Consider the following 55,260-nt stretch of genomic DNA (forward strand, 5'->3'; position numbering starts at 1 on the left):
GTCTTCGATGCGCCTAAGGTCTTCCATTTCGAGTTTTCTACGAAGGTCTCGGGCCACTAGGGCCGCAAGATCAGAGAACTGGTCCCAGACGCCATGATCCGGACGAAGTGAGCACCCGTACTCGGCCAGCCCTGCGAGGTCACGCCGCATGAGGCTCACAGTGGCACGTAGGCGCTTGTACCGCTCTTCTGCAGCCCGGACGGTCTCAGCGGCCTCACAAACCTCCTGGAAGCGTCGAACGAGCGGCGAGAGGTCGAGCCCAAACGCAACCTTTTCGTCGCCGTAGCGGCGGGCATAGCGCTTCCCATTGGGGCTATCGCGCCGGACGACAAAGCCAGTCTGCACAAGGTTGGAGAGGTGGCGCCGCATCGTCGAGCAGGGCATGCCGTTCAGGCGCTCGCAAAGCGCCTTGTTGGACGGATGTACAATCAATTCGCTGTCATTGCCTCCGAGAATGGTCGCTTGGTGAAAGCTGACCAGCGCCTGTAGCACCGTCAAATCCCGATCGGACAAGCCGAACGCAACTCGAGCGGCAGCGAGCTCCCTCAGGACCTCCCACTTGTTGGCGCCGGCTGGGGGCAGGTCTTCCTGAGTCGCTGCCTGATGTTTCAGGATGGCAGCATCTATCGTTCGCCGGAAGGGCGTTACGGGCGTGTAGTCCATTTTTTCATTCACGAAGACAAAAATATCCAGGTCCGCGAATCACTTTGGACTTGCGGAAAATAGCTCCGGACACTACCTTGAAGGTGCTAGAAACAAGTTAGGGTCTCGTGGAGTGGTCGCTTTGCGGGACCTTTTCTTTTGCCTTTTCGTGCCTCCTTCTTTGATTTCTGCTCTTCCTCAGTCTTCCGACCGCTGCTTCCAGCGATCGTGAAGGTCTTCAATCATGTCATGCACTTGCGTCTCGACCCAATCGGCGAAGTCTCCATCCGCCAACTCGATCGATAGGCCCTTGGCAGTGCGTTTGACCGTGCCGCCGCGTTTGCCGCCAATCTTCAGCGGAACGCTGGAAGGTGGGGCAGGGGAGGGCGACTTGGCCGGTTTGATCGCGTTGGTCACAGCCTTTTCTACGGCCAGGAACGCTTGGATGGACGGGTCATTGGTAGAGGCAACGTCATCCACCACCATGGAGGTCTCGGCATTTTCACGTGCCTCTTTCGCGATCCCCATAAGGTCCTCGCGGTCCAGACCATTCTCGTCGATGGCCCGACCAAGGGATTCCCATCGGGGTCGGCCAATGCCATGGGCGGCGCCAATGGCGCGTACCAGATCCGGCCCGACCATGTCCGCAATCGCGATCGCCATAGATATGGTCGACTTCGTGACGGTAAGAACTTCTGCAACCTGAGATTGATTCCCGAAGCCGGACGACACAAGGTCCTTTGCGAACAGGGCCTTTTCAATAAAAGACAAATCGCGCCGCCCCATGTTCTCCGAAATCTGAGCACGCAGAGCGCTGTCGTCATCCAGGTTGGTGACTAACGCGCGAACCTTGGTAACCTTATCGGACTGACGGATCGCCTCCAGCCTGCGTCGCCCATAGACCAAAAGGTAGCGATCATCTTCACCCGGCGCACGTCGCACGAGGATCGGAACAGTCTGACCGTTCGCCTCAATCGCATCGCGCAAATCCAGTACATCGGCCGGGTCAAGCCGGTCCGCCATACGCCCGTCTTCGATGCTCGCCGGGTCAAGTTCCCAAACATGATGAGAATCGACCGCGTCGCGGGCGGACCGAAGGGCGCGATTCGAGGTCATCATCGGTGTCACAGCACCTGTCTGAGGGGCAGGGGAGGGGGCCCCAGCTGCCGCGAGACTGTCCAGCATTGACATGCGCTTCTTCTTGCCACTGGTCATGTGCGCCCCCAGGTTTTCTGGATTAGTTCGGCGATCTCGTCATTCAGCGTATTCAGGCTCTCGATCGCGCGATCATAGGTGGAACGCGTGAACGCGCTGCGCTCCACTTCATAAAGTGTCTGCTTGGTTAGGCCCGCATCTGAGATGGCTGTGGACTTCAACATAGGCGAATTCAGCACGGCTTCGCCGTACATTGTTCGCAGAAAAGCCACGATGCGGTTCTGCGGCGCATCCTGCGGCTCGTAGCGGGTCAAAACATAGCGCATCCAGTCATGAGACATATCAGCGCCGCTCTCGGCGATCACGTCCATGAGGTCGGCTGTCATGCGGAGGAATTGCGACATTGACATCACATCGAGCATTTCCGGGTGGATCGTCACCAAAACACCCGTGGCCGCGGACAGTGCGGACATGGTGAGAAATCCTAGCTGCGGTGGGCAATCAATGACGACGACGTCATAGTCCCCGTCGACCTGGGCCAATGCCTCCTTAACACGGAAGAAGAAAAGTCCTGCATTGCCCTGCGCCAGCGCGCGCGGAGTATCGTGCTCGAACTCCATTAGTTCGAGATTTCCAGGGATCAAGTCGAGATTGGGGATGTAGGTCTTGCGGATGACCGACCGGATCGGCTCCGGGTCCTCATAGCGGATCGCATCGTAAAGAGTGCCGCCATCCTCGAGGTCCAATTCCGGCTGAACGCCGTGCAGCGCGGTGAAGGAAGCTTGTGGGTCAAGATCAATGCCCAACACACGATATCCGCGCAGGGCAAGCCGTTGGGCGAGATGGGCAGAGGTTGTTGTTTTCCCTGAACCGCCCTTGAAATTCATCACCCCGATGACCTGAAGATGGTCACCTTCTCGTCGTCCGGGAACGTAATCACCCGGCTTGCGAGCGGTTTTTTCAAGGAGCACACGCAGCGCCTGAATGTCCTGAGCCGAGTAGAGACGCCGATTGCCGGCGGTCAGCTCGGGAGAAGGCCCCTTGCCATCGAGGTTGAGTTTCCGAAGATAGGAATCGTTGACGCCAAGCAGCGCCGCAGCCTCACCTGAGGTGAATTTGCGCATGGTCTTCTCGGCATCGGGTGGAAACAGGCTCTCACGTTGCGAATGCAACTGGTTGGCCAGCCATTCCGAATGCTGGCGGATCACTGCGTTGAGATCCTCATGCACAAAGGTATTGTCCATCTGCCCTCTCGCCTCCGAGACATCGCGTCTTTGGCGTGTTCACGGAAATTGGCGTTTTTTGCCTCGTTTCCGTGACTATTGACGCAAGAGTCGGATTCGCGCAAGGTTTTTCCACATCTAGTGGGCGAGTCCTCACCGAACACAAGGATATTAGTCTTCTACAGCATGGTGTAACGCACCGCAGCTTGCCTTTTGGTTGTTTTGGATATACATACTTGGACGTTTATCCATGCCTGAGAGGACAAGATGCAAGTTGCCAAATGGGGAAACTCCCTTGCCGTCCGGCTACCCGCGGATCTTGTGCGGGAACTGGGCCTAAAGGAAGGCGATCAGGTCGACTTGGTAAAGGACGATGGAACCATTCTTGTGAGACGCCAACCTCGCGCCGATGAAGTTCTACAAGGGCTAAGGCGGTTTCGCGGAAAACTGCCCAAGGACGCGCGTCTAAGCCGCGACGCCGCGCATGAGCGCTGAATTCGCAGACACGAATGTTGTGCTCTACCTGCTTGACGATGGTCCAAAGGCTGAGAGGACGGAGGAAATTCTGGGGCAGGGACCCCGGATCAGCGTTCAGGTCCTGAACGAAGCGATGGTCAATTGCCGACGGAAAGCTGGGCTCAGTTGGGAAGATACCGGAGCGTTTCTTGAGGGTATTAAGTCCTTATGCCCTGTCGAGGGCCTAACGGTTCAAACCCATCAAGTCGGTCGCGCGTTGGCAGAGAAGTACCAGTTATCGGTCTATGACGCGATGATCGTGTCTGCCGCGCTGATCGCTGGGTGCACGACGTTGTGGACTGAGGACATGCACGACGGATTGCTGGTCGAGGATCGGCTGCGCATCGTCAATCCATTTGCCTGACCAGCAACCCAAGTCGCTCCGCCCGTTCCAACAGCATCCTGACGGATGACGGTTGCCAGCTTGTACGTCCCCGTGGAGTCCGCTCACGCATGGCTTCCAACCGGTCGCAGATCGCCTGTAGCGTGATATCCGGATCTGCGCCTTTGATGGCCGCCACGATGGCAGGCAGGCGATCGTCGGTTGCTCGGCGTCCAGCTCGGGCGAGGACCCCGGCGGGTAGAAACCCGTCGCGGACATAGGCTTTCACAGCACGGAGTAGGCGGCTTTGGGTCCAGTGCCGGTCGTGGGGCAGGGGGCCATTAATGATTCGTAAAACATCTTCCCAGGCCATATCCGGCCGCAAGCGGCGCACATGGGGCACCCAATCCTGCGCGGTCTCGTTGAGGCGCTCCATGTAGCCGTCCTGTCGCGCCAGCCGCACCTTGCGCAGCGCAGCGGGATCCTTGGCGCGCAGCCCAGGATTGCCACCAACGCGCCCTTTGGCGCGCGCAGAGGCAAGCCCGGCCTTTGTGCGCTCACGTATGAGCGCGCGCTCGAACTCGGCCGCGGCGCCCAGAACCTGCAATGTGAATTTGCCCTGCGGGGAAGCGGTGTCGATGGGGTCCTGCAGGGAGCGGAAGAAAGCTCCCTTGGCCTCCAGACGTTCGATCACCTCCAGCAAGTGCGACAGGGACCGCGCAAGCCGGTCGATCCGCACAACGACCAGCGTGTCGCCGCTCTGGACGCGTTCGAGCACGCGTGCCAGCACCGGTCGCGCGCGATTGCCGCCCGAGGCGTGCTCTTCAAAGATCTCGACGCAACCCGAAGTTTGCAGGGCCTCAGACTGGGGCAGGGGGGTCTGATCCTCTGTGGAGACGCGCGCGTAGCCTATGAGGGGCATGAAATCGGGCCGTTTTCAATTTAGTGTATCGCTATTAAACGACCGTTTGTAAACAAATGCAAGTAGGTGCTCTCTCGTCGTGCTCGTCCAAAAACCTTTGGTTTCCTTGCGCTGAAAGCGATCTGAGAGGTTTCACCTGCAGTCGCGCGCTCGTACTATATAAAGGGCGCAGGCAGCGGCCACAAAAACGCCTGGGCAATGTGCAAAAAATCAGTATTTTGCACACATGATGACGCAAGCCTCTTCTTTGACTGATGATTACGACGACCCCCTTATCACCATCGAGGAGGATGAAGAGGCTCACGAAGACGATCTCTGGTTTCTACCTAGGTCACTTGAAGAAGAACCGGATGATTTGCCTCCAGGGCCACGGGCGGAACCGCCCGACACTGCTGTCGTCGAAGACTGGGCAAAAGCAGAAGGCGTTCACGCTGCGCGACTGGCAAGAGTGGCTGGACGCCTGGGAGCTCTGGATGACCGGCTGCTGCGTGGCCCGGAAGGCTGGCGGCATCGCCTCGCTCTTATCGAGGCAGCGGATCTCAGCTGGTTCGCAGGGGATCGGGTGAGTTCTGATCGTCTGGCGCTCTGGATATCGATGCGGCTGTCAGGTGCACAGGATGACCCAAATGCACTGGCAAGAGTTGGATGGGCTGTTCGGCGCCTAACAGGCGGTCCTGGACCGAAAGCTGACTTGGCCGCCTTCCTGGATCGCCGCGATCCCGAGAACATTGAAGACAGCGCTGAGCGTTTCAAGGATCGCGCGGGTGGGTGGCTGGACGTCATGGCAGCCGCAAAGGGTCTCCACCCGATCACGCGGGCGTGCATGGGGTATCACCTGTGGAGCTTGGCGGGCCTCGGACGCCACGGCGACCAGATCGAAGCTGCCGTCACCGCGTCCAGGATCGCGACCAGCGATGGAAGCGGTGCCATCTTCGCGCCGCTCGCTATGGCCGGGGCCGGGGGGCTGCGCGTTTCGGGCTTGCCACCCGAGCGTTTGGCCCGCTGGTTGGATGGGATGAACAGCGCAATTCTTACGGCGATGCGAACACTTGATGATATTGAAGTGTGGATCGGGCGGGCAGAAAACGTCATGGCGCAATTATCTGGCCGCACGCCGGTTGCCTTGCGAAAGGTTTTCACGGAATGGCCCTTGGTCTCCGCCCCGATGGCTGAGGCCATGACCGGAGCCAGCCGCGCCGCCGTTCAGCGCAATCTCGCATGGATGGAGGCAAGCGGTTTGATCCGCGAGGTGACGGGGCACGGGAGGTATCGCATGTGGAAAGCTGACCTAATATAGGTCATTTGTCGAGGCTGACACCGGCTTGACCTGGCACGCTTTAGTGCCGCCCCAGATGATCGTTTAAGCCACTTTCCGTTCGAATGCGAAAAGGCTTTTCCAGCCCAAAGCGTTCGTTAGCCATTCGTCTCACGTTTTTGTGACAATTGATCGCTTGAAGCTCCAGTGGGTGAAGGTTGTAACGGGCGAAATAACGGAATGAGAGCCGGAGCCAGAGATGGCATCGTAGCATTTGCGAGTGGCGTAAGTTCCCTGTGCCGTGACGTTCCCGATCTCATGGTCGCGATATCGAAGCCGCTGTGCCTAAATTTCCAGACAATCTGCGACTTAACGAATTGTCGCTGCGCAACTTCGGACCAGGTATCGTGCGAGCAGTTTTCTCCTCCCTAGCAAACTGGAAACTGCAAGGATCGCATGTTTACTTACGAAAATTTGCCCTTGAACCTCTAGCCACTAGAAGTCCTATCTGTTCAAGGAGAACACATACCGTTCTTGCCATCAATCGCCGGTGAGAACCGAAAGGGTACGACATGCTGACAAGACGACACTTCATTCAAACAACAACGGCGCTATTTTCTGCGACCGTTCCCGGCGTGACGTTTGCCGATAGCTGGCCCACCGAGGCGCAGAAGGCTGAATGGGACGCACAGGTGACGCCTCCAAATTATGTCCCCGAAACCTCCAATCCCTGGGATTTGCACCCGCGGTTCCTGCCGCAACGAGTCCTTGCGAAGGCTGGTCTCGTGCCAGGAGATATCCATGTCGACGCGGTCGCGCGGTATCTCTACCATATCGAAGATGGTGGAACAGCGATGCGGTATGGCGTGGCGATCGCGCGGGGGAACCTCTACGAGCCGGGTGTCTATACCATCAAGCGCAAGGTCAGGTGGCCGCACTGGCAACCGACACAGAGCATGATCAATCGCGACCCCGAACTTTATGCTGACATTGCCGATGGCATGGAACCGGGACCGGAAAACGCGCTTGGATCAAGGGCGCTGTATCTCTACGTCGGGGATCGCGATACCCTTCTGCGCATCCATGGCACTCCGAGCCCACGAAGTATCGGTGGCCGCGCAAGTTCGGGTTGCGTACGGATGGTTATGGCGCATATCAATAACCTTTACCCGAACGTCGAAACCGGCTCTACGGCCTATCTTTACTCGGCAGAGGACAGCGTCACTGCCCGCAGCTAAGCCAAGCAGCGGTCGGCAAACGTAGCTAAGTTTCGCGAGGGGTGCAGATACGATTGCCGTTCGCCGTGCGCAGCGGCAGCAAGGTCGTCTCGACGGGGCCGCTGTGTTCGTACCAATAGCAGCCGTCTTCCGGCACCAAGCGCGCGGTTGCAACATCCTGATCCGGGCCAGCCATTGCAATCACGGCTTCGGGAACGTTGCCCCCCTGTTTTGCCGCGTCGCCCGGTCCAGTCGGCTGGACTGCGCACCCGGCCGTGAGCGACAGCGCCACTGCGCCTATCATTTTTTGCTTCAGCATCAAAACCCGCATTCAGCTTCCTTTCGTGACTGTTTTTCTTTGCAGCGGCTGTTCATGCCTCAAGGCGTGATAGAGCCAGTCACCGCATCCTCTAGCAATAAAACAAACTGAAATACCACCGTATTTTGCTCTTGAAGCTCTAGCTACTGTAGGGGCTATGTCATGGTAAAGCACCCGAATCCAGAGGTCCATTCATGCCGCCCGACACCCATCGTCACGACCACGATCACGCCGAAGATGCCCAGACAAGCGGCGGCAGCTGCTGCAGGAGCGCCGGAACGTGCGGCGACATCGTTCCGGCGACCCCCGCGCCAGCGGGCGGGCGCAGTTTTCAGGTGTCCGGCCTCGATTGCGCCGAGGAGGTAGCAATCCTAAACAAGGTGGTCGGCCCGAAGATCGGCGGGGCCGAGCATCTCGCGTTCGACGTGATCAATGGGCGGATGACTATTCTCGACAGCGCCAAGAGTTTATCGGACGGCGAAATTGCAGAACTGGTCGCAAGCACCGGCATGACCGCCAAGCCTTGGGATGCCGAGAACGCGTCGGTCGACCAGGCGGCCCATCTTGCAAGACAGCGGCTGTTTACGGCGCTCAGTGGAGGCTTCTGGGCCGCGGGATTTCTGTGGCACATCATCGAGACCGGCATGGGCGGGGCGCTCGGCCTCTTCGCGGGTCACGGCGAAGCGCCGATGCCACTGGTCGAGGCAGGGCTGTTCGCGGTTGCGATCCTGTTCGGTGTCTGGCTCGTGGCACCCAAGGCATGGTCGTCCGCTCGGCGGCTGTCGCCCGACATGAACCTGCTCATGGTGGTCGCCGTGGCCGGTGCCATCGGGCTTGGCGAATTTTTCGAGGCGGCGACAGTCGCGTTCTTCTTCTCGCTCTCGCTCTACCTCGAAAGCTGGAGCGTCGGGCGTGCGAGGAATGCGGTTTCAGCTCTGCTCGACCTGGCGCCGCCGACGGCAAGAGTTCTTAATGATGACGGCTCAGAAGCGGACGTTCCGGCTTCTGCGGTTGCTATCAACGCACGTTTCGTCGTGCGCGGCGGAGACCGCATCCCATTGGATGGTGAGGTTGTCGATGGGGCAGGGGCCGTCGATCAGGCGCCAATCACCGGAGAGAGTGCGCTGGTCCCAAAGGAACGGGGCGACGAAGTCTATGCCGGTACGATCAACGGCGAAGGCACACTGACGGTGCGCGCCACGAAGGCCGCCTCGGATACCGTGTTGGCCAAGATCATCCGCATGGTCGGTGACGCCCATGCCCGCCGCGCGCCGGTGGAGCAGTGGGTGGCGAAGTTCGCCCGCATCTACACGCCTATCGTCATGGCTCTCGCCATTGCAATTGCCCTGCTGCCGCCGCTCATTTTCGGTGGGGCCTGGGATTATTGGTTCTACAATGCACTCGTGCTGCTGGTGATCGCCTGCCCGTGTGCTCTGGTCATCTCGACACCGGTCTCCATCGTCGCCGCACTCACCGCCTCAGCGCGGGCTGGGGTGCTGATCAAGGGCGGTGCATATGTTGAGGCACCGGGCAAGACCACTGCACTGGCCATTGACAAGACCGGCACGATCACCATGGGCGAGCCGGAGGTGGCGGCGGTGCATCCGCTGGGCAAAGCATCGGCGCAAGATCTGATGACCCTCGCCGCTGGGCTGGAGGCACGTTCCTCGCATCCCTTGGCGCGCGCCATTCTCGCGCGGGCAGAAGCCGACGGCATCAATGTGTCCGCCGCGCAAGATACCCGAACCGTTCCAGGTAGGGGACTTGAAGGACGCACAGACGGCCGGTCGATCTGGCTAGGGTCCGACCGGTTTGCCGAGGAGAAGGGTTTCGGCGACGCCATTCCGAAGGATCTGCGCGACCGCATCGAAGGGGCCGGCAGCACCCTTGTTGCCGTGGGCGACGACACCGGCGTCACCGGCATCCTGGAATTGCGCGACCGTATCCGCCCCGACTCCAAGGGCATCGTGGCACAGCTCCACGCGCAAGGCGTGAAGACCATCGTCATGCTGACGGGCGACAACGAGCGGACAGCGCGCGCCGTTGCCGCCGAGGTCGGCATCGACGAGGTCCGCGCCGAGCTTCTGCCCGAAGACAAGGTGACTGCCATCGAAGAACTGGTCGAAACGCATGACATGGTGGCCATGATCGGCGACGGGGTGAACGACGCCCCCGCCATGGCACGTGCGCATTACGCCATCGCGATGGGTGCTGTTGGTTCGGACGCGGCAATCGAGACGGCGGATATTGCCCTGATGACCGACGACCTCGGCAAGGTGCCTTGGCTGATCGGTCATTCGCGCCGGACAGTGTCGATCATTCATCAGAACATCGGTATTTCCTTGGCGACCAAGGGCGTTTTCGTCGTCGCTACTGCGTTCGGAGTGGCATCGATGTGGGGCGCTATTGCAGCCGACGTAGGAGTGTCATTGCTGGTGGTGGCCAACGCCCTGCGCCTGCTTAACAGCCAAGAGGCCAAGGCGCCGCCGTCCGGCGGTGAACAGGTTGGTCCACAGATGACAAAGGCCGCGCTTGCCCACGGACATTGATCAGGCAGCATTTGCAGGGTAACGTAATGTCCATATCAGACCTCACGAAAGAGGCATCGAGCAGTGAAAACCATCCGATTTCCCCGCCGCGCCGTCCTGTTAGGCGCGCTGGCAACGTTCTTGTCCGGGTGTGCCAGCAAGTTCCGCAGCTATGGCGGACCCGAGGTGACCCGTGTTCGGCTCTACAAGGGGCAGCGCTTGCTTGTTCTCGACGGAGTCGACCGGGTATTGCAAACCTATCCGGTCGGGCTGGGTTTCGCGCCCGAAGGTCACAAGCAATTTGAGGGAGACGGTCGGACCCCGGAGGGCGCTTACGTAGTCGATAAGCGCAACCCTGAAAGCACTTATCATCTTTCAGTTGGCATCTCTTATCCGAATGAGGCCGACATCGCCTTTGCCGAAGCGCAGGGCCTTTCCCCCGGCGGCGACATCTTCATCCATGGTGGTCCACGCCCGGGCATCGACCCAACGGACGTCCGCGACTGGACAGCTGGCTGCATCGCGGTCACAGATCGGCAGATCGAGGACATCTATGCAATGGTGAAGGACGGAACACCTATCCAGATCTTTGCATGACGGTTTTTCTCATGCGGCGGTAATGAGCCGTCGCATTGGCCGTCAGAGCCCAGCTCCACGAAGCCAAAATGAGCGCCAACAGCATCCAGTCCCCGAAGCTCGCGTAGAGTGTCGGCGGCCGCGCGGAGGGCAGACTAGCGTCGATGATGCCCGTTTCGCCGGTCTCGAGCCGCGCAACGATCTCTCCGTTCGCGTCGATGACCGCAGAGATGCCTGTATTCGCGGCTCGAATGACAGGAAGGCCTTCCTCTATGGCGCGCATGCGTGCGGAAGCCAGATGCTGCTCAGGTCCGATGCTGCTGCCAAACCAGGCATCGTTTGTCGCGTTGAAGATCCAGTCGGGTCGGAACAGGTCGTCGACTACATGACCTGGGAAGATGATCTCATAGCAGATCGCCACGGCGACCAGCGGCACACCCGGAAGCGCAAGCGTTCGCGGGCCCGGTCCGGGCGTAAAATCGCCCAGACCCGCCGTGAGCCGCTCGATGGGCAACCAGCCACGGAATGGCACATATTCGCCGAAGGGTACGAGATGGTGTTTCGCGTATCCGGTCAGGATTCTGCCGGTCGCGCCAAAAGCCTGGACCGTGTTGAAATATCGGGTGCCATCGTCGCTCGGTACACGGTCCGGCACCCCGGTGAGCAGCACGCTGCCTTCCGTTAGCGCAGCGGCAATGCGGGCCCGCGCCTCCGTATCCTCATCGAGGAAACCCGGAAAGGCGGTCTCCGGCCAGAGAAGCACGTCGAAATCGCCGTGCCGGGTTGAAAGCTCAAGATAGCGCGCGAAGGTCGCCTCGCGGTTCTCGGGCGCCCATTTCTCCTCTTGTGGAATGTTGCCCTGGACGATGCGCAGGTCGACACTGGGTGGCTGTTGTGCATCCGACTGGAGGCGAAGCGTGCCGACGGCCCACATAGCCGCGATGCCGGCCAGCGCCATGAGCGAAACGGTCAATCGTTGCCGCCCGGACGCCATGACAGCCGCGCCGGGAAGTGCCGCGACGAACACGGTGAGAAAGCTTAGCCCATAGCTTCCGACCCAGGCGGCGGTCTGGCGAAGGGCGGCGTAGTCTACAAGTGCGTAACCGGCCAGATTCCAGGGAAACCCTGTCAGAACGTGACCACGCAACCACTCGGCCACGGTCCAGGAGGTCGCGAACAGGAGGCAGGCCAAGAGACTGCCCATGGTTCCGCGCCGCGCGATTTCGGCAAAAAGCGCAGCGGCAATGGCTGGGAAAATCGCGAGACCTGCGGACAATCCCGCGACCGCCGGAATCGCCATCGTCCCAAACCGCTCGGCCTCGACGTAGAAACTTTCCGCGATCCACCAAATCCCGAAACCGAACTGGCCGAGACCAAACGCCCAGCCGACGAGGAAAGCGCGCCCGAAGGAGAGATCGCGAAGCCCGACAAACAACGCGGAATAGGCAACGGGAACGAGCAGGAGAATCGAAAGAGGCGGGAAAGTCAGAACGGTCATCGCCCCGGCGGCGAAACCAAGCGTCATCCGCGAAAGAAAACGGTGGCGCAGAGCGATGCGGTTCAGAATTTCCGGCTTCACGACTTGATCGAACGCCGCGCGCTGATCCATGGCGCGGCGAGCAAGAGCCCCACGCCACTGACGACAAATACATCGGCCAAGTTGAAGGCAGGCCAATGTGTTGTGCCAATGTAGAAATCGAGAAAGTCTGTTACAGCCCGATACCGCACACGATCGATGACATTGCCTAGGGCTCCGCCAATGATCGCACCGTAGGCAAGCGTTTCCACCGCATTGTCGGCGCGAAACAGCATAACCCCCAGCCAAACACAGATGGCAAGAGCGAAAGCGATGAGGCTCCACCACGGCGCGCCGCCCAACATCCCGAAAGTCACGCCGTCATTACGATAAAAGACGAGGTTGAATCCCGGAAACACGGGAATTCCGGCGCTTAAAGTGACGGCATTCGCAACGACAATGGCTTTGGTGATCTGATCGATCGCGAACGCAGCAAGTGCTGCGAAGACGCCGATCATCGGAGATACCTTGTTTAGTGACATTGCCTCATCCCAACCAGACATCAAGGAACAGCATCAGAACGAGCCCGACTGCGAGACCGAGCGTCGCCCTGTTCTGATGGCCGCTGCGATGGGTTTCGGGGATGATTTCGTGGCTAATGACGTAGAGCATTGCGCCCGCGGCAAAGGCCAGACCCCATGGAAGCAGCGGTTCCGACAGTGTGATGATGCCGGCCCCGAGCAAACCGCCAATCGGCTCGACCATGCCCGTCAGCGCCGCGATGCCCCAGGCGCGCAGCTTCGGATATCCCTCGCCCAGCAGAGATACAGCGACGGCCAATCCTTCGGGCGCATTCTGAAGCCCGATGCCGATGGCGAGCGGCAGACCGCCCTCCATACCTCCGGATCCGAAGCCGACCCCCACGGCAAGGCCTTCGGGGAAGTTGTGGATCGTGATCGCAATGATGAACAACCAGACCCGCCGCAAAGACGCCGCTTCGGGCCCTTCGCGTCCCGTCTTGAAGTGCTCGTGCGGCAGCTTTTCGTTCATCAGGGCGACAGCCCCCATGCCCAGAAGAATCGAAACGCATACGATGGCCGCAGGCATCGCGCCGTTTTCGAACATCGGCTCCGCCGCATCCAATGCCGGGATGATCAGCGAAAAGAAAGAAGCGGCGAGCATCACACCGGCAGCGAAGCCGAGCGACAGATCGCGTGTGGCCCGAGACGGGATGCGCCCGAACAGCACAGGAACTGCTCCGACTGCTGTGAGCGATCCGGCGGCGAGACTTCCGAGAAAGCCGAGCATTATCGGAGACAGATTTTCCATGGGCGGGCCAGATTATCCTTCGGCGTAGCTCGAAAAGACTTCCGTCGACCCGTCCTTGCGGATGAGGAAGACATCATAGGCCTCGCGGTCGTCTTCTGGCCCCATGCCGGGCGAGCCATAGGGCATCCCCGGAACGGCGAGGCCGACGGCGTCCGGGCGCTCCTCGAGAAGGCGGCGGATGTCAGCGGCCGGGACATGGCCTTCGATCACGTAGCCATCAATGAGCGCGGTGTGGCAGGAGACCATGCGCTGCGGCACGCCGTTGTCGAGCTTGAAGCGAACCAGCAACCCGCCGAACATGTCCTGGCCGGTCGGCGCAAAGCCATTCTCTTCGAGATGGTTCATCCACGAGAGGCAGCAGCCGCAACCGTTGGTCTTGCGGACGTCGATCGCCGTTGCCTCTGCGAGGGCCTGTGCCGCCGGGAACAGGGCGAGCGTGATGGCAAGAGCTTGGGTCATGCGTTTCATGGGTCAGAGCCTTTCGGTTGTCGTTTCGGCAATCTCGCTGCCGAGGTTTTCATTCAGAAGCGCGCGCGCCTCGGCCAGACGCGAGAGCGCGGCGGTATCATCCGCTTCGCTCTCGGCTGCTTCGGCGAGCCGGTCGTCAGCGAGGGGGTCAGTCGGGCGCCCATCCACGAGGACTTCGTAGTGCAGGTTCGGACCTGTCGCCGTGCCAGTCGCGCCGACGCGGCCGATCACGTCTCCCGCCGCAACGCGTTGGCCTTGTGCCAAGTCTTCCGGCACGGCGCTCAGATGCGCGTAGCGCGTCATGGTGTCGGAGCCGTGCAAGATTTCGACCACGCGACCATATCCGCCGCGCCAGCCGATGAAATTGACCCGCCCCGGTGCCGTCGCTTGAACCGGTGTCCCACGTGCCGCTGCAAAATCGACGCCGGTGTGCATCCGGACGTTGCCAAAGACCGGATGCGTGCGGCGCCCGAACACCGAGCTGAGGCGCGCACCCTCGACCGGCTGTGCGAAGACGCGCAGCACCTCGCCATCGACGTAGATCGTCGCCTGACCGCTGCCGTCGTCAGGCCATACGATCTCGTAGAGCGAACCGCCGATGTCCAGTGCGGCGAAGGCGAGTTCGGGCTGTCCGATCCTGTCCTCGCCGACCCGCGCCTCACGCCAGAGAAGCCTTAGTGTTTCGCCGCCGGCCATCTCGCGGCGGAAATCCACGGTCCCTCCCAGCATCTGCGCAAGGTCCACGGAAAAACGGGCGGGTATGCCGGCTTCGTCGAGTGCCGCGAAGATCGAGCTGTCGATCACGGCTTCGCCGGCAAGGGTTACGATCTCCGGATCCGGAGCCACGACCTGTGTGGACAACTGCTCGCCGAAAACCACCTCGATCCGAACCCCGTCCTCGACGGCGAGTGAGACGGTGCGGGGGCTGCCGTCCATGGTCGAAGCAACAGTGACCGAGTGCCCCGGCCGCAGCCGTCGCAGATCGTATTCCGCGCCAAGCGCAAGGGCAACTTCGGCTCTGTCAGGTGCCGCAAGACCAGCTTCAGACAGCAAGAAATCGAGCGTCTCGCCAGGTGCAATGTTGCGCGACCATGTCGACAGGGGTGGCTCGATCGCCTGCACGGGCCTGTCGGCAAACGCGACCTGCAGAAGGGGCAGGGGGCCGAGGTCGGGTGCATCTTCTGCCCATACCGTCACGGGCAGCGTCACGAGGATGTCAACGTTCTGGGGGGCTTCAGGACCTTGGGGCATCCAATTACCTGCCGAGGCAAGTTTCGGCGGCACGGGTTCTTTCGAGAAAACACCGGAGATGACGATAGCTGCCCCGGAAACCGTCCCCGCAATTGCGACACAAGCCGCCAAAGTTCTGAGCCTCATGTCGCCCCCTCCATTTCTTCTTCCAGCGCGCGGCGAATTTTCGGCACCGCGAATTCTCTGGGTTCGTGATAGTCGATCATGGTGACGAACCGCCCAGAGGCTGCGAACAGGAAGACGCTCGCGCTGTGGTTCATCGTGTAATCGCCGCTCTCCGTCGGCACCCTTTCGTAGGTGGCGTGGAAGCCGTCCGCGACGCGCGCGATCTGCTCTTCCGGTCCCGTCCAGCCACGTATCCCAGGATGGAAGTAGCCGACATATTCGGCCATCGTTTCGACAGTGTCGCGCTCGGGATCGACCGTGATGAAAACCACGTTCATCTCGTCGGCCTCGTCTCCCAGATCGTCGAGCCATCCCGAAATGTCCGAGAGCGTGGTCGGGCAGACATCGGGACAGTAGGTGAAGCCGAAGAACGCCATCGTCGGGCGACCGATCAGGGTTTCTGGCCCGACCGCGTTGCCCTCATGATCCGTCAGACGGAAATCCATTTCGGTCAGGGCCACAGGCCGCTGCCCGACAGGTTCGGGTCCACCGGGTCCATCGACCTGCCACCAACCGACGAAGAGCATCAGGGCGACCGCCCCGACACCAGCCGCGCCGTACCCCAGGATCGCCCGTCGCCGCATCAGTCCTCTGGCCCCCGCGCGGCGATGCCGAGGATCGGCACCTCGACCGTCACTTCGCCTCCGTCGTCGAAAAGCAGGGTCAGCGGAAAGGTGTCCCCTTCCGTCATCGGTTCTTGTAGCCGCATCAGCATTGCGTGCAGGCCCCCCGGTTCGAGCGCGACGCTCTCGCCCGGGGCGATCGCGATCTCCCCCGCCGGGCTCATGGAACTCACACCCTCGGCATTTGTCTTCGTCTCGTGAATTTCGGGCATCATCGCGAGCGGAGTTGTAAGGCCGATCAGCGTCACCGGCTCGTCGCCGGTGTTGCTTATCGTCATGTATGCGGCCCCGGGGCGGTTCATCCCGATAGAGGCGCGGGACCACGCGTTCTCGACGACAACATCCTCGGGTCCGGCCAGCGCGGGCACTGAGAGCCCTCCTAGGGTCAAAAGCGCAGTCAATGTGCCGGTCAAAATATGCTTTTTCATCGTTTTGATCCTGCCCTTTCCATTCATTTTTGCGCGGAAGTGACTTCGGCAGCCACCAATCGCCGCAGTTCTGCCTCCCCGAACGGATCGAGCGGCTTGCCGTTCACGAAGAATGTGGGCGTCTGGCGAATTCCCACGGTCTCTACATCGGCACGATCCTGATTCAGGATCGCCACTACACCCGGTGCCAGCATTTGCGTGCGCGCGGCCTCGGCATCGAGCCCGGCCGTGGCGGCGACCTGTAGGATTAGGCCGGGCGCCGGGGCACCGTGCGACGCCCATCTCGGCTGTTCCCGCAGAACGGCCTCGAGCACCGGCACGTAAACGTCCTGCATGCGCGCCGCCTCGAGCACGCGGATGGCTTCCTCGGATGCCGCGCCGTGGAAGGGCGTGTAGCGGATCACGACGCGGACAGCTTCCCCATGCTCGGCCATGATGTCCTTCACGATGGGATGAAAGGCGCGACAGGCCTCGCAGGCCGGATCGAAGAATTCGACGATCGTGACGGGCGCATCCGCAGGCCCGAGGATGGGCGAGTAGGGGCGGATCATCGCCTCCGCAAGTTCCGGAGCAACGGGCTCCGCTTCGGCCACTGGGCCGGGGCGGTTTGCAAACCAGGTGGCTCCGCCGAAACCGGCGGCGCCGAGGGCAAGAACGGACAGGATCAGGCCGCGTCGATTCATGTTCGTGTGTCCTTTAATGAAAGGGCCGACAGCGCCCCGATCAGCGCGAAGGCGGCGAGCGCCATCAGCGGGATCGGGATGCCGAAGACCAGTTGGTTGTCATCGGTGCAAGAGGGGCCGGTGGCCGTGCAGGGCTGGACGCGTTCGGGAACAAGACCGACGTACAGCCCCATGTGCCAGAGGGCGATTGCGCCGCCGCCAAGCGCCAATGCGATGCCGTAGCGCCCCACGCGGCCGTCCCGCCACCAAAGGCCGAGCCCGAGGACAATGGCCAAGGGGAACATGAAGGCGCGCTGGAACCAGCACAGCACACAGGGCGTCTGCCCCAGCACCTCGCCGATGAAAAGCACGGCAAGCGAGGCGACGAGCGCGATGATCCACGCCAGCCCGAGGGCTGTTTCTCCGGACATACGGTTCATGTCGGTCAGATCCTCTCTTCCAGATTGGCGAGGATCTCTTCGGCGGAGGTGCCGTAGGGCCACGAGTCGGCGAAGCCCGCGTCGGGATCGAAGAGGAACAGATGCGACGTGTGGCCCATCGTGTAACCATCCGGCGCCGCAGCCTCTTCGACGCGTTCGAAGAAGATCGGAAAGGTCTCGGATGTGGCGGCGATCTGTTCCGGCGTGCCGGTCAGCCCGATGATGCCCGCATCGAACAGCGGGACGTATTCGGCGAGTGCTGCGGGCGTGTCTCGTTCAGGGTCGATTGTTATGAAAATCGGCTGGACCTTGGCGGCATCGTCGCCCAGACCGTCCATCACCGCCGCGACCTCGGATAGGGTCGTCGGGCAGACGTCGGGGCAGTTGGTAAAGCCGAAAAAAACCAGCATCCAGCGCCCCGCAAAGTCCTCCTCGGTTCGAACCATACCCTGGTGGTCCGTCAGTTCGAACTCAGCGAAAAAAGGCGGTTCGGCGTCGGTTCGGGCGCTATCGGCACGATAATCGGACCATAGCAAAAGCCATACGAAGGCAAGCGCTGCCACGCCTGCCAAAACCCAAAGAAACTTCTGTGCCGATGTAAGGGACAATCCTGTTCGCCTGATTTTGATTCTTATTGCCTGTGCGGATACATCCTCTAGCTGCTAGAGGTTCAAGCACGAAATCATGGTATAGCTTGAACTCACGCGTCTGTGAATCCGACACTTGTTTATTCCGACGTCAAAACCTACACAAACTGTATCTTTTTCATGGAGGCGAAAATGCTCACGATCGGTACTCTGTCAAAGAAGACTGGCACAAAAGTGCAGACCATCCGGTACTACGAACAGATCAGACTCATGCCCGAACCTGGCAGGACCGAAGGCGGACAGAGGCGCTACGACAATGCACAGCTCGACCGACTGTCCTTCATCCGCCATTCGCGGCAACTCGGTTTTTCGCTCGATGCGATCCGCGAGCTGCTCGACCTCAGCGACCATCCCAACCGCCCCTGCGACGAGGCAGATGCCATCGCGCGTCGCCAGCTCAAACAGGTGGAGCAGCGCATGGCCCGCCTGAAGGCGCTGCGCACGGAACTGAAACGCATGGTTCACGAATGCAGCGGCGGGCGGACGGGAGATTGCAAGGTGCTTGAGGTGTTGCGGGATCATTCCGAATGTTTGACCGAACATGACGAGATCGGCGCCTGAGATGCCTGCCGCGCTTGCATACCCGCTTGCGGCCTTGGCCGAGATCGCCGGGTGCTTCGCGATCTGGAGCTGGTGGCGCCTCGGCGCATCCGCGGCTTGGCTCGTACCCGGTATTGTAGCCTTGGTGGTATTCGGGTGGCTTCTGGCGCAAGTCGAAACGGTTGCTGCGGGCCGCGCCTTTGCCGCCTATGGCGGAGTCTACATTGCAGCTTCGGTACTGTGGATGTGGCTTGCAGAGGGTCACAGACCGGACAGGTGGGATGCGCTTGGCACAGCCGTTTGCTTGCTCGGCGCAGCTATAATACTGGCCGCGCCACGAACCAATTGAACTTTATGGTTTGAACTTGAAACCGTCTCAAATCGCGATCTCATCGCCCCATAAAAAGGGCTATACTCTACTTTGGTTGAGACGCCTGACTGACAGCTCCCGGCGGTCGTAAATGGAACTGACCATTATTATTCAATCCGGAACTCTGATCTGCCCGAGAGGTTGAAGGATCATAGTCGACCAAGCGGAATGGGAAGTATGACTGCAGGAAAAGGAGCAAGCGAAAGACGCACCCTTTGGATTGTTCTCGGTCTAAACGTGGGTCTTGCCATGGCCTTTTTTGCGACCGGGGCCTTCGGGGATTCCAGTGCCCTGATCGCAAACGGGCTCGACAACCTTTCAGACAGCTTGGTCTACGCAATCAGTCTGTTTGCATTGTCGCGGTCTGCGAAATGGCAACGTGTTGCGGCGAATGTCTCGGGCTGCTTGCTGATCGTGTTCGCCCTCGGGATCCTTTATGATGCTTTGAGCCGCTATGTCGGTGGGTCGGATCCCCTTGGCACCGTTATGATCGTCATGGCGCTGAGCGCGGCGGCCATCAACTCAGTTTGTGTCTGGTTGCTCGCTCGGCTCAAAGATCCGGACGTCAACATCCGCGCGGCCAATACTTTCAGCTGGAACGACTTTGCGGCAAACCTCGGAATCGTAGTCGCAGGTGGCCTCGTTGCCTGGCTGGGAACGAACTGGCCCGACCTTATCGTCGGTGTGATGATCGCCGGGATCGCGGCCTGGGGCGGCGTCAATATCCTACGCGACGCACACGGTGAACACCACAAAGCAGTTCGCACGGACAAGTAGTTGCGAGAGATCGTTTCTCAAAAGAATGGGTTGAAGCTACAGTAACTATAGAGATTAGTCTGTTCCAAGACGATTCGAGGAGTAACTCCGTTGCAGATGACCAACCCCCTACTTGCACCCACCAAACTACTGGATTTTAATGCCGCGCCTATTGCGCATCTAATAGAGAGCCGCAGCTGGCGCGACTTATCCGAATACGATCGGATCGGAGCTGCCTATGATTTCGTTCGAAATGAAATCGCGTTCGGATACAATCGAGCTGACGACATCCCCGCATCCGAGGTACTTTCCGACGGCTACGGGCAGTGCAATACCAAAGGCACGCTCTTAATGGCGCTGCTGCGTGGTGTTGGCGTTCGTTGCCGGTTGCATGGGTTTACGATCCACAAAGGCTTGCAGCGCGGTGTTGTCCCAGAGTTGGTGTATCCGCTTGCTCCAGAGGAAATCCTCCACTCGTGGGTAGAGATCGAATTTCAAGGGGCCTGGATCAACCTTGAAGGCTTCATCCTGGATGACGCTTTCCTCGAAGTCCTGCAAAGATCGTTCTCGGACACGGACAGTGTCTGCGGTTATGGCGCGGGCACGGATTGCCTTGGCGCGCCTCCCGTCGCCTGGAACGGAGAAGATACCTACATTCAGAAAACCGGCATCGTGCAAGATTTCGGCGTGTACGATACGCCCGACGCCTTCTATTTGTCCCATAAGCAATCCTTTGGAAGGCTGCGTGGTGCCCTTTACCGTCATATAATACGCCACTGGATGAATGCGCGCGTACGTGGTTTCCGCAGCGGCCGCCTGAAGACTGACCGACGCGCGACACACGCGCATGAGGAGCCTGCCAATGCCGCATGATCACGGGCACGCGCATATCGATCCGAATTCTGGGGATCGACGGGTTGCGATCGCGATCTGGGCGAATGGGCTACTTACTGTTGCGCAAATCGTCGGGGGCATATTGTCGGGCAGTCTAGCACTTATCGCCGATGCGCTGCACAACTTTTCCGATATGGCCTCGCTTGTCATTGCCTTCGCCGCGCGCAAGATCGCGCGCCGCCCGGCCGATGAGCGCATGACTTTCGGCTATGGCCGGGTCGAAATCGTCGCTGCCCTGATCAACTACACCACCCTGATCGTGATCGGCTTCTACCTGATCTACGAAGGTGGCATGCGCATGATTGATCCACCCGAAGTCATGGGGTGGACCGTCGTCATTCTCGGTGGAATTGCGCTTGTGGTCGACACGCTGACCGCAATGCTGACCTATTCGATGCAGAAGGGGAGCGTGAACATCCGCGCGCTGTTTCTCCACAACCTTTCGGACGCGTTGGCTTCAGTGGCCGTCATAGTCGGCGGGACGCTCATTATACTTTATGATATGCGTTGGGTGGATCCGGCCATCACCATCGGCATCGCGCTCTACATCCTGTATCTGTCCTTCACCGAAATAGGGGCCCCAATTCGAACCCTGATGCTTGGGAGCCCACCAGATATTGATGGAAATGACGTGGTCAGAGCGATCCAGATTGTCGATGGCGTTGTGGACGTGCATCATGTCCACCTGTGGCAAATGCAGGAGAACGCTGCGGCATTGGACTGCCATATTGTTGTCGAACGCGACCGGATGGGTGAGGCCGACAAAATTAAAGAAAACGTCAAATCGGTGCTGCATGAACGTTTCTCAATCGAGCATTCCACGCTTGAATTCGAAGCGACCGACAATGCGCATCAGGAGGCGCAGGTGTTCGGACACCGCTCATGACGATTGCCCAAGGCATACTAGTGGTCGTAGGCCTGCTGTCCGGTCTGGTTTTGATTGGTGCGCTCCTTTGGTCGATCGTCCGCCCGTCCAAGCGCATCTGGCCTCCAAACAGAGAGCATTCAGTCATACCAATCATTGCATGGGGCCTCACATTGGCCGTGTTTGGGGCGGTGATCGGTTTGGGCATCGTGGATTGGAAATCCGCTTCTATGCCCAACGCGCTCCGTTGGGCAGTCGGGCCGTTCTTGATCGCAATCGGAAATCTGATCGCCTGGTGGGGGGCATTCATCATTGGACTGAAAGCCACCAGTGGGGTGAGAGACGAGCTGATCACTTCGGGTCTCTACCGTTTCTCTCGGAATCCGCAGTATCTTGCCGACATGGCCATCCTAATAGGTTTGGTTCTTCTCTTCGCCTCACCTTGGGTTTGGCCTGTCGTCATCGTTGGAGTTGCCGCGCTGGCCCTTGCCCCGCTCGCAGAAGAGCCATGGCTGTGCGAACAATACGGCACCAAGTATCGCAACTATTGCGCTGAAACACGTAGATATCTCTAGTCTCGCCGCCTCACGAGAACGTCATCAATTTTCGGTTGAAGCTCTAGCAGCTAGAGGTCGTATCCGTTCATCAACAAAAGGGCGAGGCAAAGTATATTACTGATTCAAAGAAAACACGGTGCCAGTTCGTCTCGACAACTATGATCGGACTTCTGGGAACACCTTCCCTTCTCCGTGCTCAGGAGCAGGAGCCCTCGGCGGTACGCAGAAATATTTCTGTCCTTCAGTGCGGATCCCTGGCAAGACCACTTCGATAACCTTCAGCACGGTGCAATTATGTGCGACATTGACTCGCGTGCAGTCCAGTACTGGTCGGAAGACGAAAGTGTTTACAAACTCTACCCTTCAAGTGTCCCCGCCTCGGAAGAGCTGACCCGCCGAGGATATACAGAGGTTATAAGGAAGGTGGAGAGGCCCAGTTGGCGGCCCACTCCATCAATGAAAGAGCGCAACCCCGAATGGCCTGACTATTGGCCGCCGGGTCCTGACAACCCGCTTGGAACCCACGTGCTTTATTTGTCGTGGCTGTATTACCGGGTGCACGGGACCGGGGACACACGCAAGATCGGGCGCCAGTCATCAAACGGTTGTGTCGCGTAGCCTTTAATTGGGCTCTGCCTCAATCTGTGTGGCGGAACGGTAGCATTCTCGCCCGCAACAATTCTGGACCGGCTCGGCCGTACATGGCGCGCTTGAGGGTTTTCAGGCGGTTGATCTGACCTTCCGCCTGGCCGTTGTTACAGGGCATCTCGATCGCCTTTTTGACCACATTGAAGTCCCGGTTCAAGGTGCGGGCGAAGCGCACAATGGGCGTCAGGCCGGTTTCGATGGCGTCGTCGATCCATGCAGGGAGCGGACCCGCTTGGCGGCCACGCATGATACCGTTGAAACGCATGGCGAGGCTGCGCATCGTTGTGAAGGCGGGAGAACCGGCTTTGAGCGTGTCGACTTTCCGCGCCTGATCCGAGGTGAGCTTTCCGCTGGGTTTGATGCACAGCGCGGCCGCAATGACCGGAGAGATCGCATGCCCCGTTTCCGGGCCCCGGACCGGCTCCAGGATCTGGTGCTCCACGGCGGGGCCCTTCGTTTGCTTTTCGGCTCTGCGCCCGCCCGCCCCCAGCCGCTTTTAATGCGACTGACTCCCCTCGTAACCACGCTCTTGGATCATACGGTACAGGGCGCTGCCTGTTCGAATGCCGTCCTTCCAGCTTTGGCTCAGGAATTCTTCAAAGTACCACGGCGAAGTCGGTTTCAAAGCGGCCTGTTTGCGGTCCGGTGGCGTCTCGAACTGCAGCCATTTCGCGATGCTGCGGCGCGGGAACCCTGTTCGTCGCCCGATCTCGCTACAGTTAAGCCCCTGATTTCGGAGCGCATGGATGGTGGTGAAAATCTCTTCCCGAGATGTCCTGTGCGCAAGGCGTGACTTCAGAAGGCTGCCGGCTGCGGTGATATTGTCGGCGTCGGCCAGCAGCGCTCTGCCGGTCTCAGGGCCGTGGAGGTTCATTTGCTCCTCAATGGCCTGCCGCAGGTTTTGCACGATATGGAACCGATCAGCGACCTGCTTCGCCTGCGGTGCCCCTTGCCGTGCAGTCTAGGCGTAGAGACCACACCGATCTCTGCTAATCACTTTCACCTCGGGGTGTCGCTTGAGCCAGTTGGTGCAGGTGACGACATCTCGATCCTCAAGAATGTCGATCACCACGCGACGCTCCAGATCCACAATGATCGTGCCGTAGGTTTGCGACTTCCGCCAGCTCCAGTCGTCAATCCCGATGACCGTCGGCGGCTTGGCGGTGCCCTGAGCACGCTTTTTCAACTGCCTGAGCACCGTGTAATCGCTGACCCCAAGGCCCAAACGGTGCAAGAGCCGTTCGGCAGGCCGTCCGCCGGTTGCATGCCCAAGATGACTGACAATCTCCCCGACACGCGAAGTGCTACGTGCAAACGGATGCGCAATCGAGGTGAGTTGGTCTGCGAAAGTCCGGCGTGGGCAAGCGGGTGCCAAACATCGCCAACGGCAAATCGCGAGATCAACCGTTACCTCCTCTCCATGGGCGGGATAATCCTGCAACCGCCGACGCCGCCAGCCGTGACGTCGGCGTGAATGCAATCCACAGTCTGGGCAGATGCCGCTTGGTGTCAGACTGCCCGATACGATCCACCCGCCGAAATCACTTCGCTCAACGCATTGAACCGAAACTTCGGCCCCGGGCGACCAATGCTTCTTCGAGCTCACAACCATCCCTCCTGAATTTTCCTGTTTCAGGATAGTTGCGCCACACAAAGTGAGGCAGAGCCCAATTAAGGGCTACGCGACGCCAGCGCATCGGCGGGCAGATTGGGGTTGCGCGCCTTGCCGTCAGGCTGGTCAGAGACCGCCTCTGCCCGAGCCTGAGCCATTTCTGCCTCTGTGCGATGACGGATAAAGACAGGTTTTCCGCGCCAGTTGACGGTCAATTGCGTTCCAGGCGCGAGATCGGAAATGTCGACAGTGATCTGTGCCAAGGCGCGGACATCGGCGGAAGGGTTCATCTGGTTCACCAGTGGCCAGAGCGCGGCCCCTGCGGCCACGACCCCCGCCCCGGCCGTTGCGTAATACAGGAAATCCCTGCGCGCGGTATCCTCTGACGCTTCCATCACGGGACATGTGTCCATGTCTCCCGCGCGGGAAGGTCAACACGCGAGATGTAACGTTTTGTCAGTGCACCTCTCTACGGATCAACAAACAAGCCGTGTCGGCGCGTCAATGGTGCGGGGCTGCGCCTTTTGCCATCATGAGGTGGTGCTCCTGGTGATGCGCCCCGATGGTCATCAGGCCAAAGAAACCAAGTCCCTGAATCTGAGCGGCATCGCCATCGACACTGAGCGCCACGCCATCTTCGAGTTCCTCCGTGACAACGTCCCAGCCGGTTTCAGCCGCAAGAAAGGGCGCATGGGCGGGCACCATGGCGCGGATGGCTTCGAGAACACGGGGGGTGCCCCGAATCTCGAACCGGGCCCCTTCCGGCCGCAGGGTGCGGGTGACCACGGCCTCTTGGGTCAGAAGATCCATATCGACCAGATGGCGGCGCAATCCGTCGATATCGACCCGCTCCCAATCTGTCTCGGGATCGGCCTGCAGGATCGCAACGATCTCCGCCAGGGCGGCAAAGGCCGATTGCCCGGTTTCCTGCGGTCCACCCATGTCATGGCCAGTCGCGGAATGGGCGTGCTGAGCGGCCACGGGTGCGGCCATCAGTATGGCAAGGAGGAGGGAAATGAGACGCATGGACGGGTCCTTCAATGGGATGCTGTCATGTTTACGCTAGCAGGGGCGGGCGTATCGCAATATGATTGCAATCATATGTTGCCAGCCCCCTATGATCTTATCCCGAGTTCAGCCCTGCGCCCTTTTTCCGGCGCGGTTGGCGACATCATGTTTCACCAAGGCGGTCCCACCCACGGTCTCTATGTCGTGCAAACCGGGCGCGTGTATCTCGAGCGGGTCGGCCCAGATGGCGAGCGGTTCATCATTCACCGTGCCCAAGCCGGAACAAGCTTTGCCGAAGCTTCCGTGTTTTCAGAGGTCTATCATTGCGATGCTGTTTTCGTTCAGGCAGGGACGCTGATCCGGATCGAAAAGGATGCCGTTTTGGACGCCTTCGCCGACCCTGAGTTTGCGCGCGCTTTTGGTCGCCAGGCGGCTCAGCAGATACAGGCACAAAGACAGATGCTTGAGATCGTGGGTATCCGGCGTGCAGAAGACCGGGTGTTGGCGGGGTTGGTCGCGGGCCTGCTCGACGGCTCCGTGATCGAGTTCGCCGCCCGATTACAGCTGAGCCATGAGGCGACCTACAGGGCCTTGCGAAAGCTTGTGCAGGACGGGCGGGTCAAAAACCCCGCCCGCGGGATTTATCACCTGCGCCCATGACCCGATCAGCTGTGGCTCGCGAAGACCGAGGTCACCCCGTCGGAGCCGACAAGCAAGGTATCAAAAGTGTCACCAGCCCCGGGACCGCCCATGCCGGGCGAACTCATCGGCATGCCGGGAACCGTCAACCCGCGCGCCACCGGTTGTTCTGCCAGCAGCCGCGTGATGTCCGCGGCAGGCACGTGGCCCTCGATAAAATAGTCACTTATGATCGCCGTGTGACATCCAGCAAGTTCCGGAGCGATTTGTAGCCGGTCTTTGAACGCATAAAGCGCATCCTGATCGACATCCTGCGCCTCGACCGTGAAGCCCGCTTGCCGGACATGATCGACCCAGGCGGTACAGCACCCGCAGGTGGGGGTTTTCAGGACTTTAATGACCGGTTCTGTGTTGGCCAGTGCTCGCAGGGGGAGTGTGGCAGCCGCTCCGGCCAGCAAAAATGTGCGTCTTTTCATCATGTGTTCCTTTTTGAAGTATCCGAGACCGTAGAACTGTGTGTTTGAGAGTCCAGAGGCTGTTCCTGCTCTGTCGGCGAGAGGGCGGGTGCATCCAGGGCGTGCCCGCTTGCCGGCCCGCGAAGGGGCTGGATCAACATCTTGTCGACCCAGAGGTCGCGCGTCGTGCGAAACTGCTCGATGCCGATCGTCATTCCCTCGTGGCCCTTCGCGGGCTGGGCAACGTAAGTACCCATGAGGCGGTCCCACCACGGCAGGTTGAAGCCGTAGTTTGAGTTGGTTTCGCGCGGATCGACAGAATGATGCACGCGGTGCATGTCGGGTGTGACGACGATCCATCTGAGCCACCGGTCGACTGGTCTCGGCAGGTTGATGTTGGCATGGTTGAAGAGTGCCGTGGCGTTGAGGATGATCTCGAACAACAAAACCGCGACGGCGGGCGGACCAAGCGCTGCGACCAAGCTTAGCTTGATCGCCATCGAGATAAGGATCTCAATCGGGTGAAAGCGCAATCCCGTTGTGGCGTCGAACTCGAGGTCCGCGTGGTGCATCCGGTGCAGACGCCACAACGTAGGGACGGCATGGAACATGACGTGTTGCAAATAGATGGCCAGATCGAGAAGCAGCATGGACAGGACAACGGCCAACCAATACGGCGCGCCGATAGTGTTGAATAAACCCCAACCCCGCTCCTCGCCCATGACCGCCAGACCAACGGCCAGGATTGGGAAAGACAACCGCAGGATCGCCGTATCGATCACGACAAGAGCCAGATTGTTCGACCAACGGATGACACGCGGAATGTCACGCCGCCGACGCGGGGCGGCGAGTTCCCAAAGCGCCATGGCGGCCAGCACACTCAAAAACGCCGTCAGACGAATCTCCGGCTCTGCGGCAAGTATCGTGTCCATCACAGTCTATGGCCCTTCTGTGTTAGGGCTTGGGTGCGGATGCGCATCTCGCACATCAGTCTTTTCTTGCGCAGCCTTTGCAGCCGCTATCTGGACTATATCAACATCCAGCGCGTGGCGCTCGTCGAGACACTCGGTTTCGAGCTGCAGCGTGACCATGTGAAACCCATGCTGCTCCGTCAGCCGTCGATAGGCCCTGTTCAGCAAGTGCGCGGCCTCGGCGGGTGCCCTATGGCGGATATGGGCGGAAAACGCGTGTTTGCCGCTGGTCAGCGTCCAAGCATGCACGTGGTGAACATCCACAACCCCGTCCTGGTGGTTCAGATCCGCCATCACAGCGTCGAGATCCGTTCCCTCGGGCGTGCCTTCCATGAGAATGTGGACCGCTTCTTTGATTACGCCGACGGAGGCCCAGAGGAGAACCACCCCGAACGCCATGCCGAGGATCGGGTCGATCGCGAGAAAGCCGGTGAACTCGATCACGAGAGCGGTCACGATGATCAGGAGGCTGCCGACAAAGGTCTGGATGATGTGCCAGAGCGCGCCGCGGGCATTCAGATCGTCTTTGCTCGATTGCCACATCAGCCCCAGCGAGATGACCTCTGTGACCAGGCCACCGAAGGCGACCCAAAGCATTGGGCCCGTGGCCAGGTGGATCGGATTTCCGAGCCGAATCGCGCCCATCCAGATCACCAGAAGCGCCATGCCGAGAAGAAAGCTGCCATTCACCAGCGCGCCGATGATCTCGGCGCGGTACCATCCGAAACTGCGCGCCGAATCCGCTGGACGGCGCGCAATCCGCTTCGCGATGATGGCCACGAGAACACCGCCAACCGCCGACAGGGTGTGAAACGCATCCGACAGGACGGCGATCGAGCCGGTCCAGAGCCCGACGGCGAGTTCAATCATGAAATAGACGCCGGTGAGCCAGGCAGAAATCACAAGGGCCTTGCCGGAACTCGGCATGTGTCCAGCGTGAGAATGATTGGCCATATCAGCTCTCCTCCCGTTGCGTACCGGTCTTTCGCGTCGCGGCAAAGAGAACCGACAGGCCCGTAAAGCCACCGAGCGCAAGCGCGGTCCATGTGGCGGTGCGGGCATCTCCGTTCATCGCCTGGCTGCCCATGTGAGCGAGCAAAAAACTTGCGGGAATAATCCCGGCCATCGTGGCCAGCGCGAACCTCCAAAGATGCAGCTTGCTCAGACCTGCGGCGTAACTGATCATATCGAAGGACAGAAACGGCAGCAGGCGACTGCCGAAGACCAGGAAGGTCAGAGTGTTCTGGGACCCGAACAGGCCTGCGTTAATCTTCTGACCGAGATGACGCTCAACGAAGGGACGACCCAGGCCGCGGGCCAGACCAAAGGCGGCAAGCGCACCGAGTTCCGCACCTAGAACGACGAAGAGCGTCCCGTACGTGTGTCCATAAGCCGCTCCGGCGGCGAGTGCGATCGGCGCCGAGGGCAGGGGGCTTGCCACGATAGCGATTGTCATAAGCGCCACGATGACAATTGGTCCGGCAAGACCTGCCGCCTCGATCCAGCGGTCAATTTCCGCGCGATCCGGCAGGCGAATGTCAACGCCAAGGACGTCCGGGAAGGCCAATGCGACGACTCCCATCAGGAACACCGCAATAAGAAGAACGCGCATCATCATGGATCAAAACACGGCATAGAGCAGAACGAAGAACGTCGCTGCCAAAAGGTCAAAGGCCACGCAGAATGGAATATACCAGTTCGGAATCCGGGCGAGACGATAAGAATTGTGGTGTGACATGTCCCAAAGGGCGTGCAGGGCCAAGCCCAAGGGGAGGAAGGCCCAATGCCATATCAGCCCCAGGAAGGCTGCCGAGCCGAACAAAAGGGCCACGGCGAGCTCTGCCCAGAACACGCGCGCTCTGCCGTCCGCGGCGCCAAAGCCGATATAGGCACCGCCAATCAAAGCAAGCGTGATCGAAGCAAGAGCTATCGAGCTCTTTTCATCCAAAAACAAGTGAGCCGGCATTGAGAGCAAGACAATCAACACGCCAACCCATACGGGAAATTTCAAGATATCCCCGTGTCGATGGTGCGATAAGTGATCGCCTGTCTTTTTGAAAATCTGTGCCATGGCTTGGTACCTAGGGATTCCAGCAACTGGAAGGTCAAGGGTTATTCATCCACGCGCGCAACGCGGCGCTCACTCAACCGTTCCACGGGGAGGTCAAAGGACCGATATCAGGACGCATTTGACGCTGACGCCCGGTTCATGTCCGACGCGCGTGGCGATTTTCAGTCATCTTTCGCCTTCTGCCAGACTTGCTGGCAGGCTGAGTAAAGAAACGTCGCTGACCAGGTCAGCAACATGAAGCCCAAAAGCGATTGCAGCATCAGCAATAGTCGAAAGGGCCCGACCACCTCTATGGACGAATAGCCAAGGGTCGAGAACGAGATGCCCGTAACATAGAGAACATCCTGAAACATCGGCGGGCTGTTGCTGAACGATTGCGGCAGAACGCTTGCCACCACCATCGTGTTGAACACGGCGAGCGTCACAAGTTCCAATACGTGCAGCAACAGCAATGCGGAAAACGTCAGGATGATCCGAAAGCCGGAGCCATCCGACCGCCACGGGGAAAACTTCAAAATGCCCGACAACGCATAATGATGGACAATTCCCATCAGGATCGCTGCGCATATTCCGACGAACATGGCCATCAACTCGATCATGAATCCATTCCCGTTTTCCTGTTCAAACAGGCCAATTTAAGCACATATCAGTCTGTTAGCAGAACCGGACGGATAGGATCTTCACCGGTCAGGCCAGCGCAGGGGGCAACCCGTTCAGGGCGACATCCACCGGAACGGTCGGCAAGTTCGATGCGATCCAGCCCGGCCCTTCGCCTGATCCCAACATCCCTTCCGAGATATCGGCGTAGCCCGAGAAACCAGCTTGTCTTAACGCTCGAAGCAGCGATGCGGAGCGTCCGCCAGTGGCGCAGATCAGTCCAACAGTGCGATCACCGCTCAGTTCCTTCGCCCTGAACAATCGGTCCGGAAAACCGGACGCGTGCATGCTTATCGGCCATACACCAGCACCTACGCCGGTTTCTTGCCACTCTTCGCGCGTTCTGACATCGATGATCCGCGCCGTATCCGATAGAAGCGCGTGAAAGGCATTCTCTGCCGACCAGACAGATCGGCTCTGCGCCAGCAGCGGTGACGCCGTGACGGTCAGCACCGTCATATGAGCACCCAGAATGAAACGGCGCCGGTTCAAATCAAGAGCCATATTCGAAAACCTCATCCTTTGATCGGTTGCGATCCCAAAGGTCACATAACATGCCGGCAACGCTACCCGGGAGCACGACACGGTGCAGGCACAGATTTGTATCCATCTGTAGCAAGGGACTGACCTGATACAAATGGCTACAATTCTGCCCATGAAACACGATGCAACGATGATTTAGGAAAGACACCATGGGACCGCCACCTCATATCCTTATCGTGGATGACCACGCACAGATACGTGAAAGCGTCGCGCGCTTTCTGGAGAAGAACGGAATGCGCACGACCGTCGCCAGGGATGCCGTGGAGATGGATGCCAAGCTGGCCACCGGTCACTTCGACCTGCTCGTGCTCGATGTCATGATGCCGGGCGAGGACGGTTTGTCGGTTTGCCGCAGACTTGCGCCAGAAGGTGATCTTCCGATCATCATGCTGACGGCGCTTGGTGAGGAAACGGATCGGATCGTGGGTCTGGAAATCGGTGCGGACGATTATCTCGCCAAGCCGTTCAATCCACGAGAACTGCTCGCCCGCATCAAGTCGGTTCTTCGGAGAAGCAACCGCGACGAACCTGTGGCCGGAAGCCTCGCTGGGAGGAAAGTCTCTTTTGCGCACTGGATACTGGATACCGACCGGCAGGTGCTGATTGACGAGTCCACCACCGAGACCCCATTGACGACCTCCGAGTTCAAATTGCTGGCGGTCCTGCTGGAACGCGCGAGGATGGTGCTCAGCCGTGACCAGTTGCTTGACCTGACCGCTGGGCGGACGGCAGGCCCGATGGATCGCACCATCGACAATCAGATCAGCCGCCTCCGCCGCAAAATCGAGCCGGATGTACTTAGGCCCAGTGTCATCAAAACGGTGCGGAACGGCGGATACTGTCTGGCTGCCGATGTCGAGGATGCGCCGTGATGCGCCGTGCGATGAGATCTCTGAGCGGCCAGTTGATCCTGCTTGTGGTTGCGGTGCTTGTCGTGGCCCAGGCAATCAGCCTGTTCCTGTTCGCTGACGAGCGCAGCCTTGCGATCCGTGCTGCTTTGGGGTTCGAGGCTGCTGGACGCGCAGCGAATGTGGCGCGGTTGATCGAAGAGGCCCCGTTGGACCTGCAGAATTCCATCCTTCGCGCAGCAAATTCACCACTTATCCGGTTTGATCTGTCAGACGCTCCGAGTGTGGAACACACCAGTCATTCGCATGGCGACCTTGTTGAAGGGCGTATCCGTGCGCTAATGGACGATAGCTACAGCCGCGATATTCGCGTTGAACTGCACGAGATCGAGGGCGAATTGAGGCCCTTGCCCAATCTTTCTGACGAAATGACGGAAATGCATCTCGCGATGATGCGCGGAGAGTTGATAGCGGTTGAAATGAACCTGTCGATCGCCATTAAGGGAGCGCGTTGGCTGAATGTCGGAACGCGGTTCGAGCGTCCACCAATCCAATGGCCTTTCTATTCGATGCTGACCTTTGGAATTTCCGCCGGACTGCTTTTGGTGGCGATTTTCTGGTTTGTCATGACGCGCCTGACGCGTCCTTTGCGGCACCTGTCGAAGGCCTCGGACCATCTTGGCCGGGGCGAGGATGTGCCTGAATTGACCGTCGCAGGGCCGACCGAGGTCAGGGATCTGACCGTCGCCTTCAACCGCATGCAACGACGGCTGACCCGGTTTGTCAGTGATCGGACACGGATGCTCGCAGCGCTTGGTCACGATTTACGCTCGCCGTTGACTGCTATGCGTGTCCGCGCGGAGCTGGTTGACGAAGAAGAGACGCGGGACAGCCTCATCGCATCGGTCGAAGAGATGCAGAGTATGGTCGAAGCGACGCTCACCTTTGCACGGGGCCTTACCGGATCCGAAGGTGCTGAAGTGGTCGATCTGCGCAATTTTCTGGACAGCTTGTGCAGCGATATGGCGGCACACTGCACCTTTGCCCCGAGTGATGATGTTGCCGTGCGGCTTCGACCCAACGCGTTCCGAAGGGCACTGAGGAACTTGCTTGAGAACGCCGTTCGCTACGGTGGTGCCGCAAAAGTCAGCTGGGCGACCCACGGTTCGAACCTCGTACTCAACATCGATGACAATGGGCCCGGCATTCCCGTCGACCAGTTGGAAAAGGTCTTCGATCCCTTCTATCGCCTCGAGCAATCGAGGTCTCTGGAAACGGGCGGTTATGGGCTTGGGCTCTCAATCGCGAGGACAATCGTCCAATCCCATGGCGGCGATATCCAGCTGGTCAACCATAACAGCGCGGGTTTGCGCGCTGTTGTCACCATCCCACTGGATGAAAGCGAACTAATCGAAGGAGAAACAGATGAAACTGAAAACGCTCATTCCAACGTTGCTGGCCAGCTTGCCCGCCAGCATGGCGCAGGCTGATGGACCAGGCTCCTGGACAGGTCACATGTGGGGCAGTGGCTATGGCTTTATGGGCGGCTTCATGATGCTCGCCTTCTGGGGCGCCGTGATCGCATTGATCGTGTTTCTTGTGCTCAGGCTGCGCGACAATGGCACTCCCCCGCCGGAATCGGACGCGCGGGAAACGCTGAAGCGTCGCTTTGTGAATGGTGAAATCGACGACGAAGAGTTTCGCCGCCTGAAAGCGACACTCGACGAGTAGTCCACATTACAAATTTGAACACTGTCCGACGCGACGCCACCAACCTTAGATAGGAAAGAACGCCATGTTCCCGGAAATTGGTCACTTCGCACTGGCCCTCGCGCTGGCCCTCGCACTTGTTCAAAGCGTTCTACCGATTGCAGGTGCGTCGCGTGGAAACGCCGTCTGGATGAAATCCGCTCAGGCGACGGCAATAGGACAAGTGCTGTTCGTGGCCATAGCCTTCGCAGCGCTGATGCAGGCTTTCATCGTCAGCGATTTCACCGTCAGGAACGTCGTTGAGAATTCCCATTCGCTCAAGCCGATGCTTTACAAGGTGGCCGGGACATGGGGCAGCCATGAGGGTTCGCTGCTGCTCTGGATCCTGATCCTCGCGGTGTTCGGCGCGGGCGTCGCCTGGTTCGGATCTAACATCCCCGCGGAGACCAAGGCGCGCACCCTGTCGGTGCAGGCGTGGATCAGTGTCGGCTTCCTGACGTTCCTTCTGCTGACGTCGAACCCCTTCGAGCGAGTGTTTCCGCCGCCGCTTGACGGCAATGACCTAAACCCGTTGCTTCAGGACATGGGCCTCGCCTTGCACCCGCCGCTCTTGTATTTCGGGTATGTCGGCTTCTCCATCGTGTTTTCCTTCGCCGTTGCGGCTCTTATAGAGGGTCGCGTCGATCCGGCCTGGGCCAGATGGGTCCGGCCATGGACATTGGCCGCCTGGATCAGCCTGACGGCGGGTATCGCCCTCGGGTCTTGGTGGGCCTATTATGAACTGGGCTGGGGCGGCTGGTGGTTCTGGGATCCGGTCGAGAATGTAAGCTTCATGCCTTGGCTTCTGGGCACAGCGCTGTTGCATTCGGCCATCGTCACGGAAAAGCGCGATGCGTTCAAAAGCTGGACCATCCTGCTTGCCATCCTGACTTTCTCGCTTTCACTTCTCGGGACGTTCATCGTCCGGTCAGGCCTGCTTACATCCGTACACGCGTTCGCCGTCGATCCAGAGCGCGGAGTTTACATTCTGGGTTTACTCGCGGTGTCCATCGGTGGGTCGCTGGCGCTCTACGCCTGGCGGGCGCCCGAAATGGAGCCGGGTGGTTTGTTTCGCCCGATCAGCCGCGAAGCCGGGCTGCTCGTGAACAACCTCATTCTGGCCGCCGCTACGGGAACCGTTCTGTTCGGGACGCTTTATCCACTGATCCTGGAGGCTGTCACCGGGGACAAGATCTCGGTCGGTCCACCTTTCTTCAACGCGGCCTTCATTCCGATGATGCTGGCACTGGTCGTGTTCATGGGTCTTGGTCCATTCCTGTCGTGGAAGCGGGCTGATATCGCCGGTTTGCTCGATCGCATCCAATTCGTGGCCGTTCTGGCGGTCATTGCAGCCTTGGCCGCATGGTATCTTCTGAACGGTGGGCCGATCATGGCCTATCTTGCCATCCTCGGCGCAGCGTGGCTGCTTTTTGCGACCCTGCGGGAATGGGCGCTACGCATCCGTCTGTTCGAGGTTTCCCTTGCAGAGAGCGCGAGACGCGTGCGCAACCTGCCACGCGCCTCTCACGGTATGACGCTTGCCCATGCCGGCGTCGCTGTGTTGATGATGGGGATGATCGGCTCGACCGGATGGAAGAGTGAGGAGATCGTCTTTGCCGCCCCCGGGACCGAAGTCACGATCGCCGGGTTCGACATCACCTTCGAAGGGGCCGCAAAGGTTCAAGGGCCGAACTACATCGCGGATCGCGGCACCCTTGTGGTGCGTCGGGATGGCGAATTGGTCACGACGCTTTTCCCGGAACGCCGGTATTACCCGGTCGCGGAAAGCCAGACGACGGAGTCGGCCATCCGCTCCACATTGGCGGGTGATCTCTATACGTCGATTGCAACGCCAGCCTCCGATCAAGTGAACAACGCCGGAGCATGGACCCTTCGGATCCTCTATGAACCGCTCGTCAACCTGATCTGGATCGGCTCAATCCTGCTGGTGATCGGTGGCTGTTTGTCCTTGTCGGATCGCCGTTTGAGGGTCGGGGCGCCGCGCCGCGCCAAACAGCCAGCCAGCGATGCTGTTCCTGCCGAGTAGGAGAGAAGATGAAACGTCTCATTGCCGGGCTGCCGTTTATTGCGGCGGTCATATTCGGTGGGTTTTTTCTCTGGGGGCTCAATCCCGACCGGGATCCCAACGAGATCCCTTCCGTCCTGATCTCGCAACCGGCCCCGGCGTTCGACCTCGATCCCGTGCCGGGGTTGGAGACACCCGGCCTGGCCCGAAGCGATCTTGTCGGCAACGAACGACCGGTCGTGGTCAATGTCTTTGCGTCCTGGTGCGTGCCCTGCCGCGCGGAACATGCCGTGTTGACAAGATTTGTCGAACGAGAAGGCATGCGGTTGTTCGGAATAAACTACAAAGACAAACCTGAGGATGCCGTGAAGTGGCTCAATGACCTCGGCAATCCCTACGAGCGGATCGGGTCCGACCTGTCGGGCCGGACCGGGATCGAATGGGGCCTGTCGGGCGTGCCGGAAACCTTCATCGTCGATAGCGATGGCACCGTTTTGTTTCGCTATGTCGGGCCGGTCGTGGGTCCGGACGCCGTCGAACGGTTCACGCAAGCCCTGAAGCAGGCAGGCGCACTGCCAAATGGAGCAGGTTCATGAGACAGTTGATTTTCGCGTTTTGCATCGGGCTCCTTCCCTTTGCCGCCAATGCGGTGGAACCGGACGAAATGCTGACCGACCCGGTATTGGAACAGCGTGCGCGGGAGATTTCCAAGGATCTGCGATGCGTCGTCTGTCAAAATCAGGACATCGACAGCTCGAACGCGGGTGTGGCGCGGGACTTGCGTCTGCTCGTACGCGAGCGCCTGGTCGCCGGAGACAGTGACACCGAGGTGATCGCCTACATCCGGGCGCGGTACGGGGATTACGTGCTGCTCAAACCGCCTCTGGAGCCTGCGACCTACGCGCTTTGGTTTGCGCCAATCGCTTTCGTTCTGGTCGGGGTTTTCGTTGGTGGTGGGGTACTGATGAGTCGGCGAAAGCAAGAGGCTTTTGAAGATTTGGGCGCGGAGGATGAGAACACCGTGTCCGAAATTCTCAGACGAAACGAAGCGGGGGATGCGTCATGATCTGGGGTATTTTCGGTCTTCTGACGCTGCTCGCAGTCGGAATTGTCCTCTACCCGCTGCTGCTGTCCAAATCGAACACTCTCACCAGAGGAGATGCGGTACCGGCGATCCTTGCCGATCAGATGCGGGAAATTCAACGAGACATGGACCGCGGTTTGATTTCTGAACAGGAAGCTCAAGCAGCCAGACTCGAGATCAAGAAACGGATCCTCGCGACGACCCGCAATTCGGAAGAAAAAGTCGGATCATCCCGTAATGGTGGCAGAGTCACTCTCGTTGTCGCGGCGGTCCTCGCGCCGGTTATTGCCACGGGCTACTATCTGACGATGGGATCGCCGGAGGTTCCTTCAATGGCCTTCGCTGCCCGTGCAGAGGAGCGGGCACAGACTGATGAAGTGACGGCGCTGGCAATACAACTTCGCGAAAGGCTTGTATCCGATCCGACCGGCGGCCCTAGCGAAGGGTGGATGCTGTTGGGCCAGACCTATCAGCGCATGGGCAGAGCAGCCGATGCCGTCGAAGCCTTCGAAGTCGTTGCCGAACGGGAGGATGCCACCTCCGCGACATTCTCCATGCTGGCAGAGGCTGTCGCGGTTGCCAATGACGGCGTTGTTATTCCACGGGCGAAATTGGCCATTGATCGCGCTTTGGACCTTGACCCATCCAATCCTGCGGCAACCTACTTCGAGTCTCTGTATTACCTTCAGCAAGAAGAGACGCGTAAGGCCTACGATCTGCTTGTTTCACGGCTGAATCAGGAAGAGGCTTACGTTCCCTGGATGGAGACCTATGCAGCGCAGATCAACCGGATTGCAGCGGCAGCTGACCTTCCGGTCGTCAATCTACCCAGCGGGCCGACGTCGCAACCAGGCCCGAGTGCCGCAGATGTCGCGGCGGCGTCGGAGATGAATGACGCGGATCGCGCGGAGTTCATCCGATCGATGGTCTCGCGGCTGGCCGAGCGTCTTGAGGATGAACCGGACGATCTGGATGGTTGGATGCGGCTGGCAAATGCCTATACCGTCCTTCAGGAGCAGGATCGCGCCGTTGAGGCCTACCGCAAGGCTGAAGCGCTGTTGGAGCAGCAGCCCGCCAGTGATCCTCGGCGTGCGGCGGTCCGTGCCGCGCTTGAGCGGCTCGGCGGCTGACTACTGCTCGGTGTCCCGGTCGAGCAGGTCACTCCTGTCCGGCAACCTTTGCGGAAACATCCCGACCACTGGCTTGCGCCAAGGCGTTCATCACGTCCTCGGTTTTTAGCAATTCGGACAGCACAATGCCGTTCGGTGCCGATGGTCCGTAGACGGCATTGAAGGGGATGCCGTATCTGCCGAAACTCTCAAGGTAGCGGGAAATGCGCGTGTCCGGGCGTGTCCAATCTGCCTGCATCGCCGTGACTCCAGGCGCTCCAAGCGCGCTCCGGACTGGCTCCCGATCGATGATAAGTGTCTTGTTCGCTTTGCAAGTCAGACACCAGTCAGCGGTCACATCGACAAAAACGACCTCTCCTGCGGACACGCGTTTCGCTATTTCCGAACGATCAAATGCGATCCAAGCCATTGCCAACTGCGGCGTCGAACGCGCAGGTGCTGATTGCTGCAAGAGAGGACCTGCGGCAATGGCCAGGACAAGGCTGGCTATGGCAATAGACCACCTGAATTGGGACTGCACATTCGGGAGGGACAGTATCAGAACGGCAAGACCGGACAACGCCGCGACCGCGATGACGGAGGCCAGCCCCGCGACACCGTCGAGCACCCAGAACAGCCACACGGCGGTTGCAAGCAACAAGACCGCCATGACGCTCTTGATGATCAGCATCCATCGACCAGGCTTGGGAATGAATGCGACCAGACGTGGGAACGCGGCGATGACGAGATAGGGCAGGGCGAGGCCGAACCCGAGGCTCGTAAAGACTATGAGGATGTCCAAGCCACGCCCGGCCAAAGCAAAGGCCACAGCGGTGCCGAGGAACGGTGCCGAACAAGGCGTCGCCATGACGGCACCGAACATGCCAGTGAAAAAGTCGGCGGAATAGCCGTTGCGCCCTCCGGCCCCAGCAAGCCGTGTTTGCAGGCCTTGTGGAAGGGCGAACTCGAACGCTCCCAACAGATTTGCCGAAAAGACGAGCAGGACAGCGATCATCACCGCGAGAAACAGCGGGCTTTGGAATTGCAGCCCCCACCCGACGCTGAGCCCTGCCGTCTGGAGCGCCCAGAGGACGAGCGCCAGGCCCCACATGAACATCATGATGCCAGCGGCGGCTGCGACGAAGCCAAACCGGACACGGGTTGTGTCGTGATCGGTGTGTTTGAGCACAGACGACACCTTGATGGACAGCACCGGCAGCACGCAGGGCATCACATTCAAGATTAATCCACCCAGCAGCGCGATCGCGGCAATCCAGAGCAGTTCCATCATGTCTGGTGTCGTGGCGGCCAATTCAAAGGGCGGTGCTATACCTTGCGCCACGCGATCCGCGATGATCGTGAAGGCCCGGTTCTCGCCGTCGGTGACGGTAATCGACGGCGCCACTGTCACATCCATGTTCGACGAGAGGATCGGCAAGCGCGCCCAGAGCAAACGATAATCTTCTCCCAAACGGATATCGGGTTTGCCAAGCGCAACACCCATACCCAGTTCGGGAAACACATCCGGCGACTGGAGTGGTTCATCGACGCGAAGGCTGACGATCAACTCCGTGAGGTCTTCGTCGATGAAGGCATTTGCCTCGCTGACGCCGCTCGTCTCGGCTCCTTCGGGGACGCGCGCGGAAAACGTGCCAATCAGCCCAGCCGAAGTGCTGTCGATGACGTTGCCCCGTCCGAGGCGAAGTGACAGGTCAAACTCTTCCGGGACACAGACATCGGAACACACCAGCAGTTTGACCTGCGCGGAAAGAGTCACAGGTGCGCCGGGATCTTCGAGCGTCACGCGCAGCGGAAAGACGGCTTCACCCGCATACCCAAAATTTTCGATGCCGAAGGCGGTGAAGCGCGTTGGGGCGGGCCACATGAATTCGACATCTGCGACGTTTTCGGAACCGCTCCATTCGACCGAAGGCGGTATTCCAACCTCTCCCGGCGACCGCCAATAGGTCTTCCAGTTTTCGTTCAGTTGAAGATGAAGCCCGGCTGACAGAGTCTGTGTGTTCTCGGGAACCCCGTCCTGGGCACTAATGAGATACGCGGTGAGTGGCACACTCTGGTATTCAGCAGATGTTGCTGCCGAGACACTTCCAGAGACAAGCGCCACGAGCACGAAGGGAAGCAGGAAAATCCGACGCAGGATCAGAAGGTTATCTATCAAGAACCTGTATCCTTCCCTCAATTCTTACGCCTATAGTAATAAAACGCCGGAAATTGTCTCAAAGACCACCTACGGCAAAACCCTGACGCCCATCGGCACAGACGACCTGCGCGATACCAGCACCAGAAAAAGTGGAAGTACGGCACCCATCGGGCCAATTGCTGATTTGATGTTTAGTGGACAGGATAGAGTTGCGATCTGGACAGTCTTCAAGACTTCCGGCGCATCCGCCAAGCAACGTAACTGCTGTCAACAACGCGCCCACCCGCGCCACCTTGCCCATTTCACTGGGTATTGCGGGCGACGACAGGAATTGCAGATGGCACGGTCTCTGGCATTTCTTCTACGGGGTCTTTCGCTTTGGTCGAATGGCACGATTTACCCATGACCTTGAACATCACCAGATGGGCCCCGACGCACAGCAGGAGCGGGGCGAAAGCCGCTGCATTGCCCCACATGCCCGCCAATGTGCCGCCGGCAAGAAAAAACCCCGCAACGGGCAGCAGCATGACGACGCAACATGCCATCATGCCATAATGCATGAGCCTGTCCGTGATCGACTTTTTTCTGTGGTTTTGGTGGTCCATGACACCCTCTTTGTCTCGTTCTTCGCGCTATTTGCGACCCTCCAGCAGGGTAAGGTCAAGGATACAAATGGATACACTTCTCGCGGCCTTGTCAGGTTGCCTGATGCCGGGTCTCCCGTAAAAGAGATGCAACAAATCCGAGGCTTGGAGTGTGTCATGACGACTTCGCGAAACAACAAGATGAATCGGCGACGCCTATTGGGATATGCGGCTGCCGCTTTGGCTGCACCCAGCGTGGTTCGCGCCGAAACCATTCGTCGCAACATCTCTTCTTTCCGAGTTCATGAGTGGCAAGACCATTTCGATGTGCTTGGAAAAGGAATCATTATCTCGGATACCGGAAGGCGCGCGCTTCAGCACTGGACAGCAGATGGCGAGATGCGGATCTACCCAACTTCCGTTCCGCTGACCGACGAACTCACCAAACGCGGTTACACCGAAGTGGTGGAAAAACGCAAAAAACCCAGCTGGGCGCCAACGCCCTCCATGCGGGAACGCAATCCGGAATGGCCGTTGCGTATTGAAGGAGGGGACCCAGCCAACCCGTTGGGCACCCGTGCACTTTATCTTTCCTGGCAATATTACCGTATCCACGGGACACAAGACACTCGGAAGATAGGCCGCCGATCGTCGAATGGTTGCATCGGCTTGTTCAACAAACAAATCGAGGAGATCTATGAGCGCGTGCCTGTCGGCACTCAGGTCAAACTTATCTGACACAACGGGCAAGACGGAAGACACAAGTATGGATAAATTGACCGCACTTATCGCAGCCGTAGTGATAGCTGGCGGGGGAGTTGCAACTTGGCAGTTCATTTCTGCGGAAGATACAGCGATGGGTCATTCCATGACGCCTCCTGACACAAGTCGGATAGAAGCAGGCGACCCAATCGTTCAGGTCCAACTGCCGGCAGAATTCTCGGAGCAAGCCACGATTGGGAAAACCATTTTTGAGGCTAAGTGTTCCGAGTGCCATGGAGCAAACGCAGCGGGACAAAACGGGATTGCCCCGCCTCTTGTGCACAAGATTTACGAGCCAAGCCACCATTCCGACATGGCCTTTGTTCTAGCCGCTCAAAATGGCGTGCGTGCGCATCACTGGAAATTCGGTAATATGCCAAGGATCGAAGGACTGACTCAGGGAGACGTCAAGATGGTTGTCGCCTATGTCCGTGAACTACAGCGGGCCAACGGGATTGACTGATGCGTTGGTCGAAGACAAGCCGATTGATACTGTCGATGATTTTCGGCGTTTTCCTGGTGGTTCTCGGAGTGCCTGAGGCGCCAACACATCACGATGAAGCGTCCTCGGCGCAAGAAATTCAATCCCACGAAGATGTAGAATTATCGACGAACCAGGCCTCTGGCCACTGTCATCCGGGACTCGATTGTTCTGTCACGGCAGCGGTGTTGCTCCAGACAAACGTGGTTTACGAGCCTCACTTTCTGAAGGCTGTCATGCAAGACGGCGCGACTCAAAATTCCGAATTGCGCCCCACCAGCGATCCTCCACCGCCCCGACGGTGGGTCTGATTTCACATCGCTCGAAAAGCAGACTCATTAAAGGATCGAAGACATGAAAAAGATAACTATCACAGCGGCAGTATTGATCGCAGGAACTGCGGTCACGGCTTTTGCGCATGGCGGGGCAACCGGCATCGTAAAAGAGCGCATGGACGCCATGCTTGCTATGGGGAAGGCGATCAAAACCGTTGCCCCGATGATGCGGGGCGAAACGGCCTATGACGCAGGAACAGTGAGCGATGCAGCGCGTCTGTTCCAGCAGCACGCCGGTGAGAGCATGACAAAGCTGTTCCCAGAGGGCACAGGGGGCATGCCTTCGGAAGCCAAAGACGAAGTGTGGACCGACTGGGACCGCTTCGCAGCTTTGGCAAGTCAGTTGGAAGAATACTCTGAGGGCCTGGAACGCGCAGCCGACAATGGATTGGGCGGCATGGGCGGCGATACCTCCATGGATGGCGCCTCGATGATGGGCGGCGGGTCCATGATGGGAGGCGATACAACCATGATGGGCGGGAGCACGATGATGGATGCGGCCGCCATTGCCGAAATGCCCGCCGACGCGGCATTCACGATGACGACCCAGGTCTGTTCCGCGTGCCATGAACGCTTCCGGGCGGAAGAAGACTAACCATGCGCCGGTTTTTGACACTCGTCAGCGGGGTCACCGTGCTGGGCACGGCCGGCCTCGGCGCGGTGATTGCATGGCCTGTCGGCAGTGCAGTGTCTCCGATTGCAACAGAGGGCAATGTCGACCGGGGCGCATATTTGGCGCGCGCCAGTGGGTGCATTGCCTGTCATACCAATTTTGAAGCGGGCGGCGCACCACTTGCCGGAGGGGCGCCGCTCGAAACCCCGTTCGGAACGTTCTATCCACCCAATCTGACGACCGACCCCGAACATGGCATGGGCGAATGGACGGCAGAACAGTTCGCAAAAGCCGTGCGACAAGGCATCAGTCCCGATGGAACGCCGTACTATCCGTCTTTTCCATATACCTTCTATGCGGATTTCTCCGACCAGGATATCGCGGATCTCTGGGCGGCGTTTCAAACCGTGCCGCCCGTGGACAAGCCTGCACCAGAAAACGATGTCGGCTTCCCATTCGACCAACGATGGGGGCTGAAGCTTTGGCGAGCGGCGTTCTTCTACGATCCGGATACAGAGCCGGACGAGAGTAGAAGCAACGCCTGGAACCGTGGCAAGGAGCTGGTGAATGGTGCCGCTCATTGTGCCGCGTGTCATACATCCCGCAACTTTGCCGGGGGACGAGACCTGAGCGCAAGGTTTGCAGGCAACGCCCAGCTTCCCGGTGGCAGCAAGGCACCTGCGATACGGCCAAAAGACCTGGCCAAAAATGACTGGACGGTTTCAAACCTCGCTTATGCGCTCCAGACCGGCATCACCCCTTCGGGCGATGCTTTCGGCGGCAGCATGGCGGAAGTGGTTCGCGAGGGAACTCGGTTTCTGACACCTGCCGATCGCGAAGCGATGGCGCTTTTCCTACTGAACAAGGACACGGTCGAGGCGGAGAACTCCGCTTCGAACTAACATCACGCGGGGGCGACACGCCCCCGCTTTCTCGAGGATCGAAATGAAACAAACACGTAGGGATTTCTTGCGCAATGCAACTCTGGCGGCCTGTGCGGCCGCCATCCCGCGGTCGGCTTATGCCGCAACCCCGTTCGAGGACGTGGTTACCAAGGTTGCGCGTCGACAACTTCTTCCGGACACCTACCCGGAAACAGAGATCTGGGGCTATGACGGTCTTGTTCCGGCCCCGGAAATCCGGGTTGCACAAGGCGATCGGGTGCGTCGCAGGTTCCGCAACGAGGTACCCGATCCCAGTTCGGTTCACTGGCACGGAATCCGGATCGATAACGCGATGGATGGCGTTTCAGGACTGACCCAGAAAGCCGTGGCACCAGGTGAAACCTTTGACTACGACTTCGTCGTACCGGACGCGGGCACCTATTGGTATCACGCGCATAATCGCTCATACGAGCAAGTCGCGCGTGGTTTGCGCGGTGCCTTGATCGTCGAAGAGGTCGATGGACCGGACATAGACCGCGAGGAAGTCATCGTTCTGGAGGACTGGTTGCTCGACCCTGAGAGCGGGCAGCTGTTCGACAATTTCGAACAGCCTATGATGATGAGCCACGGTGGACGCATCGGCAACTTTATCACGACCAATGGGCGCTATGACCTGACCTTGCCCGCGAAGCGCAACGAACGCATTCGCTTGCGGATCATCAACGCAGCAAGCGCTCGAATTTTCCCGCTGAGGCTCTCTGGATTCAGTGGCTGGACGGTGGCCGTGGATGGAATGCCAACCGGCCAACCCCAGTCGGTTGACGGCGAGTTGATCCTCGGCCCGGCACAGCGCGTCGACTTAATTGTGGATGTGACCGAAGGCGAAGGCGGCACCGCCCAATTGCTTCGCATCGGCGATGATGATCAACTGACCCCGTTGGTGAGTTTTCTGGTCAACGGCACAGCCAGTTCAGTACCAAGAGGCAAGCCACTGCCGTTGCCGCCGAACCCCGCGGCACACGCCCCGGACCTTGCCGATGCGCGTGATTTGCGACTGGTCATGTCCGGCGGGGCAATGGGGCGAATGCAGTCCGCATTGCTTGGCGGGGAACGTCTTGGATTCCGTCAGCTTGCCCAAGCGGGCAAATTCTGGGCCCTGAATGATGTCGCCGAAATGACCTACACGCCACTGGCCGATCTATCCCTGAACGAGCCGGTGCGCCTGAAGATCGAGAACCAGACCGTTTTCCCACATGCGATGCACCTGCACGGGATGCATTTCCGCGAGCTGCGCCCCGACGGCGCGTTCGGGCCGATGCGGGACACGATCCTGTTGGCCGGCAACGAGTCCCGGGAGATCGCCTTTACGGCAGACAATCCCGGCAAGTGGCTGTTCCATTGCCACATGCTCAGCCACGCCGCATCTGGCATGACAACCTGGATACGGGTCACATGAGATATCTCGTTTGGTCCCTTCCGATCACTGTCGCAGCAGCCGCCTTCACGTATTGGCTCTCGACCAGTGCATCCTCGGATGTCGGCAGCGCGTCCAGGGCGGAGAGCTACGACATCGAAGAAGGCGCGTTGCTCTACGCAGAAAACTGTGCGTCTTGTCATGGCGCGGGTCTGGAAGGCCAGCCGGAATGGCGAACGCCCGGCGCGGATGGGCGCCTGCCAGCACCACCACATGATGAGACGGGTCACACCTGGCATCATCCTGACAGCCTGCTCTTCGATTACACAAAACTGGGGGGTGCGGCGCTTCTGGCGCGTCAGGGCGTCGAATTCGACAGTGGCATGCCCGGTTTCGCAGACGTGCTGACCGACCAGCAAATTCACAACATCCTGGCCTTCATCCGGTCCACCTGGCCAGACCGCATCCGCGAAGTCCAGGCCGCGCGGACAGAAGCCGACGAACAACGGGGAGAGAACTAAAATGCGTTTCAGACAAGCCTTCACGACGGTCGCGATAGCTGCCTTGCTTCCGATACCGGCACTCGCGGACGAACTGTCAGAGTCCCGGGTCAAGGAACTTGTGCTCGAGGCAATCCGCGAGAACCCGGAGATTGTCATGGAGGCCGTGGCGATCCTCGAACAAAGGCAGGCGCAAGCGCAGGAGCTCAGTCAGGCCCAAGTTCTGAATGACCAGCGCGATCTGATCGAGAACGATCCGAATGCGCCGGTTCTCGGCAACCTGGAAGGGGACGTCACTGTTGTGGAATTTTTCGACTACAACTGTCCCTATTGTCGGCGGGTCAAACCCGAGGTGCGGGCTTTGATCGAAGACGATCCCAACATTCGCCTCGTCTATCGTGAATGGCCCATTCTCGGAGACGGATCGGTGTTTGCCGCGAAAGCGGCCTTGGCAGCGCGCAAGCAGGACAAATACGAAGAGTTTCACTGGGCAATGATGGGGCTGGAAGGCCGCGCGGAAGAGGCCTCCGTGCTGCGCGTGGCCGAGGAGATCGGCCTGGATATCGCGCAGTTGCGCAAGGACATGGAGGCCCCCGAGGTCGAAGAGCACATTGCGACCTCCATGCAACTGACCCAAGCTCTGGGCTTTAACGGCACGCCGTCTTTCGTGATCGGGGATGCGCTGGTCCCGGGCTTCGTCGAAAAGGCGCAGCTTGCCGACTTGGTCGAGGAAGCCCGCAAAGTCGAAGACTGAAATTCTGTGCCCGGACCACCCTTGGGTGGTCCGGGCACTGCATCAAGCGGCCGCAGGTTCCACGTTGTAGCCCGCATCCCGAATGATCGCTTGGACCTGATCGGCTGGTAACACGCTGTCGACATGCACCTGTCGGGCAGAAAGGTCACATTCTACGCCTGCATTCGGATCTGCGCTCTTCACCGCGCTTTCGATTGCTGCGGTGCAATGCCCACAGCTCATGTCCGGAACGCTGAACTTCATCGGAACCACTCCTTGATCTGATTTCTGCCGGTGACTTGGGGCTTCCCCGCGCTGGAAGGTCAAGAGAAGAAATTTATTTGGCGCCCTCCCATTGACCCTCCAGTTACTGGAAGCCCTACATTCCACGTCGAATGGAAAAACAGGTGACACATATGCCCGAACCCAAACAGATCAGCCTGCCGATCGAAGGCATGTCCTGCGCGTCCTGCGTTGGCAGGGTCGACCGCGCATTGAATGCAATCGACGGCGTAGAGGATGTGTCGGTGAATCTTGCATCCGAAACCGCGCGTATGAGCGTGGACGCGCTCAAGCGCGTTCCGGAAATCATCGAAACCCTTCGCGAGCTGGGCTACCCCGCGCGGACGGCCAAGGCCGAACTCACGATTGCAGCCATGTCCTGTGCCTCTTGCGTCGGGCGGGTCGACAAGGCGCTTTCCGCGGTGCCTGGAGTGGTCGAGGTGAACGTCAACCTCGCCTCCGAGACGGCGACGGTGGTTTACGTCGAAGGTCTTGTCACGACATCCGATCTGGTAAATGCAAGCGGCGCGGCAGGGTATCCAGCAACCGTGGCAACGGCCCAGGCCGGTGACGACAGAGTTGCGCGCAAGGAGGAAGAGGCTCAGGCGCTTGCCAAACGGGTCACCTTTGCGGCCATCCTCGCCTTGCCGGTCTTCCTGATCGAAATGGGTGGCCACGTCATTCCGGCCGTTCATATGCTGATCGAGACCACGATTGGCCAGCAGACGAGTTGGCTTCTTCAGTTCGTGCTGACGACAATCGTTCTCTTCGGCCCGGGCCGGACGTTTTACACCAAGGGTTTCCCGGCCTTGTTCCGGGGTGCCCCCGACATGAACAGCCTCGTCGCGGTCGGCACCGGGGCGGCTTACCTTTATTCCGTGGTTGCGACATTCGTACCGTCGGTCCTGCCTGACACGCTGCGCACCGTCTATTTCGAGGCGGCAGCGGTCATCGTCGTTCTGATCCTTCTGGGGCGGTTTCTTGAAGCGCGCGCCAAGGGGAGAACGGGCGCGGCCATCCAGAAGCTATTAGGGCTTCAGGCGCGGACTGCACGCGTGATGCGGGACGGAGAAAGCGTCGAGATCGAGATCGATGCGCTGGTTCAGGGTGACATCGTCATCGTGCGCCCTGGTGAACGCATCGCGGTCGATGGCGAGGTCATCGAGGGGACCAGCCGCGTCGACGAAAGCATGCTGACAGGCGAGCCGATCCCCGCTGAAAAAGGTGCCGGAGATACGGTGACCGGCGGGACGGTGAACGGCGCCGGAAGCCTGCAGTTCCTCGCCACGCGGGTCGGCGCCGACACGACCCTGGCGCAGATTATTCGCATGGTCGAAGAGGCCCAGGGCGCCAAACTGCCGATCCAGGGATTGGTCGACCGGATCACCTTGTGGTTCGTGCCTGCCGTGATGGCGATCGCGGCGGCGACCGTGCTGGTCTGGCTGTTTTTCGGGCCTGATCCGGCCCTGACGATGGCGCTGGTCGCCGGTGTGTCGGTGCTCATCATCGCGTGCCCCTGCGCGATGGGGCTTGCGACGCCGACCTCGATCATGGTCGGGACGGGACGTGCTGCGGAAATGGGTGTCCTGTTCCGTAAAGGTGACGCCTTGCAGCAACTTGATTCCGTTGATGTGGTCGCCCTCGACAAAACAGGCACGGTGACCGAGGGGCGACCCGCACTGACTGACCTTGTGCTGGCGGAAGGGTTCGATCGCCCAACAACGCTCTCGAAGATCGCTGCCGTGGAGTCGCTCTCCGAGCATCCTGTCGCGGACGCCATCGTGCGGGCCGCGCGGGCCGAGGGCGTACCTCTTGTGGCGGCCGAAGGCTTTCAATCGGTCACAGGTTACGGCGTGCGCGCCGTGGTCGAAGACGTGGAGGTGTTGGTTGGGGCCGACCGCTACATGGCGCGCGAAGGCATTGACGTCTCGGCATTGTCTCCAGAGGAAACGAAGATCGCAAGCAAGGGTCGCACGGCGCTTTACGCTGCCATAGATGGGCGTGTCGCCGCCGTGATCGGCGTGGCCGATCCGGTCAAACCGGCAAGCCGCGCAGCCATCGCAGCGCTGCACGAAAAGGGTCTTGCGGTTGCGATGATCACCGGCGACAAACGCGAAACCGCCGAAGCCATCGCCCGCGAAACCGGTATCGACCACGTCATCGCCGGCGTCCTGCCGGACGGCAAGGTTGCGGCGCTCGACAGTTTGCGCCAAGGGAACAAGCGCATCGCCTTTGTCGGCGACGGGATCAACGACGCCCCGGCGCTGGCGCATGCCGATGTGGGCATCGCCATTGGAACCGGCACCGATGTGGCCATCGAATCTGCGGATGTCGTCCTGATGTCGGGCGATTTGCGCGGCGTGGTGAACGCCTTCGAAGTATCGCGGCGGACCATGCGCAACATCCGGCAGAACCTGTTCTGGGCCTTTGCCTACAACGTGGCACTTATTCCGGTCGCTGCCGGGGTGCTCTATCCGGCCTTTGGGTTGCTCCTGTCACCAATCCTTGCGGCGGGTGCGATGGCGTTGTCCTCGGTGTTTGTCCTGACCAATGCCCTGCGGCTGCGGCGCATCGCGCCTGCGATGGACGAGCAGCGCGCAATCCCGGCAGAGATGGCAGCCGCCACTCCTGCTCCAGCAGAATAACGGAGGTCCGACATGAACATCGGAGACGTTGCCCGACAATCGGGTGTGCCCGCCAAGACGATCCGCTACTACGAGGACATCGGTCTGATCCGCCCGAACCGTAGCGAGAACGGCTATCGCGCGTTCACCGAGAACCACGTTCACAAGCTGGCGTTTCTGGGTCGCGCACGGGCCTTGGGGTTCACCATCGAAGATTGCAGGACGCTCCTGTCGCTCTACGAGGATGAAAACCGCGAAAGCATGCAAGTGAAGGCGGTTGCGGAAGACCATCTGCGCCAGATCGAGGAAAAGATCGCGAAACTGCAATCCATGCGCGCGACGCTCGCCGAACTGGTGGAAAAATGTGCCGGGGATCACCGGCCCGACTGCCCCATCATCGAGGATCTGTCGCCGGAGCGGTTGGCCAAGTGACAGGCAAGAAGGGGCTGTACCTCAGAACCAGATCGCGCGGACCGGCATCCAGATACCCATGAAGATCATCATCAGGTTTTCCGTCAGCGAAATGAACCCCAGCGGGACGGAACTGTCACCGCCGACGCAGGCGCATTTCAGCTCTCTCTTGTCGATATAAACAGCCTTGAACACGCTGACAGCGCCTACCGTGCCGATAAACAGGGCGACAGGCGCCGAGAGCCACAGCAGCGCGCCGGCAGTCATCAGGACACCTGCCAACGCTTCGCCGAACGGGTAGACCTTGCCGTATCGCACCCATTTGCGCGCCAGCAGATCGTAGTTGAGGAACATCGTCGAAAACCCTTCGACATCCTGCAATTTCTGGATCGCGAGAATGGTCATGGACAGCGAAATGAACCATTCGAACCCCCGCAAGGTAAGGACCGACCCGTACTGGTGCCAGGACAGGCCCAGTGCCAATAGCGCGGCGCCGGAAAAGATCGCGATGACCGGCTGGTAGGTCGTGTCGCTTTGCTCTTCCTCGGGTGGGTCGATGTCGAAAAACACCCTGAGTTCTTCATACCCGCCGATGCGTTGGCCGCCGATAAAAGTTTGCGGTGTTGTTTCGACACCATGCTTCTTCATGAAGGCATCGGTGTCTTCGCGGCTCTCAAGCGGATGGTCTTCCACCTCGAAGCCCTGCCGTTCCAGCAGGTCTTTCGATTTCAAACCATATGGGCAAAGATGGCCCGGCATGACCATGCGATAAAGCTGCGCGGATTTACTGTCTGTGTCGCGGGGCATGTCCTTTCCTCCTTATCCGCTGCACGTAAGTTGACCACGGAACCCGGCTTCGTAGTCGGTTCCCGCGCTGACGATCAGATCGGTCAGGTCACCGTTCGTCTCTGCGATCTCGGCCGACAGCGGGCCTTCAGAAAATGCATTTTCGCCCTGCGCATTCAGGCGCACCAGATCACCGCTGATCTTCATTGCGGCGGCAGACCCTTCGCCGGTTTCACCAGTCACCAGTACAGCCGGACTGTCCGAGGTGTAAGCAAAGCGGCAGTCTCCACCGTTCGGGAACACCGCAGCGATTTCGTCTTCCGTCAGAAACTCGGGATCGACCTTCGACACGACCTCCGTTTGAAGCGCCTGTTGCGCATCCAAAACCTGCGCCGGCGTTCCGCTTCGCGTGGCCGATGCTTCGCCGTTTGCTCCAATGTCAGCAATAAGGTAGCGCATTTCGGCGATTTCCTTGTCCTGCGCATAGATAATGTCGTCTGCGAGCCCCCGGACGCGCGGGTCGGTGATCTCGGCACGAGTCGACGTCATGATGGCGATCGAGTGGTGCGGGATCATGGCGCGCATGTAGGACTTGTCCTGCACCGTGAATTGCCCGCGAACCAGCCAGAGGCTCGCCGCGAAAAGGACTATTGCGCCAACGAAAATCGTGATGTTGGCTTTGGTGTTCTGATACATGGACAACATGTACGCCAACATGATCACGGCCATGGTCGCCCCCATCAGGATGGCCATGTAAAGGCGTGTCTCCGAAAAGAAGATATGGCCCCAAAGATAGGTGTTCAGGTACATCAGAACGAACATGACCACGGTCGATGTTCCGATCATCATAAAGAATCGTGAGTAGTGCATTTCCAGTCACCTCTTTGCAGTCCTTTGTAAAAGAACAACATTCCAGCGCTGGAGGGTTCCAAAAGTTCGAATTTTCGTAGTTTCAAGGCAACAGCGGCACGTCATTTGCCAAGGTTCACGGCTTCTTTTCTTTGTGCCCGAAGCGCGCTGAATTTTCATGGACTCGAGGAGATCGCGCCATGCAGAATTTCACGAGACGAGAATTGATTTGTGCCGGAGCGTTGGGTTGCTTGCTGCCGACAACTGCCTGGGCCCACAAAGTCAAATTGCCCGAACAGTTCGAACCGCAATTGATAAACACCCGTCGTGATGACTGGATGAACGGGGACATCCACGTCGTCCCTGACGATTTTTTCCTCTATTTTATGCTAGTGGACGGGATGGCGATCCGCTACGGGGTCGGAGTAGGGCGGAAAGGTTTGTATGAACCCGGAGAGTTCACCGTGGATCGCAAGGCCAAATGGCCATGGTGGCGACCGACGAACGCTATGATCCGGCGCGAGCCACGCAAATACGCGAAGTACAAGGATGGGCTGAAAGGCGGGCCAAACAACCCGCTTGGGGCCCGCGCGCTCTATCTCCATGATGATGAGGGACGCGATACCTATCTTCGCATTCACGGAACGAACGCCCCGGAGACAATTGGGTCGGCCGTGTCGAATGGATGCGCGCGATTGACGAATGAGCATGTGAAGGATCTGTACGATCGCGTTGAAATCGGCGCTCGCGTCTTTCTGTATCCCAAAGTGACAACGGCGTGAGGGGTGCTCTGTCGCCTTGAAGTTCCTCCACCGGAAATGGCACAAGCACAGCAGTTGGCGAAAGCCAGTCCATCATTCATGAGGTGACGGAATTGTCATTGAGCCGGAGGTCTTTCCTTGGCGGTATGACCGTTGCGCTGGCTGGTACCCGCTTGCCAGCAGCAACACGCGAGTTGATCCTCGCGCCCCAATCGATCAAGGCGCGCCTTGCTGGGTACGACGTGTCGATGTTGGGCTTCAACGGTGGTCTGCCGGGCCCTGAAATCAGAATGCGACAAGGACAAACCGCCCGCATTACCCTCGATAACCGATTGGAGGAGGGCGCTCTCGTTCACTGGCATGGGTTGCGGGTTCCAAATCGGATGGATGGTGTCAACGTTCTCACTCAGGATGTGGTCATTCCGGGCGACTCGTATCGTTATCAATTTGGCGTCCCGGATGCCGGCACGTATTGGTATCACTCGCATTACCTGTCTTACGATCAGGTCAGCCGCGGTCTTTTCGGCACCTTCATCGTCGAAGAGCAAAATGCGCCGGCTGTCGACCATGACATAGTTGTTCAGTTCTTCGATGTCTTGTTGGATCAGTCCGGACAGTACGACGAGGGGTTCAACCCGGCTCATTTCGCGACCGAGGGCCGTATCGGCAATACGGTCACGGCGCTTGTTTCCAATGCAACGGGCAAGAATGTGAAACGAGGCGACCGTCTGAGACTGCGTCTCATAAATCCTTCTATCGACAGGGTGTACCGTGTCGGCCTGGATGGTTTGACAGGCAAGATCGTTGCACTGGATGGCATGCCTCTGGCGCATCCACGGACGCTCGAACCGATCCTCCTCGCTCCGGGCCAAAGATGCGATGTGATCGGTGATGCAAACGGGCCGATCCGGTTCGACGACAGCTTTGGAGAGCGGACGTTGAGCCTTGGCGAAATCGCTGTTTCCGGTTCCCGTAAGCCCGCGAAAGCGCCCATCACCGCGTTGCCCGCCAACCGAATGCCCGCCCCGAAAGACCCCGGCCAAACCGCGGAGCTGGTGCTCCAGGGAGGTGCGGGAAGCGCGTCCCACAGCGGCACAGGGACATGGGCGCTCAATGACGTATCCGGCCTGCCTCGAACCCCTTTCCTATCCGTCGCGCAGGGGACGACCGCGCGCATTTCGATCCGCAACGAAACCGGGTTTCCACACGTCATGCATCTGCATGGCCACCATTTCTGGGAACTCGATGCGGCGGGTGAAGCCGGTCCATACCGGGACTCGACCTATCTGGAGATCGGCGAGACGCGGGAAATTCTCGTCGTCCTGGACAATCCGGGATCGTGGATGCTGCATTGCCACATGTTGAGCCACCAGGCCGACGGTATGGCAACGTGGATCAGAGTCGGCTGAGGGTCGCGACGGATACATACCGTTACAAATCTCTGAATGATAACAGGCCTTCTGCCGTTTACGTAACCTGACAAGCGAGAAACAGGTCCATCGATTGCCAACGGGAGCGTTCATTGACCCTGACACCAAAATCTCTCGGCATGACTGCGGCGGCAGGATCAGCCGCCTTGCTGTTAGGGGCCTTCGTTTTCCAGGCTCTTGGCTACGCGCCGTGCGCAATGTGCATCTGGCAACGCTACCCACACGCAATCGCCATTGGAATGGGCGCTCTGTTGCTTTTTGCTCTGCCGATCCTGCCAATCCTGATAATCGGTACCCTTTCGGCACTCAGCACATCCGCGTTGGGAGTGTTTCATACCGGGGTCGAGCGCGGCTGGTGGGAGGGACCGACTTCTTGCACGGGATCCGGCCTCGATGTTTCGCAAATGTCGGTATCGGAATTACTGCCCTCTGCCAGTTCAAGTGCTTCGACTCTTGTTCTGTGCGATGAGGTTGTCTGGGAATTACTGACGTTGTCCATGGCCAGTTGGAACGCAATCCTAAGCGGTGTCCTGGCTTGCCTTTGGTTGGTCGCAATCGCAAAAAGTCTTAAGGTTCGATGGCGTGGGGTCGCAGACGTTTCTTGAATCGCCTCACACTCAATAAAAACAGAAGGCTCCGCTTCATGGTTACAAGACGACACTTCCTTGCACTCTCCGGTTCGCTGTTTTCAGCGTCTCTGAGTTCCCCTGTGTTCGCAAAGACCTGGCCGACGAAAGCCGAAAAAGCGGCGTGGGATGCGCAGGTCACGCCCGCCAACTATGACCCGGCAACAACCAACCCATGGGGGCTGCATCCCAGGCTCCTGCCGCAACGCGTTTTGGCAAATGACGGTTTGAGCCCGGGTGACATTCACGTCGATGCGATCGCGCGCTATTTGTACCATATCGAGGAAGGTGGCACTGCAATGCGCTACGGGGTCGCGATTGCCAAGGGCAATCTCTACGAACCCGGCACCTATACGATTCGTCGCAAGGTCGAATGGCCACACTGGACGCCAACCCAGTCGATGATTGAGCGCGACCCAGATGCATTTGCTCAGTTTGCCGATGGGATGGAGCCCGGCCCGGAAAATGCCTTGGGGAGCAGGGCGTTGTATTTATTCGTCGGAGATCGGGATACGTACCTTCGTATCCATGGGACACCCAGCCCACGCAGCATTGGCGGCCGGGCCAGTTCGGGATGCGTGCGCATGGTAATGGCCCACATCAATGATCTCTATCCGAATGTCGCTGTCGGATCGACGGCGTTCCTCTATTCGGCCGAAGACAGCGTTACCGCTCGAAGCTGACCTATTCGTCGGACAGAGCATCTTTGGCTCACGCGCTGAGCTCTGCGTTGTGCAGGCAAATCGTGCAACAAATTGTTGGACGAACACTCACGGCTGTGTCGCAAGTGAACTTTCAAACTGTGCAATCGCTACGGATTTGTCGTCCTCATCGTTCTCGAACAGCTTTGTGGTTCGCACGCCCGGCAGCTTGCCAAAATCCGCCATCAGGCGCTTTGGGAAAAATGTGCGTCCAATGGATTCAAACCCTGGTAATTGCCTGAGTACCGCGGAGGTACTGGCACTACAAAAACCGGAAGCGGCTGGGCCGCTGGCAATTGCAAGCTGCAAGGCCTGCTCCGCGACTTCGGGAGACACATCGATCTCTTGTATGACGACATGGTAGGTCTCCCGAGCATGAGCCCGCGCATAAAAATCGGCCACTTGTGGAGTAATGCCATAAAGCACATCTCCTCGTTCCGGTACAGCGCTCAGCCGGACCGTTCCTGCCGGATCGAAGATAACACGCTGCGACCCATTAATCATGACGCTGGTATGCGCACCCGCCCCGGACCTGTTGTTGATCATGGTGTACAACGTCAGCGCGGCCGGTCCATCGTGACGGTAGGATGCGCTACTGATGACTTCGGCTGAAGCATCCGGGCGCATGACGTTTCCTGCACCGCACCCCGCCAAAATCACCAAGGTTAGAACTGAGAAAATACGGTGGGAAAAGCGCACTCTGCAGCCTCCTGCCAT

At 59.3% G+C, this 55,260-nt stretch carries 62 protein-coding genes and 3 pseudogenes; 34 read left to right on the forward strand and 31 right to left on the reverse strand.

The features are described 5' to 3' along the window. The 3 genes from repC to repA all read right to left on the reverse strand — a co-directional run. The coding region (gene repC / locus PM04_RS14850) for a plasmid replication protein RepC (RefSeq protein WP_038008320.1) at positions 1-663 on the reverse strand (663 nt) is incomplete at its 3' end. Positions 664-840: 177 nt separating this feature from the next. Further along, complete coding sequence (gene repB / locus PM04_RS14855; protein WP_038008323.1) at positions 841-1,857, reverse strand: plasmid partitioning protein RepB; 1,017 nt, start codon at positions 1,855-1,857, stop codon at positions 841-843. After that, positions 1,854-3,041, reverse strand: coding sequence for a plasmid partitioning protein RepA (repA, locus tag PM04_RS14860; protein WP_038008325.1), 1,188 nt, complete (start codon positions 3,039-3,041; stop codon positions 1,854-1,856). Before repA ends, repB begins: the two co-directional genes overlap by 4 nt. A gap of 246 nt (positions 3,042-3,287) precedes the next feature. On the opposite strand from repA, the gene PM04_RS14865 reads away from it, so the two are divergent. Next, positions 3,288-3,515: an AbrB/MazE/SpoVT family DNA-binding domain-containing protein gene (locus PM04_RS14865; RefSeq protein WP_009815510.1), complete on the forward strand. Its 228-nt coding sequence runs from the start codon at positions 3,288-3,290 to the stop codon at positions 3,513-3,515. Next, positions 3,505-3,900 (forward strand): PIN domain-containing protein, encoded by a 396-nt coding sequence (locus PM04_RS14870; RefSeq protein WP_038008328.1) that lies wholly within the window; start codon positions 3,505-3,507, stop codon positions 3,898-3,900. Before PM04_RS14865 ends, PM04_RS14870 begins: the two co-directional genes overlap by 11 nt. On the opposite strand, the gene PM04_RS14875 is transcribed toward PM04_RS14870, so the two are convergent. After that, positions 3,884-4,780 (reverse strand): recombinase family protein, encoded by an 897-nt coding sequence (locus tag PM04_RS14875; RefSeq protein WP_038008330.1) that lies wholly within the window; start codon positions 4,778-4,780, stop codon positions 3,884-3,886. The genes PM04_RS14870 and PM04_RS14875 overlap by 17 nt on opposite strands. A gap of 226 nt (positions 4,781-5,006) precedes the next feature. On the opposite strand from PM04_RS14875, the gene PM04_RS14880 reads away from it, so the two are divergent. Together PM04_RS14880 and PM04_RS14885 are read left to right on the forward strand one after the other, a co-directional pair. Continuing rightward, positions 5,007-6,077, forward strand: coding sequence for a hypothetical protein (locus PM04_RS14880; protein WP_038008333.1), 1,071 nt, complete (start codon positions 5,007-5,009; stop codon positions 6,075-6,077). A 530-nt stretch (positions 6,078-6,607) separates the two neighbouring features. Next, positions 6,608-7,273 (forward strand): L,D-transpeptidase, encoded by a 666-nt coding sequence (locus tag PM04_RS14885; protein ID WP_038008334.1) that lies wholly within the window; start codon positions 6,608-6,610, stop codon positions 7,271-7,273. A 25-nt stretch (positions 7,274-7,298) separates the two neighbouring features. Here PM04_RS14885 and PM04_RS14890 read toward each other — a convergent pair whose 3' ends face one another. Then, the gene (locus tag PM04_RS14890) at positions 7,299-7,583 is read right to left on the reverse strand and encodes a hypothetical protein (protein ID WP_038008335.1); all 285 of its coding nucleotides are present in this window, start codon (positions 7,581-7,583) and stop codon (positions 7,299-7,301) included. 182 nt (positions 7,584-7,765) lie between these two features. Between PM04_RS14890 and PM04_RS14895 the strand changes: the two genes are divergently transcribed. After that, complete coding sequence (locus PM04_RS14895; protein WP_038008337.1) at positions 7,766-10,120, forward strand: cation-translocating P-type ATPase; 2,355 nt, start codon at positions 7,766-7,768, stop codon at positions 10,118-10,120. A gap of 63 nt (positions 10,121-10,183) precedes the next feature. Then, positions 10,184-10,696, forward strand: coding sequence for a murein L,D-transpeptidase family protein (locus PM04_RS14900; protein ID WP_038008338.1), 513 nt, complete (start codon positions 10,184-10,186; stop codon positions 10,694-10,696). Here the strand turns inward: PM04_RS14900 and lnt are convergent. From lnt to PM04_RS14950, 10 genes are read right to left on the reverse strand one after another with little or no spacing between them, the layout of a single operon-like run. Next, positions 10,677-12,284 (reverse strand): apolipoprotein N-acyltransferase, encoded by a 1,608-nt coding sequence (gene lnt / locus PM04_RS14905; RefSeq protein ID WP_038008340.1) that lies wholly within the window; start codon positions 12,282-12,284, stop codon positions 10,677-10,679. The genes PM04_RS14900 and lnt overlap by 20 nt on opposite strands. Next, entirely contained in the window at positions 12,251-12,709 is a 459-nt protein-coding gene (lspA, locus tag PM04_RS14910) for a signal peptidase II (RefSeq protein ID WP_018001715.1), read from the reverse strand. Before lspA ends, lnt begins: the two co-directional genes overlap by 34 nt. Positions 12,710-12,737: 28 nt before the next feature. Then, positions 12,738-13,520 carry a ZIP family metal transporter gene (locus PM04_RS14915; protein ID WP_038008344.1) on the reverse strand — a complete coding sequence of 261 codons (783 nt, stop codon included), beginning with the start codon at positions 13,518-13,520 and terminating at the stop codon, positions 12,738-12,740. 12 nt (positions 13,521-13,532) lie between these two features. After that, entirely contained in the window at positions 13,533-13,988 is a 456-nt protein-coding gene (locus PM04_RS14920) for a DUF411 domain-containing protein (protein ID WP_038008346.1), read from the reverse strand. 3 nt (positions 13,989-13,991) lie between these two features. After that, complete coding sequence (locus tag PM04_RS14925) at positions 13,992-15,365, reverse strand: M23 family metallopeptidase (protein ID WP_038008349.1); 1,374 nt, start codon at positions 15,363-15,365, stop codon at positions 13,992-13,994. Then, complete coding sequence (locus PM04_RS14930) at positions 15,362-15,988, reverse strand: SCO family protein (protein ID WP_038008350.1); 627 nt, start codon at positions 15,986-15,988, stop codon at positions 15,362-15,364. Before PM04_RS14930 ends, PM04_RS14925 begins: the two co-directional genes overlap by 4 nt. Further along, on the reverse strand, positions 15,988-16,455 hold the full coding sequence (locus PM04_RS14935; RefSeq protein WP_038008351.1) for a copper chaperone PCu(A)C: 468 nt from the start codon (positions 16,453-16,455) through the stop codon (positions 15,988-15,990). The genes PM04_RS14930 and PM04_RS14935 overlap by 1 nt, the downstream gene beginning before the upstream one ends. Positions 16,456-16,478: 23 nt before the next feature. Beyond that, positions 16,479-17,138 (reverse strand): thioredoxin domain-containing protein, encoded by a 660-nt coding sequence (locus PM04_RS14940; RefSeq protein ID WP_038008353.1) that lies wholly within the window; start codon positions 17,136-17,138, stop codon positions 16,479-16,481. Further along, a complete protein-coding gene (locus tag PM04_RS14945) occupies positions 17,135-17,557 on the reverse strand; it encodes a disulfide bond formation protein B (protein WP_009573598.1) in 423 nt (140 codons plus the stop codon). The genes PM04_RS14940 and PM04_RS14945 overlap by 4 nt, the downstream gene beginning before the upstream one ends. 5 nt (positions 17,558-17,562) lie before the next feature. Further along, on the reverse strand, positions 17,563-18,165 hold the full coding sequence (locus PM04_RS14950; RefSeq protein WP_234702897.1) for an SCO family protein: 603 nt from the start codon (positions 18,163-18,165) through the stop codon (positions 17,563-17,565). Positions 18,166-18,336: 171 nt separating this feature from the next. On the opposite strand from PM04_RS14950, the gene PM04_RS14955 reads away from it, so the two are divergent. From PM04_RS14955 to PM04_RS14985, 7 genes and pseudogenes are all read left to right on the forward strand, one after another. After that, positions 18,337-18,765, forward strand: a complete 429-nt coding sequence (locus PM04_RS14955; protein ID WP_038008356.1) for a helix-turn-helix domain-containing protein — start codon at positions 18,337-18,339, stop codon at positions 18,763-18,765. A gap of 1 nt (position 18,766) precedes the next feature. Beyond that, complete coding sequence (locus PM04_RS14960) at positions 18,767-19,093, forward strand: YnfA family protein (RefSeq protein WP_009807984.1); 327 nt, start codon at positions 18,767-18,769, stop codon at positions 19,091-19,093. Between the two features lie 189 nt (positions 19,094-19,282). After that, positions 19,283-19,891: a cation transporter gene (locus PM04_RS14965; RefSeq protein WP_369793322.1), complete on the forward strand. Its 609-nt coding sequence runs from the start codon at positions 19,283-19,285 to the stop codon at positions 19,889-19,891. A gap of 96 nt (positions 19,892-19,987) precedes the next feature. Beyond that, positions 19,988-20,743, forward strand: coding sequence for a transglutaminase family protein (locus tag PM04_RS14970; protein WP_038008358.1), 756 nt, complete (start codon positions 19,988-19,990; stop codon positions 20,741-20,743). Next, complete coding sequence (locus tag PM04_RS14975) at positions 20,733-21,650, forward strand: cation diffusion facilitator family transporter (protein ID WP_038008359.1); 918 nt, start codon at positions 20,733-20,735, stop codon at positions 21,648-21,650. Before PM04_RS14970 ends, PM04_RS14975 begins: the two co-directional genes overlap by 11 nt. Then, on the forward strand, positions 21,647-22,204 hold the full coding sequence (locus tag PM04_RS14980; RefSeq protein ID WP_038008361.1) for an isoprenylcysteine carboxylmethyltransferase family protein: 558 nt from the start codon (positions 21,647-21,649) through the stop codon (positions 22,202-22,204). Before PM04_RS14975 ends, PM04_RS14980 begins: the two co-directional genes overlap by 4 nt. A gap of 140 nt (positions 22,205-22,344) precedes the next feature. Next, a pseudogene (locus PM04_RS14985) lies at positions 22,345-22,798 on the forward strand (L,D-transpeptidase); the annotation flags it as partial. A 25-nt stretch (positions 22,799-22,823) separates the two neighbouring features. Here the strand turns inward: PM04_RS14985 and PM04_RS17765 are convergent. From PM04_RS17765 to PM04_RS15000, 3 genes and pseudogenes are all read right to left on the reverse strand, one after another. Next, positions 22,824-24,362: pseudogene (locus PM04_RS17765) on the reverse strand (ISL3 family transposase). Between the two features lie 155 nt (positions 24,363-24,517). Then, a pseudogene (gene petA, locus PM04_RS14995) lies at positions 24,518-24,841 on the reverse strand (ubiquinol-cytochrome c reductase iron-sulfur subunit); the annotation flags it as partial. A 106-nt stretch (positions 24,842-24,947) separates the two neighbouring features. Beyond that, positions 24,948-25,472, reverse strand: coding sequence for a hypothetical protein (locus PM04_RS15000; protein ID WP_038008363.1), 525 nt, complete (start codon positions 25,470-25,472; stop codon positions 24,948-24,950). 27 nt (positions 25,473-25,499) lie between these two features. Between PM04_RS15000 and PM04_RS15005 the strand changes: the two genes are divergently transcribed. Next, the gene (locus tag PM04_RS15005; RefSeq protein WP_052068523.1) at positions 25,500-26,114 is read left to right on the forward strand and encodes a Crp/Fnr family transcriptional regulator; all 615 of its coding nucleotides are present in this window, start codon (positions 25,500-25,502) and stop codon (positions 26,112-26,114) included. A 5-nt stretch (positions 26,115-26,119) separates the two neighbouring features. On the opposite strand, the gene PM04_RS15010 is transcribed toward PM04_RS15005, so the two are convergent. The 7 genes from PM04_RS15010 to PM04_RS15040 form a co-directional block, all read right to left on the reverse strand. Then, positions 26,120-26,572, reverse strand: a complete 453-nt coding sequence (locus PM04_RS15010) for a DUF411 domain-containing protein (protein WP_009807995.1) — start codon at positions 26,570-26,572, stop codon at positions 26,120-26,122. Further along, on the reverse strand, positions 26,569-27,480 hold the full coding sequence (locus PM04_RS15015) for a sterol desaturase family protein (protein ID WP_009807996.1): 912 nt from the start codon (positions 27,478-27,480) through the stop codon (positions 26,569-26,571). The genes PM04_RS15010 and PM04_RS15015 overlap by 4 nt, the downstream gene beginning before the upstream one ends. A 6-nt stretch (positions 27,481-27,486) precedes the next feature. Beyond that, on the reverse strand, positions 27,487-28,473 hold the full coding sequence (locus PM04_RS15020; RefSeq protein WP_038008366.1) for a cation diffusion facilitator family transporter: 987 nt from the start codon (positions 28,471-28,473) through the stop codon (positions 27,487-27,489). Position 28,474: 1 nt separating this feature from the next. Beyond that, positions 28,475-29,137, reverse strand: coding sequence for a TVP38/TMEM64 family protein (locus tag PM04_RS15025; protein WP_038008367.1), 663 nt, complete (start codon positions 29,135-29,137; stop codon positions 28,475-28,477). A gap of 3 nt (positions 29,138-29,140) precedes the next feature. Further along, a complete protein-coding gene (locus tag PM04_RS15030; RefSeq protein WP_024099407.1) occupies positions 29,141-29,590 on the reverse strand; it encodes a DUF6010 family protein in 450 nt (149 codons plus the stop codon). A gap of 161 nt (positions 29,591-29,751) precedes the next feature. Then, complete coding sequence (locus tag PM04_RS15035) at positions 29,752-30,189, reverse strand: ion channel (protein ID WP_052068522.1); 438 nt, start codon at positions 30,187-30,189, stop codon at positions 29,752-29,754. An 88-nt stretch (positions 30,190-30,277) separates the two neighbouring features. Next, entirely contained in the window at positions 30,278-30,751 is a 474-nt protein-coding gene (locus PM04_RS15040; protein ID WP_038008372.1) for a rhodanese-like domain-containing protein, read from the reverse strand. A 188-nt stretch (positions 30,752-30,939) separates the two neighbouring features. Between PM04_RS15040 and PM04_RS15045 the strand changes: the two genes are divergently transcribed. The 7 genes from PM04_RS15045 (at position 30,940) to ccmI (ending at position 37,627) form a co-directional block, all read left to right on the forward strand. After that, complete coding sequence (locus PM04_RS15045; protein ID WP_007803380.1) at positions 30,940-31,662, forward strand: response regulator; 723 nt, start codon at positions 30,940-30,942, stop codon at positions 31,660-31,662. Then, a complete protein-coding gene (locus PM04_RS15050) occupies positions 31,662-33,128 on the forward strand; it encodes an ATP-binding protein (protein WP_038008376.1) in 1,467 nt (488 codons plus the stop codon). The genes PM04_RS15045 and PM04_RS15050 overlap by 1 nt, the downstream gene beginning before the upstream one ends. Then, positions 33,064-33,369, forward strand: a complete 306-nt coding sequence (locus tag PM04_RS18245; RefSeq protein ID WP_234702896.1) for an SHOCT domain-containing protein — start codon at positions 33,064-33,066, stop codon at positions 33,367-33,369. The genes PM04_RS15050 and PM04_RS18245 overlap by 65 nt, the downstream gene beginning before the upstream one ends. A gap of 64 nt (positions 33,370-33,433) precedes the next feature. Then, positions 33,434-35,434: a heme lyase CcmF/NrfE family subunit gene (locus PM04_RS15060; protein ID WP_038008378.1), complete on the forward strand. Its 2,001-nt coding sequence runs from the start codon at positions 33,434-33,436 to the stop codon at positions 35,432-35,434. An 8-nt stretch (positions 35,435-35,442) separates the two neighbouring features. Further along, positions 35,443-36,009, forward strand: coding sequence for a DsbE family thiol:disulfide interchange protein (locus tag PM04_RS15065; protein ID WP_038008380.1), 567 nt, complete (start codon positions 35,443-35,445; stop codon positions 36,007-36,009). Continuing rightward, complete coding sequence (locus PM04_RS15070) at positions 36,006-36,479, forward strand: cytochrome c-type biogenesis protein (protein ID WP_038008382.1); 474 nt, start codon at positions 36,006-36,008, stop codon at positions 36,477-36,479. The genes PM04_RS15065 and PM04_RS15070 overlap by 4 nt, the downstream gene beginning before the upstream one ends. After that, on the forward strand, positions 36,476-37,627 hold the full coding sequence (gene ccmI, locus PM04_RS15075) for a c-type cytochrome biogenesis protein CcmI (RefSeq protein ID WP_038008384.1): 1,152 nt from the start codon (positions 36,476-36,478) through the stop codon (positions 37,625-37,627). The genes PM04_RS15070 and ccmI overlap by 4 nt, the downstream gene beginning before the upstream one ends. Before the next feature lie 28 nt (positions 37,628-37,655). Here ccmI and PM04_RS15080 read toward each other — a convergent pair whose 3' ends face one another. Next, positions 37,656-39,785, reverse strand: coding sequence for a protein-disulfide reductase DsbD (locus PM04_RS15080; RefSeq protein WP_038008386.1), 2,130 nt, complete (start codon positions 39,783-39,785; stop codon positions 37,656-37,658). A gap of 284 nt (positions 39,786-40,069) precedes the next feature. After that, entirely contained in the window at positions 40,070-40,372 is a 303-nt protein-coding gene (locus PM04_RS15085; protein WP_038008387.1) for a DUF2933 domain-containing protein, read from the reverse strand. A 156-nt stretch (positions 40,373-40,528) separates the two neighbouring features. Between PM04_RS15085 and PM04_RS15090 the strand changes: the two genes are divergently transcribed. From PM04_RS15090 to PM04_RS15125, 7 genes are all read left to right on the forward strand, one after another. Then, positions 40,529-41,089, forward strand: coding sequence for a L,D-transpeptidase (locus PM04_RS15090; protein WP_038008388.1), 561 nt, complete (start codon positions 40,529-40,531; stop codon positions 41,087-41,089). Between the two features lie 28 nt (positions 41,090-41,117). Then, positions 41,118-41,576 carry a cytochrome c gene (locus PM04_RS15095; RefSeq protein WP_038008390.1) on the forward strand — a complete coding sequence of 153 codons (459 nt, stop codon included), beginning with the start codon at positions 41,118-41,120 and terminating at the stop codon, positions 41,574-41,576. A gap of 372 nt (positions 41,577-41,948) precedes the next feature. Beyond that, on the forward strand, positions 41,949-42,524 hold the full coding sequence (locus tag PM04_RS15105; RefSeq protein WP_038008394.1) for a cytochrome c: 576 nt from the start codon (positions 41,949-41,951) through the stop codon (positions 42,522-42,524). 2 nt (positions 42,525-42,526) lie between these two features. Continuing rightward, positions 42,527-43,444 carry a cytochrome c gene (locus tag PM04_RS15110; RefSeq protein WP_038008395.1) on the forward strand — a complete coding sequence of 306 codons (918 nt, stop codon included), beginning with the start codon at positions 42,527-42,529 and terminating at the stop codon, positions 43,442-43,444. A 43-nt stretch (positions 43,445-43,487) separates the two neighbouring features. Beyond that, positions 43,488-44,882 carry a multicopper oxidase family protein gene (locus tag PM04_RS15115; protein WP_038008397.1) on the forward strand — a complete coding sequence of 465 codons (1,395 nt, stop codon included), beginning with the start codon at positions 43,488-43,490 and terminating at the stop codon, positions 44,880-44,882. After that, positions 44,879-45,361 (forward strand): cytochrome c, encoded by a 483-nt coding sequence (locus PM04_RS15120; RefSeq protein WP_007803408.1) that lies wholly within the window; start codon positions 44,879-44,881, stop codon positions 45,359-45,361. The genes PM04_RS15115 and PM04_RS15120 overlap by 4 nt, the downstream gene beginning before the upstream one ends. 1 nt (position 45,362) lies before the next feature. Continuing rightward, entirely contained in the window at positions 45,363-46,094 is a 732-nt protein-coding gene (locus PM04_RS15125; RefSeq protein ID WP_009807488.1) for a DsbA family protein, read from the forward strand. A 42-nt stretch (positions 46,095-46,136) separates the two neighbouring features. Here PM04_RS15125 and PM04_RS15130 read toward each other — a convergent pair whose 3' ends face one another. Continuing rightward, complete coding sequence (locus PM04_RS15130) at positions 46,137-46,337, reverse strand: heavy-metal-associated domain-containing protein (protein WP_007803412.1); 201 nt, start codon at positions 46,335-46,337, stop codon at positions 46,137-46,139. 152 nt (positions 46,338-46,489) lie between these two features. Between PM04_RS15130 and PM04_RS15135 the strand changes: the two genes are divergently transcribed. After that, complete coding sequence (locus PM04_RS15135) at positions 46,490-49,000, forward strand: heavy metal translocating P-type ATPase (RefSeq protein ID WP_038008475.1); 2,511 nt, start codon at positions 46,490-46,492, stop codon at positions 48,998-49,000. Between the two features lie 12 nt (positions 49,001-49,012). Continuing rightward, the gene (gene cueR, locus PM04_RS15140; RefSeq protein WP_038008399.1) at positions 49,013-49,411 is read left to right on the forward strand and encodes a Cu(I)-responsive transcriptional regulator; all 399 of its coding nucleotides are present in this window, start codon (positions 49,013-49,015) and stop codon (positions 49,409-49,411) included. 21 nt (positions 49,412-49,432) lie between these two features. Here cueR and PM04_RS15145 read toward each other — a convergent pair whose 3' ends face one another. Both PM04_RS15145 and PM04_RS15150 read right to left on the reverse strand, forming a co-directional pair. Next, on the reverse strand, positions 49,433-50,197 hold the full coding sequence (locus PM04_RS15145) for a MauE/DoxX family redox-associated membrane protein (protein ID WP_200880354.1): 765 nt from the start codon (positions 50,195-50,197) through the stop codon (positions 49,433-49,435). A 12-nt stretch (positions 50,198-50,209) separates the two neighbouring features. Then, positions 50,210-51,046, reverse strand: a complete 837-nt coding sequence (locus PM04_RS15150; RefSeq protein WP_200880356.1) for a DUF305 domain-containing protein — start codon at positions 51,044-51,046, stop codon at positions 50,210-50,212. Between the two features lie 179 nt (positions 51,047-51,225). Here PM04_RS15150 and PM04_RS15155 point away from each other — a divergent pair, with 179 nt between their 5' ends. The 4 genes from PM04_RS15155 (at position 51,226) to PM04_RS15170 (ending at position 54,525) form a co-directional block, all read left to right on the forward strand. Further along, positions 51,226-51,807, forward strand: a complete 582-nt coding sequence (locus PM04_RS15155; RefSeq protein WP_052068521.1) for a L,D-transpeptidase — start codon at positions 51,226-51,228, stop codon at positions 51,805-51,807. A 125-nt stretch (positions 51,808-51,932) separates the two neighbouring features. Then, entirely contained in the window at positions 51,933-53,195 is a 1,263-nt protein-coding gene (locus PM04_RS15160; RefSeq protein WP_038008402.1) for a multicopper oxidase family protein, read from the forward strand. 140 nt (positions 53,196-53,335) lie between these two features. Further along, a complete protein-coding gene (locus PM04_RS15165) occupies positions 53,336-53,821 on the forward strand; it encodes a disulfide bond formation protein B (protein WP_038008403.1) in 486 nt (161 codons plus the stop codon). A gap of 38 nt (positions 53,822-53,859) precedes the next feature. Next, positions 53,860-54,525 (forward strand): L,D-transpeptidase, encoded by a 666-nt coding sequence (locus PM04_RS15170; protein ID WP_038008406.1) that lies wholly within the window; start codon positions 53,860-53,862, stop codon positions 54,523-54,525. 87 nt (positions 54,526-54,612) lie between these two features. Here the strand turns inward: PM04_RS15170 and PM04_RS15175 are convergent, their stop codons facing one another. Then, positions 54,613-55,224, reverse strand: coding sequence for a hypothetical protein (locus tag PM04_RS15175; RefSeq protein WP_038008481.1), 612 nt, complete (start codon positions 55,222-55,224; stop codon positions 54,613-54,615). Positions 55,225-55,260: the final 36 nt, after the last annotated feature.

This window comes from Thalassobacter sp. 16PALIMAR09, assembly GCF_000765485.1.
Taxonomy (GTDB): domain Bacteria; phylum Pseudomonadota; class Alphaproteobacteria; order Rhodobacterales; family Rhodobacteraceae; genus Thalassobacter; species Thalassobacter stenotrophicus.

Bases quoted from the DNA above. Each gene is read 5' to 3' on its own strand.
- PM04_RS14930 (WP_038008350.1), bottom strand. From the start codon at position 15,988: ATGCGGCGACGGGCGATCCTGGGGTACGGCGCGGCTGGTGTCGGGGCG.
- PM04_RS15045 (WP_007803380.1), top strand. From the start codon at position 30,940: ATGGGACCGCCACCTCATATCCTTATCGTGGATGACCACGCACAGATA.
- PM04_RS14955 (WP_038008356.1), top strand. From the start codon at position 18,337: ATGCTCACGATCGGTACTCTGTCAAAGAAGACTGGCACAAAAGTGCAG.
- PM04_RS15155 (WP_052068521.1), top strand. From the start codon at position 51,226: ATGCAGAATTTCACGAGACGAGAATTGATTTGTGCCGGAGCGTTGGGT.
- PM04_RS14875 (WP_038008330.1), bottom strand. From the start codon at position 4,780: ATGCCCCTCATAGGCTACGCGCGCGTCTCCACAGAGGATCAGACCCCC.
- PM04_RS15125 (WP_009807488.1), top strand. From the start codon at position 45,363: ATGCGTTTCAGACAAGCCTTCACGACGGTCGCGATAGCTGCCTTGCTT.
- PM04_RS15105 (WP_038008394.1), top strand. From the start codon at position 41,949: ATGAAAAAGATAACTATCACAGCGGCAGTATTGATCGCAGGAACTGCG.
- repB (WP_038008323.1), bottom strand. From the start codon at position 1,857: ATGACCAGTGGCAAGAAGAAGCGCATGTCAATGCTGGACAGTCTCGCG.
- PM04_RS15010 (WP_009807995.1), bottom strand. From the start codon at position 26,572: ATGATGAAAAGACGCACATTTTTGCTGGCCGGAGCGGCTGCCACACTC.
- PM04_RS14895 (WP_038008337.1), top strand. From the start codon at position 7,766: ATGCCGCCCGACACCCATCGTCACGACCACGATCACGCCGAAGATGCC.
- PM04_RS15090 (WP_038008388.1), top strand. From the start codon at position 40,529: ATGACGACTTCGCGAAACAACAAGATGAATCGGCGACGCCTATTGGGA.
- PM04_RS14885 (WP_038008334.1), top strand. From the start codon at position 6,608: ATGCTGACAAGACGACACTTCATTCAAACAACAACGGCGCTATTTTCT.
- PM04_RS15170 (WP_038008406.1), top strand. From the start codon at position 53,860: ATGGTTACAAGACGACACTTCCTTGCACTCTCCGGTTCGCTGTTTTCA.
- PM04_RS15020 (WP_038008366.1), bottom strand. From the start codon at position 28,473: ATGGCCAATCATTCTCACGCTGGACACATGCCGAGTTCCGGCAAGGCC.
- PM04_RS15145 (WP_200880354.1), bottom strand. From the start codon at position 50,197: ATGCCCCGCGACACAGACAGTAAATCCGCGCAGCTTTATCGCATGGTC.
- PM04_RS14970 (WP_038008358.1), top strand. From the start codon at position 19,988: ATGACCAACCCCCTACTTGCACCCACCAAACTACTGGATTTTAATGCC.
- PM04_RS15150 (WP_200880356.1), bottom strand. From the start codon at position 51,046: ATGCACTACTCACGATTCTTTATGATGATCGGAACATCGACCGTGGTC.
- PM04_RS14890 (WP_038008335.1), bottom strand. From the start codon at position 7,583: ATGCGGGTTTTGATGCTGAAGCAAAAAATGATAGGCGCAGTGGCGCTG.
- ccmI (WP_038008384.1), top strand. From the start codon at position 36,476: ATGATCTGGGGTATTTTCGGTCTTCTGACGCTGCTCGCAGTCGGAATT.
- PM04_RS14880 (WP_038008333.1), top strand. From the start codon at position 5,007: ATGATGACGCAAGCCTCTTCTTTGACTGATGATTACGACGACCCCCTT.
- PM04_RS15050 (WP_038008376.1), top strand. From the start codon at position 31,662: ATGCGCCGTGCGATGAGATCTCTGAGCGGCCAGTTGATCCTGCTTGTG.
- PM04_RS14915 (WP_038008344.1), bottom strand. From the start codon at position 13,520: ATGGAAAATCTGTCTCCGATAATGCTCGGCTTTCTCGGAAGTCTCGCC.
- PM04_RS15015 (WP_009807996.1), bottom strand. From the start codon at position 27,480: ATGGACACGATACTTGCCGCAGAGCCGGAGATTCGTCTGACGGCGTTT.
- PM04_RS15165 (WP_038008403.1), top strand. From the start codon at position 53,336: ATGACTGCGGCGGCAGGATCAGCCGCCTTGCTGTTAGGGGCCTTCGTT.
- PM04_RS14925 (WP_038008349.1), bottom strand. From the start codon at position 15,365: ATGAGGCTCAGAACTTTGGCGGCTTGTGTCGCAATTGCGGGGACGGTT.
- lnt (WP_038008340.1), bottom strand. From the start codon at position 12,284: ATGGATCAGCGCGCGGCGTTCGATCAAGTCGTGAAGCCGGAAATTCTG.
- PM04_RS14965 (WP_369793322.1), top strand. From the start codon at position 19,283: ATGGGAAGTATGACTGCAGGAAAAGGAGCAAGCGAAAGACGCACCCTT.
- PM04_RS15035 (WP_052068522.1), bottom strand. From the start codon at position 30,189: ATGATCGAGTTGATGGCCATGTTCGTCGGAATATGCGCAGCGATCCTG.
- PM04_RS15115 (WP_038008397.1), top strand. From the start codon at position 43,488: ATGAAACAAACACGTAGGGATTTCTTGCGCAATGCAACTCTGGCGGCC.
- PM04_RS15065 (WP_038008380.1), top strand. From the start codon at position 35,443: ATGAAACGTCTCATTGCCGGGCTGCCGTTTATTGCGGCGGTCATATTC.
- PM04_RS14960 (WP_009807984.1), top strand. From the start codon at position 18,767: ATGCCTGCCGCGCTTGCATACCCGCTTGCGGCCTTGGCCGAGATCGCC.
- PM04_RS15085 (WP_038008387.1), bottom strand. From the start codon at position 40,372: ATGGACCACCAAAACCACAGAAAAAAGTCGATCACGGACAGGCTCATG.
- cueR (WP_038008399.1), top strand. From the start codon at position 49,013: ATGAACATCGGAGACGTTGCCCGACAATCGGGTGTGCCCGCCAAGACG.
- PM04_RS15110 (WP_038008395.1), top strand. From the start codon at position 42,527: ATGCGCCGGTTTTTGACACTCGTCAGCGGGGTCACCGTGCTGGGCACG.
- PM04_RS14865 (WP_009815510.1), top strand. From the start codon at position 3,288: ATGCAAGTTGCCAAATGGGGAAACTCCCTTGCCGTCCGGCTACCCGCG.
- PM04_RS18245 (WP_234702896.1), top strand. From the start codon at position 33,064: ATGAAACTGAAAACGCTCATTCCAACGTTGCTGGCCAGCTTGCCCGCC.
- PM04_RS15120 (WP_007803408.1), top strand. From the start codon at position 44,879: ATGAGATATCTCGTTTGGTCCCTTCCGATCACTGTCGCAGCAGCCGCC.
- PM04_RS15095 (WP_038008390.1), top strand. From the start codon at position 41,118: ATGGATAAATTGACCGCACTTATCGCAGCCGTAGTGATAGCTGGCGGG.
- PM04_RS15130 (WP_007803412.1), bottom strand. From the start codon at position 46,337: ATGAAGTTCAGCGTTCCGGACATGAGCTGTGGGCATTGCACCGCAGCA.
- PM04_RS14945 (WP_009573598.1), bottom strand. From the start codon at position 17,557: ATGAACCGTATGTCCGGAGAAACAGCCCTCGGGCTGGCGTGGATCATC.
- PM04_RS14920 (WP_038008346.1), bottom strand. From the start codon at position 13,988: ATGAAACGCATGACCCAAGCTCTTGCCATCACGCTCGCCCTGTTCCCG.
- PM04_RS14975 (WP_038008359.1), top strand. From the start codon at position 20,733: ATGCCGCATGATCACGGGCACGCGCATATCGATCCGAATTCTGGGGAT.
- PM04_RS15060 (WP_038008378.1), top strand. From the start codon at position 33,434: ATGTTCCCGGAAATTGGTCACTTCGCACTGGCCCTCGCGCTGGCCCTC.
- PM04_RS15160 (WP_038008402.1), top strand. From the start codon at position 51,933: ATGACCGTTGCGCTGGCTGGTACCCGCTTGCCAGCAGCAACACGCGAG.
- PM04_RS15030 (WP_024099407.1), bottom strand. From the start codon at position 29,590: ATGGCACAGATTTTCAAAAAGACAGGCGATCACTTATCGCACCATCGA.
- PM04_RS15135 (WP_038008475.1), top strand. From the start codon at position 46,490: ATGCCCGAACCCAAACAGATCAGCCTGCCGATCGAAGGCATGTCCTGC.
- PM04_RS15005 (WP_052068523.1), top strand. From the start codon at position 25,500: ATGTTTACGCTAGCAGGGGCGGGCGTATCGCAATATGATTGCAATCAT.
- PM04_RS15070 (WP_038008382.1), top strand. From the start codon at position 36,006: ATGAGACAGTTGATTTTCGCGTTTTGCATCGGGCTCCTTCCCTTTGCC.
- PM04_RS15025 (WP_038008367.1), bottom strand. From the start codon at position 29,137: ATGATGATGCGCGTTCTTCTTATTGCGGTGTTCCTGATGGGAGTCGTC.
- PM04_RS14940 (WP_038008353.1), bottom strand. From the start codon at position 17,138: ATGAATCGACGCGGCCTGATCCTGTCCGTTCTTGCCCTCGGCGCCGCC.
- PM04_RS14980 (WP_038008361.1), top strand. From the start codon at position 21,647: ATGACGATTGCCCAAGGCATACTAGTGGTCGTAGGCCTGCTGTCCGGT.
- PM04_RS14870 (WP_038008328.1), top strand. From the start codon at position 3,505: ATGAGCGCTGAATTCGCAGACACGAATGTTGTGCTCTACCTGCTTGAC.
- lspA (WP_018001715.1), bottom strand. From the start codon at position 12,709: ATGATCGGCGTCTTCGCAGCACTTGCTGCGTTCGCGATCGATCAGATC.
- PM04_RS15040 (WP_038008372.1), bottom strand. From the start codon at position 30,751: ATGGCTCTTGATTTGAACCGGCGCCGTTTCATTCTGGGTGCTCATATG.
- PM04_RS14935 (WP_038008351.1), bottom strand. From the start codon at position 16,455: ATGAAAAAGCATATTTTGACCGGCACATTGACTGCGCTTTTGACCCTA.
- PM04_RS15000 (WP_038008363.1), bottom strand. From the start codon at position 25,472: ATGCGTCTCATTTCCCTCCTCCTTGCCATACTGATGGCCGCACCCGTG.
- repA (WP_038008325.1), bottom strand. From the start codon at position 3,041: ATGGACAATACCTTTGTGCATGAGGATCTCAACGCAGTGATCCGCCAG.